The 56,091-nt window shown below is 66.2% G+C and carries 61 protein-coding genes (2 of these 61 running past the window's edge); 24 read left to right on the forward strand and 37 right to left on the reverse strand.

The features are described from left to right. Positions 1–364, reverse strand: partial view of an iron export ABC transporter permease subunit FetB gene (gene fetB, locus A5756_RS17790; RefSeq protein WP_066955144.1) — the 5' end (the start) only. Its footprint begins 434 nt before the window's first position; only the first 364 of its 798 coding nucleotides appear in the window; it begins with the start codon at positions 362–364; its stop codon lies beyond the left edge, outside the window. After that, positions 361–1,041: a phosphate ABC transporter ATP-binding protein gene (locus tag A5756_RS17795; RefSeq protein WP_197505795.1), complete on the reverse strand. Its 681-nt coding sequence runs from the start codon at positions 1,039–1,041 to the stop codon at positions 361–363. Before A5756_RS17795 ends, fetB begins: the two co-directional genes overlap by 4 nt. A 16-nt stretch (positions 1,042–1,057) precedes the next feature. Between A5756_RS17795 and A5756_RS25975 the strand changes: the two genes are divergently transcribed. The 3 genes from A5756_RS25975 (at position 1,058) to A5756_RS17805 (ending at position 3,367) form a co-directional block, all read left to right on the forward strand. After that, positions 1,058–1,222 carry a hypothetical protein gene (locus A5756_RS25975; protein ID WP_156659617.1) on the forward strand — a complete coding sequence of 55 codons (165 nt, stop codon included), beginning with the start codon at positions 1,058–1,060 and terminating at the stop codon, positions 1,220–1,222. Beyond that, on the forward strand, positions 1,223–2,704 hold the full coding sequence (locus tag A5756_RS17800) for a trehalose-6-phosphate synthase (RefSeq protein WP_066955146.1): 1,482 nt from the start codon (positions 1,223–1,225) through the stop codon (positions 2,702–2,704). It begins immediately after the preceding gene. A gap of 84 nt (positions 2,705–2,788) precedes the next feature. Beyond that, entirely contained in the window at positions 2,789–3,367 is a 579-nt protein-coding gene (locus A5756_RS17805; RefSeq protein WP_066955149.1) for a hypothetical protein, read from the forward strand. A gap of 9 nt (positions 3,368–3,376) precedes the next feature. Here A5756_RS17805 and A5756_RS17810 read toward each other — a convergent pair whose 3' ends face one another. The 12 genes from A5756_RS17810 to A5756_RS17865 form a co-directional block, all read right to left on the reverse strand. After that, a complete protein-coding gene (locus A5756_RS17810; RefSeq protein ID WP_066955154.1) occupies positions 3,377–3,868 on the reverse strand; it encodes a mammalian cell entry protein in 492 nt (163 codons plus the stop codon). Further along, on the reverse strand, positions 3,868–4,557 hold the full coding sequence (locus A5756_RS17815) for a mammalian cell entry protein (RefSeq protein ID WP_066955157.1): 690 nt from the start codon (positions 4,555–4,557) through the stop codon (positions 3,868–3,870). The genes A5756_RS17810 and A5756_RS17815 overlap by 1 nt, the downstream gene beginning before the upstream one ends. Continuing rightward, the gene (locus A5756_RS17820; protein WP_066955160.1) at positions 4,557–6,281 is read right to left on the reverse strand and encodes a virulence factor Mce family protein; all 1,725 of its coding nucleotides are present in this window, start codon (positions 6,279–6,281) and stop codon (positions 4,557–4,559) included. Before A5756_RS17820 ends, A5756_RS17815 begins: the two co-directional genes overlap by 1 nt. Positions 6,282–6,294: 13 nt before the next feature. Continuing rightward, complete coding sequence (locus A5756_RS17825; protein ID WP_066955163.1) at positions 6,295–7,449, reverse strand: MCE family protein; 1,155 nt, start codon at positions 7,447–7,449, stop codon at positions 6,295–6,297. Continuing rightward, a complete protein-coding gene (locus A5756_RS17830; RefSeq protein WP_066955166.1) occupies positions 7,450–8,889 on the reverse strand; it encodes a virulence factor Mce family protein in 1,440 nt (479 codons plus the stop codon). After that, positions 8,886–9,950 carry a virulence factor Mce family protein gene (locus A5756_RS17835; protein WP_066955170.1) on the reverse strand — a complete coding sequence of 355 codons (1,065 nt, stop codon included), beginning with the start codon at positions 9,948–9,950 and terminating at the stop codon, positions 8,886–8,888. Before A5756_RS17835 ends, A5756_RS17830 begins: the two co-directional genes overlap by 4 nt. Next, positions 9,940–10,992 (reverse strand): virulence factor Mce family protein, encoded by a 1,053-nt coding sequence (locus A5756_RS17840; RefSeq protein ID WP_066955174.1) that lies wholly within the window; start codon positions 10,990–10,992, stop codon positions 9,940–9,942. The genes A5756_RS17835 and A5756_RS17840 overlap by 11 nt, the downstream gene beginning before the upstream one ends. Further along, on the reverse strand, positions 10,992–12,194 hold the full coding sequence (locus A5756_RS17845; RefSeq protein WP_066955177.1) for a virulence factor Mce family protein: 1,203 nt from the start codon (positions 12,192–12,194) through the stop codon (positions 10,992–10,994). The genes A5756_RS17840 and A5756_RS17845 overlap by 1 nt, the downstream gene beginning before the upstream one ends. 19 nt (positions 12,195–12,213) lie before the next feature. Beyond that, the gene (locus A5756_RS17850; protein WP_066955180.1) at positions 12,214–13,056 is read right to left on the reverse strand and encodes an ABC transporter permease; all 843 of its coding nucleotides are present in this window, start codon (positions 13,054–13,056) and stop codon (positions 12,214–12,216) included. Positions 13,057–13,063: 7 nt separating this feature from the next. Continuing rightward, positions 13,064–13,828, reverse strand: coding sequence for an ABC transporter permease (locus tag A5756_RS17855; RefSeq protein ID WP_066955184.1), 765 nt, complete (start codon positions 13,826–13,828; stop codon positions 13,064–13,066). Positions 13,829–14,064: 236 nt separating this feature from the next. Next, a complete protein-coding gene (locus A5756_RS17860; RefSeq protein ID WP_066955187.1) occupies positions 14,065–14,979 on the reverse strand; it encodes a 3-oxoacyl-ACP reductase in 915 nt (304 codons plus the stop codon). A 33-nt stretch (positions 14,980–15,012) separates the two neighbouring features. Then, complete coding sequence (locus A5756_RS17865; RefSeq protein ID WP_066955960.1) at positions 15,013–15,204, reverse strand: ferredoxin; 192 nt, start codon at positions 15,202–15,204, stop codon at positions 15,013–15,015. Between the two features lie 201 nt (positions 15,205–15,405). Between A5756_RS17865 and A5756_RS17870 the strand changes: the two genes are divergently transcribed. The 5 genes from A5756_RS17870 to A5756_RS17885 all read left to right on the forward strand — a co-directional run bounded on the left by A5756_RS17870 (position 15,406) and on the right by A5756_RS17885 (position 20,283). Then, positions 15,406–16,584, forward strand: coding sequence for an acyl-CoA dehydrogenase (locus A5756_RS17870; protein ID WP_066955190.1), 1,179 nt, complete (start codon positions 15,406–15,408; stop codon positions 16,582–16,584). Between the two features lie 27 nt (positions 16,585–16,611). Next, entirely contained in the window at positions 16,612–17,709 is a 1,098-nt protein-coding gene (locus tag A5756_RS17875; protein WP_066955193.1) for an acyl-CoA dehydrogenase family protein, read from the forward strand. A gap of 4 nt (positions 17,710–17,713) precedes the next feature. Beyond that, positions 17,714–19,261: a long-chain-fatty-acid--CoA ligase FadD17 gene (gene fadD17, locus A5756_RS17880; RefSeq protein ID WP_066955196.1), complete on the forward strand. Its 1,548-nt coding sequence runs from the start codon at positions 17,714–17,716 to the stop codon at positions 19,259–19,261. Beyond that, a complete protein-coding gene (locus A5756_RS25530; RefSeq protein WP_082960050.1) occupies positions 19,248–19,472 on the forward strand; it encodes a hypothetical protein in 225 nt (74 codons plus the stop codon). Before fadD17 ends, A5756_RS25530 begins: the two co-directional genes overlap by 14 nt. Positions 19,473–19,560: 88 nt before the next feature. Continuing rightward, complete coding sequence (locus A5756_RS17885; RefSeq protein WP_066955199.1) at positions 19,561–20,283, forward strand: serine hydrolase; 723 nt, start codon at positions 19,561–19,563, stop codon at positions 20,281–20,283. Here the strand turns inward: A5756_RS17885 and A5756_RS17890 are convergent. From A5756_RS17890 to A5756_RS17905, 4 genes are read right to left on the reverse strand one after another with little or no spacing between them, the layout of a single operon-like run. Next, positions 20,269–21,819 carry an acetolactate synthase large subunit gene (locus A5756_RS17890; protein ID WP_066955202.1) on the reverse strand — a complete coding sequence of 517 codons (1,551 nt, stop codon included), beginning with the start codon at positions 21,817–21,819 and terminating at the stop codon, positions 20,269–20,271. The genes A5756_RS17885 and A5756_RS17890 overlap by 15 nt on opposite strands. Next, positions 21,816–22,640: an amidohydrolase family protein gene (locus A5756_RS17895; RefSeq protein ID WP_066955963.1), complete on the reverse strand. Its 825-nt coding sequence runs from the start codon at positions 22,638–22,640 to the stop codon at positions 21,816–21,818. The genes A5756_RS17890 and A5756_RS17895 overlap by 4 nt, the downstream gene beginning before the upstream one ends. Positions 22,641–22,663: 23 nt before the next feature. Further along, the gene (locus A5756_RS17900; protein ID WP_066955205.1) at positions 22,664–23,431 is read right to left on the reverse strand and encodes a fructosamine kinase family protein; all 768 of its coding nucleotides are present in this window, start codon (positions 23,429–23,431) and stop codon (positions 22,664–22,666) included. Continuing rightward, positions 23,428–25,062: an acyl-CoA synthetase gene (locus A5756_RS17905; protein ID WP_066955208.1), complete on the reverse strand. Its 1,635-nt coding sequence runs from the start codon at positions 25,060–25,062 to the stop codon at positions 23,428–23,430. Before A5756_RS17905 ends, A5756_RS17900 begins: the two co-directional genes overlap by 4 nt. 39 nt (positions 25,063–25,101) lie before the next feature. Here A5756_RS17905 and A5756_RS17910 point away from each other — a divergent pair, with 39 nt between their 5' ends. Together A5756_RS17910 and A5756_RS17915 are read left to right on the forward strand one after the other, a co-directional pair. Further along, on the forward strand, positions 25,102–25,944 hold the full coding sequence (locus tag A5756_RS17910; protein ID WP_156659620.1) for a crotonase/enoyl-CoA hydratase family protein: 843 nt from the start codon (positions 25,102–25,104) through the stop codon (positions 25,942–25,944). A 112-nt stretch (positions 25,945–26,056) separates the two neighbouring features. Continuing rightward, on the forward strand, positions 26,057–26,896 hold the full coding sequence (locus tag A5756_RS17915; RefSeq protein WP_066955212.1) for a hypothetical protein: 840 nt from the start codon (positions 26,057–26,059) through the stop codon (positions 26,894–26,896). A gap of 66 nt (positions 26,897–26,962) precedes the next feature. On the opposite strand, the gene A5756_RS17920 is transcribed toward A5756_RS17915, so the two are convergent. Genes A5756_RS17920 through A5756_RS17930 form a run of 3 tightly spaced genes read right to left on the reverse strand, consistent with a single transcriptional unit; the run spans position 26,963 to position 29,956 of the window. Beyond that, entirely contained in the window at positions 26,963–28,168 is a 1,206-nt protein-coding gene (locus A5756_RS17920; protein WP_066955216.1) for a cytochrome P450, read from the reverse strand. Beyond that, positions 28,165–28,881 (reverse strand): acetoacetate decarboxylase family protein, encoded by a 717-nt coding sequence (locus A5756_RS17925; protein ID WP_066955219.1) that lies wholly within the window; start codon positions 28,879–28,881, stop codon positions 28,165–28,167. Before A5756_RS17925 ends, A5756_RS17920 begins: the two co-directional genes overlap by 4 nt. A 43-nt stretch (positions 28,882–28,924) precedes the next feature. Next, positions 28,925–29,956, reverse strand: a complete 1,032-nt coding sequence (locus A5756_RS17930) for an LLM class F420-dependent oxidoreductase (protein ID WP_066955967.1) — start codon at positions 29,954–29,956, stop codon at positions 28,925–28,927. Positions 29,957–30,020: 64 nt separating this feature from the next. Here A5756_RS17930 and A5756_RS17935 point away from each other — a divergent pair, with 64 nt between their 5' ends. From A5756_RS17935 to A5756_RS17955, 5 genes are all read left to right on the forward strand, one after another. Then, positions 30,021–31,016: a Zn-ribbon domain-containing OB-fold protein gene (locus A5756_RS17935; RefSeq protein WP_066955968.1), complete on the forward strand. Its 996-nt coding sequence runs from the start codon at positions 30,021–30,023 to the stop codon at positions 31,014–31,016. 15 nt (positions 31,017–31,031) lie between these two features. After that, a complete protein-coding gene (locus A5756_RS17940; protein ID WP_066955222.1) occupies positions 31,032–32,096 on the forward strand; it encodes a thiolase domain-containing protein in 1,065 nt (354 codons plus the stop codon). Continuing rightward, positions 32,096–33,295: a thiolase domain-containing protein gene (locus A5756_RS17945; RefSeq protein WP_066955225.1), complete on the forward strand. Its 1,200-nt coding sequence runs from the start codon at positions 32,096–32,098 to the stop codon at positions 33,293–33,295. Before A5756_RS17940 ends, A5756_RS17945 begins: the two co-directional genes overlap by 1 nt. Then, entirely contained in the window at positions 33,292–33,705 is a 414-nt protein-coding gene (locus A5756_RS17950) for a nuclear transport factor 2 family protein (RefSeq protein ID WP_066955228.1), read from the forward strand. The genes A5756_RS17945 and A5756_RS17950 overlap by 4 nt, the downstream gene beginning before the upstream one ends. Before the next feature lie 87 nt (positions 33,706–33,792). Beyond that, entirely contained in the window at positions 33,793–34,575 is a 783-nt protein-coding gene (locus tag A5756_RS17955; RefSeq protein WP_066955230.1) for an alpha/beta hydrolase, read from the forward strand. Between the two features lie 30 nt (positions 34,576–34,605). Here the strand turns inward: A5756_RS17955 and A5756_RS17960 are convergent, their stop codons facing one another. After that, positions 34,606–35,130: a gamma carbonic anhydrase family protein gene (locus A5756_RS17960; protein WP_066955234.1), complete on the reverse strand. Its 525-nt coding sequence runs from the start codon at positions 35,128–35,130 to the stop codon at positions 34,606–34,608. A 126-nt stretch (positions 35,131–35,256) separates the two neighbouring features. Between A5756_RS17960 and A5756_RS17965 the strand changes: the two genes are divergently transcribed. Together A5756_RS17965 and A5756_RS17970 are read left to right on the forward strand one after the other, a co-directional pair. Then, positions 35,257–36,414, forward strand: a complete 1,158-nt coding sequence (locus A5756_RS17965; RefSeq protein ID WP_066955237.1) for a Rieske 2Fe-2S domain-containing protein — start codon at positions 35,257–35,259, stop codon at positions 36,412–36,414. Between the two features lie 5 nt (positions 36,415–36,419). Continuing rightward, a complete protein-coding gene (locus A5756_RS17970) occupies positions 36,420–36,872 on the forward strand; it encodes a hypothetical protein (protein WP_066955240.1) in 453 nt (150 codons plus the stop codon). A gap of 1 nt (position 36,873) precedes the next feature. On the opposite strand, the gene A5756_RS17975 is transcribed toward A5756_RS17970, so the two are convergent. Then, a complete protein-coding gene (locus A5756_RS17975; protein WP_066955243.1) occupies positions 36,874–37,446 on the reverse strand; it encodes a TetR/AcrR family transcriptional regulator in 573 nt (190 codons plus the stop codon). A 106-nt stretch (positions 37,447–37,552) separates the two neighbouring features. Between A5756_RS17975 and A5756_RS17980 the strand changes: the two genes are divergently transcribed. After that, positions 37,553–37,843: a hypothetical protein gene (locus tag A5756_RS17980; protein ID WP_231989240.1), complete on the forward strand. Its 291-nt coding sequence runs from the start codon at positions 37,553–37,555 to the stop codon at positions 37,841–37,843. A gap of 1 nt (position 37,844) precedes the next feature. Here A5756_RS17980 and A5756_RS17985 read toward each other — a convergent pair whose 3' ends face one another. From A5756_RS17985 to A5756_RS18015, 7 genes are all read right to left on the reverse strand, one after another. After that, positions 37,845–38,990 (reverse strand): sulfotransferase, encoded by a 1,146-nt coding sequence (locus A5756_RS17985; RefSeq protein ID WP_066955246.1) that lies wholly within the window; start codon positions 38,988–38,990, stop codon positions 37,845–37,847. Next, positions 38,990–39,772: an SDR family oxidoreductase gene (locus A5756_RS17990; protein WP_066955249.1), complete on the reverse strand. Its 783-nt coding sequence runs from the start codon at positions 39,770–39,772 to the stop codon at positions 38,990–38,992. Before A5756_RS17990 ends, A5756_RS17985 begins: the two co-directional genes overlap by 1 nt. A 2-nt stretch (positions 39,773–39,774) precedes the next feature. Further along, positions 39,775–40,914, reverse strand: a complete 1,140-nt coding sequence (locus A5756_RS17995) for a hypothetical protein (RefSeq protein WP_066955253.1) — start codon at positions 40,912–40,914, stop codon at positions 39,775–39,777. An 87-nt stretch (positions 40,915–41,001) separates the two neighbouring features. Then, positions 41,002–41,313 carry a hypothetical protein gene (locus tag A5756_RS18000; protein ID WP_066955255.1) on the reverse strand — a complete coding sequence of 104 codons (312 nt, stop codon included), beginning with the start codon at positions 41,311–41,313 and terminating at the stop codon, positions 41,002–41,004. Positions 41,314–41,378: 65 nt separating this feature from the next. Continuing rightward, complete coding sequence (gene dmpG / locus A5756_RS18005; protein ID WP_066955259.1) at positions 41,379–42,437, reverse strand: 4-hydroxy-2-oxovalerate aldolase; 1,059 nt, start codon at positions 42,435–42,437, stop codon at positions 41,379–41,381. Then, positions 42,434–43,366: an acetaldehyde dehydrogenase (acetylating) gene (locus tag A5756_RS18010; RefSeq protein ID WP_066955262.1), complete on the reverse strand. Its 933-nt coding sequence runs from the start codon at positions 43,364–43,366 to the stop codon at positions 42,434–42,436. Before A5756_RS18010 ends, dmpG begins: the two co-directional genes overlap by 4 nt. A 52-nt stretch (positions 43,367–43,418) precedes the next feature. Further along, positions 43,419–44,204, reverse strand: coding sequence for a 2-keto-4-pentenoate hydratase (locus A5756_RS18015; RefSeq protein ID WP_066955265.1), 786 nt, complete (start codon positions 44,202–44,204; stop codon positions 43,419–43,421). A gap of 72 nt (positions 44,205–44,276) precedes the next feature. Between A5756_RS18015 and kstD the strand changes: the two genes are divergently transcribed. Together kstD and A5756_RS18025 are read left to right on the forward strand one after the other, a co-directional pair. Next, complete coding sequence (gene kstD, locus A5756_RS18020) at positions 44,277–45,959, forward strand: 3-oxosteroid 1-dehydrogenase (protein ID WP_066955970.1); 1,683 nt, start codon at positions 44,277–44,279, stop codon at positions 45,957–45,959. Position 45,960: 1 nt separating this feature from the next. Further along, positions 45,961–46,821: a MaoC/PaaZ C-terminal domain-containing protein gene (locus tag A5756_RS18025; protein ID WP_066955268.1), complete on the forward strand. Its 861-nt coding sequence runs from the start codon at positions 45,961–45,963 to the stop codon at positions 46,819–46,821. 60 nt (positions 46,822–46,881) lie between these two features. Here the strand turns inward: A5756_RS18025 and A5756_RS18030 are convergent, their stop codons facing one another. From A5756_RS18030 to A5756_RS18060, 7 genes are all read right to left on the reverse strand, one after another. After that, positions 46,882–47,721, reverse strand: a complete 840-nt coding sequence (locus A5756_RS18030) for a DUF559 domain-containing protein (RefSeq protein WP_066955271.1) — start codon at positions 47,719–47,721, stop codon at positions 46,882–46,884. Positions 47,722–47,847: 126 nt separating this feature from the next. Further along, positions 47,848–49,017 carry a lipid-transfer protein gene (locus A5756_RS18035; RefSeq protein ID WP_066955274.1) on the reverse strand — a complete coding sequence of 390 codons (1,170 nt, stop codon included), beginning with the start codon at positions 49,015–49,017 and terminating at the stop codon, positions 47,848–47,850. Beyond that, on the reverse strand, positions 49,017–49,418 hold the full coding sequence (locus A5756_RS18040) for a MaoC family dehydratase (RefSeq protein WP_066955276.1): 402 nt from the start codon (positions 49,416–49,418) through the stop codon (positions 49,017–49,019). Before A5756_RS18040 ends, A5756_RS18035 begins: the two co-directional genes overlap by 1 nt. After that, the gene (locus tag A5756_RS18045; protein WP_066955279.1) at positions 49,415–50,368 is read right to left on the reverse strand and encodes a bifunctional MaoC family dehydratase N-terminal/OB-fold nucleic acid binding domain-containing protein; all 954 of its coding nucleotides are present in this window, start codon (positions 50,366–50,368) and stop codon (positions 49,415–49,417) included. Before A5756_RS18045 ends, A5756_RS18040 begins: the two co-directional genes overlap by 4 nt. Next, positions 50,365–51,528, reverse strand: coding sequence for an acyl-CoA dehydrogenase FadE29 (gene fadE29 / locus A5756_RS18050; protein ID WP_066955282.1), 1,164 nt, complete (start codon positions 51,526–51,528; stop codon positions 50,365–50,367). The genes A5756_RS18045 and fadE29 overlap by 4 nt, the downstream gene beginning before the upstream one ends. Continuing rightward, entirely contained in the window at positions 51,519–52,532 is a 1,014-nt protein-coding gene (locus A5756_RS18055; RefSeq protein ID WP_066955285.1) for an acyl-CoA dehydrogenase family protein, read from the reverse strand. The genes fadE29 and A5756_RS18055 overlap by 10 nt, the downstream gene beginning before the upstream one ends. Before the next feature lie 7 nt (positions 52,533–52,539). Beyond that, entirely contained in the window at positions 52,540–53,781 is a 1,242-nt protein-coding gene (locus A5756_RS18060; RefSeq protein ID WP_066955288.1) for a cytochrome P450, read from the reverse strand. Between the two features lie 122 nt (positions 53,782–53,903). On the opposite strand from A5756_RS18060, the gene A5756_RS18065 reads away from it, so the two are divergent. The 4 genes from A5756_RS18065 to A5756_RS18080 form a co-directional block, all read left to right on the forward strand. After that, entirely contained in the window at positions 53,904–55,067 is a 1,164-nt protein-coding gene (locus tag A5756_RS18065) for a steroid 3-ketoacyl-CoA thiolase (RefSeq protein ID WP_066955291.1), read from the forward strand. Positions 55,068–55,073: 6 nt separating this feature from the next. Further along, on the forward strand, positions 55,074–55,460 hold the full coding sequence (locus A5756_RS18070; RefSeq protein ID WP_066955294.1) for a hypothetical protein: 387 nt from the start codon (positions 55,074–55,076) through the stop codon (positions 55,458–55,460). A gap of 7 nt (positions 55,461–55,467) precedes the next feature. Beyond that, positions 55,468–55,920: a nitroreductase family deazaflavin-dependent oxidoreductase gene (locus tag A5756_RS18075; RefSeq protein WP_066955296.1), complete on the forward strand. Its 453-nt coding sequence runs from the start codon at positions 55,468–55,470 to the stop codon at positions 55,918–55,920. 114 nt (positions 55,921–56,034) lie between these two features. Further along, a protein-coding gene (locus A5756_RS18080) for a cytochrome P450 (protein WP_066955299.1) crosses the window boundary here: on the forward strand, positions 56,035–56,091 show its beginning. Its footprint extends 1,134 nt past the window's final position; 57 of the gene's 1,191 nt are visible here — the first part of the coding sequence; its start codon is at positions 56,035–56,037; its stop codon lies off the right edge, out of view.

The raw sequence follows: 56,091 nt of genomic DNA on the forward strand, positions 1-56,091 counted from the left end.
TCCGCGCCTGTAGGGGGAACACCCGCAGCCCGAAGATCACCCCGAGGGTGATGACGGCCGCGGCGGCGAACGCCGCGATCGTCAGCGGCGCGAGTCGCGGCACCTCAGGCGCCCTACGCCGGGCGAGATCCCCGGCGTAGGCCACCATGCCAGCCACCCACGCCCATGACCACCACAGCGAACGGCCGGGCTCGAACAGCAACGTCAGCGCGCCGCCGACGAGCAGCAACTGCGCCAACGCGCGGGCCGCCGCCCATGCAAGCTGCCCCTGCAGCCCCAACCGCTGCCAGAGCGAAATCGCCGCCGCGAACGCCACCAGAATGAGCGACGCGGCCAGGCCCATCCAGCCAACCTGGCCGTTCATCCCGCCACCGACCCGACCGGGCCGAGCCCCAGGCTTCGGCCCCGCTCGATGTGCAGGACCCGGTCCGCGGCGCGTTCCACCTGCGCCGGATCGTGGGTGACCCACAGCGCGGGAATCCCGTCGACCGCCAGGTCACGCACGGCACGCTCGATCACCCTGGCGGCCTCGGCGTCGACCGCGGAGGTGGGCTCGTCGAGGAGCAACACCTGCGGTTGGGCCATCAGGGTGCGGGCCAGGCACATCCGCTGCGCCTCCCCGCCGGACAAGGCCGTGGCGTCGCGGTCCAGCCACGATCCGGTCAGAGCGACCCGGGACAGGGTGTCCCGCATCCGTTCGTCGGAGGCGTCTGGGTTGGCCGCCCGCAGGTTGTCGGCGACCGTCCCCGGAAACGGCGACGGACGCTGGAAACACATGCCCACCCGGCGCCGCAACCACAGGGGATCGATGCCGGCGACGTCGTCCCCGCAGAACGACACCGTGCCGCTCGTTGGGACCTCGAGCCGGTTGCACAGCCGAAGCAGGGTGGTTTTGCCCGAGCCCGACGGTCCGAACACCGCGGTCACGCCCCGACCCGGGATGGCCGCCGTCAGGCCGTCCAGCCCCCGGACGCCTCGCTGCTCAACGACCACGTCGAGGAACTCGAACATCAAGTCCTCACCCACCTGCTCATCCTGCATCACCTACAGTTATGTCATGGCTACGAAATCTGACCCTGGCGAGATCGACGACGTCGAACCCGTTGCCGACAGCACCGCGAGCCAGGCCAGGCGAGTCGTCGCGGCCTATGCGAACGACGCCGACGAGTGCCGCGTCTTCCTGTCCATGCTCGGTATTGGGCCCGCAAAACAAGACGCGTAAATGGCACCCGGGGACGGGCACGACTCGACGACACCGACCTTCGGGAATTCCGACTTTGTGGTGGTCGCCAACCGGCTGCCGGTAGACCAGGAACGGCTTCCCGACGGCACCACGGCGTGGAAGCGCAGCCCCGGCGGCCTCGTGACGGCCCTGGAGCCGCTGCTGCGCCGCCAGCGGGGCGCGTGGGTCGGCTGGGCGGGCGTCGCCGAGGAAGAGACCGATTTCGACGACGAGCCCATTGTCCAGGAGGACTTGGAGCTGCGCCCGGTGCGACTGAGCGCCGACGACATCGCCGAGTACTACGAGGGATTCTCGAACGCCACGCTGTGGCCGCTGTACCACGACGTCATCGTCAAACCGATCTACCACCGCCAATGGTGGGACCGCTACGTCGAGGTCAACCGGCGCTTCGCCGCGGCCACCTCCCGCGCCGCCGCCCAGGGCGCGACCGTGTGGGTGCAGGACTACCAGCTGCAACTGGTGCCGGCGATGCTGCGAGAACTGCGGCCCGACCTGACCATCGGCTTTTTCCTGCACATCCCCTTCCCGCCGGTGGAATTGTTCATGCAGCTGCCGTGGCGCACCGAGATCATCGAGGGCCTGCTCGGCGCCGACCTGGTGGGCTTCCACCTGACCGGAGGCGCCCAGAACTTCCTGTTCCTGTCCCGGCGATTGATCGGCGTCAACACGTCCCGCGGGTCGGTCGGGGTGCGGACGCGGTACGGCGAGGTCGATCTCGGGTCGCGCGTCGTCCGGGTCGGCGCCTTCCCCATCTCCATCGATTCGGGCTCGCTCGACCAGGCCGCCCGCGACCGCGACGTCAGGCGCCGCGCCCGGGAGATCCGGGCCGAGCTGGGCAACCCTCGCAAGGTGCTGCTCGGCGTCGACCGGCTGGACTACACCAAGGGCATCGATGTGCGGCTGAAGGCCTTCTCGGAGTTGCTCGCGGAGGGACGGGCCAAACGCGACGACACCGTTTTGGTGCAGCTCGCGACGCCGAGCCGCGAACGCGTGGAGAGCTACCAGATTCTGCGCAACGACATCGAGCGCGAGGTGGGCCACATCAACGGCGAATACGCCGAGGTCGGTCATCCGGTGGTGCACTACTTGCACCGTCCGGTCCCCCGCACCGAATTGATCGCGTTCTTCGTGGCCGCCGACGTCATGCTGGTCACCCCGCTGCGCGACGGCATGAACCTGGTCGCCAAGGAGTACGTCGCCTGTCGCAGCGACCTCGGCGGTGCGCTGGTCCTGTCCGAATTCACCGGCGCTGCCGCCGAACTCCGGCAGGCCTATCTGGTCAACCCGCACGACCTCGAGGGCGTCAAGGACGCGATCGAAGCGGCGCTGAACCAGCCCGTCGAAGAGGGTCGGCGCCGGATGCGGTCGATGCGGCGTCAGGTCCTCGCCCACGACGTCGACCGCTGGGCGCGGTCATTCCTGGACGCGTTAGCGGAGCCGCAGGCGCAGGACGCCAAGTAGGCCGCCCGAACCCATGGTGTTGCCGCGCAAACGCTGTGATACTCGGTGGATCGGTGCAGGGGAAGGACCGGAAGGGAGGGCACTGTGAAGCTCCGTCGCGCGTTGGCCGCTGGCGCAGGCATCTTCTCGGCTGTCGCCATCGGAATCGCACTGGACTCCGGTGACCCCGCGCACGCGATCGGACCGCCCCCGGATGGCAACTACAACTTCAACGAGGCGGGGGTCTCCGGGGTGACCTGGACGATCTCGGCGTTGTGCGACCAGCCGTCCGGAACCCGAAACATGAATGACTATTCCGACCCGATCGTCTTCGCGATGAACTGCGCCCTGAACATCGTGAGTTCGACGGCCGAACGGATCACCGCCGCGGACAAATTACAGAACTTCAGCGGCAGGGCCCGAATGTCCAGCATGCTGTGGACGTTCAAAGTCGAGAAACCGGACGGCGTCTCGTGTCCGGGCGGCGGCACCGCACCGTCCACCGAAACCTACGCGTTCAGCGACGAGAACATGAGCGGCACCCACACCAGCCTGCACGGCGCCGTCTGCGGGATGCAGCCGGAGATGAAGAAGCAACCGTTCTCGCTGCAGATGACCGGCCCCCCGCCCAGCCCGGTCGAACGTTATCCGTTGTACTGCAACGGCATTGCGATGTGTTATTAAGATGTGCGCCTAGATCGGCGTGATGTAGGCGATCAGCCATTGCTTGCCGATCTTTTTGAAGTCGACCCGCAACCTGCTGCCGTCGTAGAGCGGCTGGCGTGTTTTGTCGGTCACGGTGCGGTTCATATAGACCATCAGCGATGCCGAATCACGCTTGGCGGACATCACTCCCACGCCCACGACGCTGGCCTGGACGACCACCTCGCGCTTTTTGGCCTCCGGAATGATCTGCGTGTTGGCGCTTTTCCGGAATTCCTGGCGGTAGTCGGGGGTCAACAGCGGGTACGCGTCGCTGAGGCTGCGTTCCACCGTCTGATAGTCATAGGCGAAGACCTGGGGAATCTCCTTGGTAGCCAACGCAGGTAGCACCGCCCGCGCGGCTTCCTCGCCGCGCGTCTGCACCCGCTGCCAGTAGAACCAGCCGGCCGCCGCGGACAACCCGACGAACACCAGAATCAGGAGATAGCCCGCGACGACGAGCAGCCGGCGCCGCCACCGCATCAATTACCCCCGTTGGGATACTTCAGGTCGTAGCCCGTCATCCGCCCCTGCTCGTCCTCGTGCACGATCACTCGCAGGCGATAGGGCATGGAGGGTTTGTTCACGCCGTCGATGTCGGCGACCGTGACCCGCACCGAAACAAGCACGGACGCATTGTCGGTGACCGTGTCGATGCCCTCGAGCGCGGCGCCGTTTATGACCGCTTCGGACGTGGCGTTGGTGGACCGGAAGATGCCCTTGAGGTTCTCGATGTTGTTGTTGGCCCCGAGCATGCCGCGCAGCGGTCCGCTGGTGCCGTTGAAGAAGCGGTTCACGCTCTCGTCGATGTTGTCCTGCTTGTAGCTGAACATGTTGACCACCGTCTGCGTGGCTGTGTCGACGAAACGCTGGTCGCGTGATTGCTGGGCGTTGGCGTGCCGCTGCTGGACGACGAGCACGGCCAGGCAACCGGCCAGCGCGCCGATGGCCAACACCGCGGCCGCGAACGAAATCCATGCCACCAGGGCACGGTGCGGTCGGCGCCGCGGTGGCGGCTTGAGCGACTTGAGCGCCTTGACGGGCTTGGCCGGCCGCGTCGGCGCGGCTTCGACCTGCACGGTGGCGGCTTCGTTCACTTCGCCGTTCGCGGGGCCGGCCGCGCGGGAGGCCCGACGACGGACGCGCTGATTGGTCGTTGGCTCCTCTGCCACTACATCGGCCTCGGATCAAGCATCAGGTCCACCCAATTCTCGGCGCTGGACACGCCGCTAGCACCGGCCGCGAAAATACCAGTGCCACCGGCCGGGTCCTTAAATGCGCCGGTCTTCTCGTCGTAGGTGGCGTACGCAGGCCCGCTGGCCTGCGGTTGGCCGCCGGGCGGCGGACCCCACGGCTTCTCCGGTCCCGGGCCCGCCGGCGGGGGATTGATCCCTTCCGGCGGCGCCGGCGGCGGCAGCCACTTGGGATACGGCAGCTGCGGCGGCACGGGCGGAACCCCGGGCGGCTGCCACGACGTGAACGGCGGTGGCGGCCCGTTGTCGTTGGGCGGTGGCGGGTCGTATGCCGGCTGTTTGTTCGGCAGCGGGCCGGGCCCCGACACCACCCCGGGCGGGGGTGGCCCGACGATCGGGGTGCCCGGATCGGGTTCCGCACCCGGCGGGATGTAGGGGAACTTGTTGGGCGGCAACACGTTCAGCCCGTTGGTCACCGGGGTGTCGTACGGCACGGGCGGACCGCGCCACGGGTTGCGACCAATGGGGACGTAGCCCTTCGGGTCGCGGCAGAGCTGAACGGTCGGCGCCCGCTTGCCTGGGAATTCCTGGCACGGATAGTTGCGCGCGCCCCGCACGGTGCTCGGATCGTTCTGGGCCACCTTGCAGTACATGTCCCTCGGCAGCTCGCGCACCGTCTCGTCGGCCGGCGTGCGCATCAACGGCGGGGGCAGGAAGCCGACGGCGCACGGCGGCGGGTCGTTCAGGTCCAGCTTGAAGTCCAGCTTGGCGCCTTCGTCCTGCGGCGCACCGCCCGCCGCCGTGGTGATCGCGGCGAACAGCGCCGGCAGCACGACCAGCAGCTGCTCTATCGACTTGTGGTAGATCACCCCCACCCGACCCAGGTTGGCCAGGCTGGCGGCCAACGTCGGGAAGGACGGGCGGATGCCGGAGAACGCGGTGCTGGCCTCGTCGGTCGCGCCCGGGGCGGTGGCCAGCGTGGAGCGCAGCTGCGGGTCGGCCTGGCGCACCTCGGAGGTGAACCGCGCTAGCCCGTCGGACAGCGACTTGATGTCGGCGCCGGCGCGAATCTGCGACTGCAGGAACGGGCCGGCCTGGTCGATCAATTGGGAGACTTCCGGATAGTTGGCGTTGGCCTCGTCCACCAGCAGACGGGCGGACTCGAACAGCCGGGCCAGCTCGGGTCCCGACCCGTTGGCCGCGATGAACGTCTCATGCAACACCTCGCGCAACCGGGTGTCGCCCAGGCTGTTGGTCAGCGCCTCCGCGCGCTTCAACAGGTCGGCGACGTCCTGACCGATCCGGGTGTTCTGCCGATCGATCCGAAACCCGTTGCGCAGCTTGGTCCCCGCCGGTGCGCTCGGTGGCACCAGGTCGATGTATTGCTCACCGACGGCCGATACGCTCTTGACGGTGGCGGTGACGTTTGACGGGATGGCGGTTCCGCTGTTCAACCGCATCCCGGCGGTGACGCCATTGGGATTGAGCCCCACCGATTCCACCCGGCCGACGGCGACGCCACGGTAGGTGACGTTGGCGTTCTTGTACAAGCCACCGCCGGCTACGAAATCGGCCGTCCCGGCGTAGGTTCCGAGGCCGAACGTCGAGGGCAGCCGGAGGTAGAAGATCGCCATCACGGTCAATGTGATGGCGGTGATCACCGCGAATATCCACAGCTGGATTTTGGTCAGTCTGTCGTGCATCTGCGCCCGCCCCCTACTGTCCCGAAGCCGTGCCGGGCGGAATCTTGAACGGATCGGCCGCCTGTCCGGACAGGTTGGCCATTTCGCCGACCAAAAAGTCGGGCGGATTGAGGATCTCGTTCATGTGGGCCATGTTCGGGTCGAAATACGCCGTGGTGAAGAAGGTTTCACCGAGCCGGCGCAGCGTTAGATCGAACGTGGTGAACACGTTGAGATAGTCACCGCGCACCGCGTTCTTGATGCCGAAGTTGGGGAAGGGGAACGTCAGCAAGAGCTGCAGCGACGTGACGAAGTTCTTCCGGTTGTCGGCGAGCGCCTTGGAGGCGGCGTACAGGTCCTTGAGGTCGGCGGCGAAATCCACCTTCGTTTTTGCCAGCACGTGCGAGGTCACCGTCGCCAGCTTCTTGAGCGCGGCGAACGCCTCGACGATATGGTCGCGGTTCTTGTTGAGCACCCGAATCGCGTCGGGCAGCGTGTCCAGTGCCCGGCCCAGGTTGTCCTTGTCGCGGGCCAGGCTCGCCGAAAATCGGTTCAACCCGTCGACCGCATCGATGATGTCGTTGACCTGCCGGTTGAGTCCGGCGGTCAGTTCCGCCAGCCGGGGGACCAGGTCGACGAATTGGTCTTGCCGACCAGCAACGGCCTGATAGGTCTCGTCGGTGATCTCTTCGAGGGCACCGACATTGCCCTTGTTCACCACGACGCCGAGGGCCGACAGCACCTCCTCGGTGGTGGGATAGCGGCCGGTGTTGGCCTCGGAGATCTTGGACCCATCGGAAAGTTTGCCGACGGCCGGCTTGCCCTTGGGGCGGGCCAGGTCGATGTGCATCGAACCCAGCAGCGATGTCTGGGCGACGGTCGCTGTCGCGTTGGCGGGCAGCGCGACATGGTTGTCCAACGACAATTTCACTGCCGCGTAGAACGATCCATCGGACCGCTGCACGGCCTGGATACCGGAGACACTGCCGACCGTGACGTCGTCAACCATGACCGGAGAGTTTTGCGGCAGGGTCGCCACGTCGGGCAGATCGACAGTGATCGAGTAGGCGCCGCCGCCATGGCCCGCCGTCCCAGGCATCGACAGCGAGTTCAGGCCGTTGAATTGGCAGCCCGCCAGCAGCGCGCTCCCCGCCGCTAAAGCGCTACCGCGCAACCACATCCGGTTCACTTAGCCGCCCCCCTGGTCGGCCGGCGGCGTCGGCGCCTGGCCCGGCGCGGGGCCTGGTAGGGGCCCGAACGCGCTCCCTGGTCCGGGGCCGGGGGCCGGGGGGGCATTACCCAAGGCCGGCGCCTGGCCGGGGGCCGGGGCGGTCTGCGGGGCCGGCGGGACCAACAATGCCTGCAGGTCCGCCGGGTTCTGGGCGGCGGGGGGCGTCTTGGCACCATTGGCCGGGATCCAGGTGAGATCGGGAACCGGTGTGGCCGACTTGGCCTGAGTTTCCGGGGTGTCGTAGATGATCTGACCCTTGTAGGCCGTGATCGTGTTGAGCGGGTGGAACATGATCGGCGGGTAGTTCACCGTGAGCCGGCGCAGCACCGGTCCCAGCCGCTCGCGGCACAGCTCGGCGCGCCGGAAGTAGTCGGGCGCGCGTGGCCCGGCCGCGGTTTCGAAGGACCCACCGCAGATGAACTGCACGGGGTTGGCGAATTCCGGAATCGACAACAGGCCGTTGAGCGTGCCCTGCGCCGGGTCGTAAATGTTGTAGAAGTTTGCGATGCCGGGGCCCGCCACGTGCAAAACCTGCTCGATATTCTCGCTCTGGTCGCTCAGCGTCTTCGCGAAGTCGTTGAGGTTGTTGACCGTATCGATGATGGTCGAGTTGTTCTCGTGCAGGAATCCCCGGATGTCGGAGAGCGCCTTGTTGAGCGTGCCCAGGGTGTTGTCGAGGTGACGCGAGCTGTCGGCGAGCACCTGGGAGACCGAGGCGACGTTCCCGGCGAACTGCACGATCTGTTCGTTGCTGGCCGACAGCGCGTTGACCAGAACCTGAAGATTCTTGACCGTGCCGAAGATGTCACTGCGTGAATCGCCCAGCCGCCCAGCGGCTTGGGAGAGTTCGCGCAACGCGTTGTGGAACGACTCGCCGTTGCCGTTGAACGTGTCCGCGGCCTGATTGATCGCCCGCCCCAACGGCCCCTGCATCGACCCCGTGGTGGGACCGAGCTGCACGGCCAGCTGCGTCAGCGACTCTTTGACCTCGTCCCACTCCACCGGAACCCCGGTACGTTCCAGGGCGATGCTCCCGCCGTCGGGCAGCACCGCGCCACCGGTGTACGCCGGCGTCAGCTGAATGAACCGCGCCGCCACCAGGTTCGGCGACATGATGATGGCCTTGGCGTCTTTCGGGATCTTCACGTCCTTGGACACCGACATGGTGATCTTGACGTCGGAGGGCCGCGGCTCGATGGTGTCGATCTGACCCACCGGAACGCCGACGACCCGGACCTGGTCGCCGGGGTAGAGCCCGACCGCGGACGTGAAGTAACCGACGATGCTGCGCGTATTGCCGGTCGACGACAGCACATATACGCCACCCACCAACACCGCGATGAGCGCGATGGCGGTGGTGTAGCGCAGCCCCCGGCTGCCGGCGATTCGCCGCATCATGGCGACTTCGGCCTAATGATCCAGCGCTCCTGGATCAGCCCGCGCAGGTAGTCGGCCAAGCTGGCCGGCATCTTGCCGGGCTGGTAGAAGAAGTCGAACATCGTCGCGAGCAGCGGCGCGGGGATCACCCCGTAGACGTTGACGTTGAATCCCGGCCCGGACCCCACGACCTCGCCCAGCTCGGTCGCGTAGGTCGGCAGCCGCTTGAGGGCCTCGGTGATGTAGTCGCGGCGCTCGTTGAGGTTGCTCAGCACGTCGTTGAGCTTGCTCAGCGCCGGCCCGAACTCCTTACGGTTGTCGGCGACGAAGCCGGAGATCTGCGCCGAGAGGCCCTGGATCCCCGAGATCAACCGCCCCAGGGCGGCTCGCCGCTCGTCGAGCGCAGCGAACAACTCGTTACCGTCGTCGACCAGTTTGTTGACCTGGCCGGCGCGCTGGGACAGCACGCCCGTAACCGACTTCGCATGCGCCAGAAGGCTTTGCAGCGCCTCGTCGCGCCGGTTCAGGGTTCGCGACAGCGTCGTCACACCGTCGAGCGCGCCGCGCAGCTCGGGGGTGGCGTCGTGCAGCGTGTCGGTCAATACGTTCAAGGCCTGCTCGAACTGAGGCTTGTTCAGGTTGTTGGCGTTTTGACCCAGGTCCTCCAGCGCGCCGGCGAGGGTGTACGGCGTGGTCGTGCGGCTGAGCGGGATCGTTGTCGACCTGCCACTGCCGGCCGGGCTTACCGCGATGGACCGCTCACCGAGAATGGTGTCGGTGCGGATCGCGGCGAGTGACTGATCCCCAACGGCGACATGGCGATCCACGCTGAAGCTGATCTTGGCGCTGTCTCCGGCGAGGCCGACCGACGTCACCTTGCCGACCTTGAAGCCCGAGACGTACACCGCGTTACCGGGATTGATGCCGCCTGCGTCGGAGAAATAGGCGTCGTAGATCTTTCCCTGCGGCCAGAACGGTAATCCCGCGTAGCCGAATGCGATGAGCACAACGCACACCACCAGCACCACCCCGAAGATGCCGGTGCGCAGCGGATCGCGCTCACGCTTTGCGTTACTTGGCAAAAGCGCACCTCCCCTTGCTGGGATCCACCTGGCCGCCGAGGGGCAGCAGGATGTCGCTGCCCGCCGGGCCATTGATCTTGATCGTCACCGAGCAGAAGTAGATGTTGAAGAACGAGCCGTAGGCGCCCAACGCGGCCAGCCGCAGATAATCCTCGCCAAGCTGCTCGACATCGTTGTTGACCTCGGCCTTGCGGTCGTCCAGTTCGGTCGCCAGCGGCCGGGTGTTCTCCAGAATGCCCTGCAGCGGCCGGCGCGAATTCTGCAGCAGCTCGGTCAGATCCGTCGTGGTCGAGGCCAGCGGCGGGATGGCGCCCGCGATGTCGTCCTTGTTCTTGGCGAGCCCGCTGATCAATTGCTGCAACTGGTCCACGCTGGTCGAGAACTGGGCGCTGCGCTCATCGACGGTCTTGAGCACGGTGTTGAGGTTGTTGATCACGTCACCGATGAGCTGGTCCCGCTGGCCCAACGCCGACGAGAACGCACTGGTGTCGGCCAGCACGTTGGACAACGCGCCGCCCTGGCCCTGCAGCAACTCGATGACGGCGCTGCTGATCGTGTTGACCTTGTCCGCGTCCAGCCCCTTGAGCACCGGCCGAAGCCCGCCCAGCAGCGCATCGAGATCCAGTGCGGGCTGGGTGTGTTGGGCGTTGATCGTCCCGCCCGGCGGCAGCTTCCGCAGCTCCCCGGGTCCCGAGGTGATCTCCAAATACCGGTCACCGACCAGGTTTTCGTAGCGGATCACCGCGCGCGTGGAGGAATAGAGCGTGTAGCGCTTGTCGAGTCCGAACGACACGTCGATGGTGTTGTCCTGGTTGAGCTTCACGCCGGACACCGCACCGACCGGCACGCCGGCGATACGCACCTTCTGGCCCGCCTTCAACCGCGACACGTTGGTAAACGTTGCGTGGTAAGTGCTTTCGGGACCGAATCGGAAGTCGCCGAAGACCACCACAAGTCCCGCGGATACCAGCAGCATGGCCACCGTGAAGATGCTGACCTTGATCATCATCGAGCGGTGTGTCGGCATCTCCCCCGCGGCCATCAGAAGTCGTCCCGTTCCGCGAAGGCGCCGTGGAACAAGAACTGCAGCGTCGAGGGCGCGTCGAACTGCAGTTCGGTGAACGGCTCGTACGGAATGTTCGCGTTGTCGGTGACCAGGAACGGCGACCGGAAGAACGACCCGCCGGTCTGTTTCGTCGGAATGTCCGGCAACCCGCGGCAATTCGGTCCACCGGAGGCGTTGACGATCGGCAGGGACTCGGGGAAGGTGTACGCCGGCGCACCGAGCACGAAGCTCGAGGACGTGAACAGTCCCGCCTTGCGGACACCGAGCAGCGGGGCGAATTCCTTGATACCGCGCTCGATTCCCGCGAACAGGCAGCCGAATTCGGGCGAATAGTCCGCGGCCACCTTCAGCGGGGCCCGCAGCCGGTTGATGGCGTCGATGAAGTTCTGCTCGGCCGGCGCCAACGTCTCATAGGCGTTGTTGGCCAGGCCGATGGTGGCCAGCAAGGTGTCGTTGAGGTTGTTCTGCTGGTCGACAACGGTCTTGTTGATCGTCGGTAGGTTGTCGAAGATGGTGTTCAGGTCCGGAGCGGCGTCGGCATAGATGTTGGTGACGACAGCGGCCTTACGGAAATCCTCCTGCAGCGCAGGCAGCTTCGGGTTTGCCTGGCGCGTCAATGTGTTCAGGCCCGACAAGATGCCGCCGAAGTCGTCGCCGTGCCCACGCAGACCTTCGGACAAAGCGCTCAGCGTCCCGTTGAGCTCGACGGGGTCGATCTTGTGCAGCAGGTCCATCAGCGACTGGAACAGGGTGTTGACTTCCAGCTGCACCGCGGAGGCCGCAACGTGCGCGTTGGGACGTAGCGAGGTCGGAGAAGGGTTCTGCGGCGGAAGGAATTCGACCGACTTGGCGCCGAATATGGTGTTACCCGCGATATGCACCGGCGAATTGGAGGGAATGAAGCGCATGTCGTCGCTGTTGATGCCCAGCGTCAGACGCGCCTGGTCATCGGAGTAGTCGATGGCCTCGACCTTGCCGATCTGGATGCCCCGGTATTTGACCTTGGCGCCCTTCTCCATCACCAGCCCGGCCCGGGGAGCCGAGACCGTGACCTTGTCGATCGAGGCGAAAGCCGCTGTGTAGGAAAGGTAAGTCACGAGGGCGAACGCCAGTATCAGGCTGGCCAGCACCGCTGCTGCCACCCGGACGGAGCTACGTCGCATTCCTGTGTTTGCCATGTTCCTTTAAGCGGTCCTCTTACCCGGAGAGGTTGAAGTTACCGGACGCGCCGTAGACAGCGAGTGAGATGAACAGTGTGATGACGACGACGACGATCAGCGAGGTGCGCACGGCCTGGCCGACCGCGATGCCGACGCCGACCGGGCCGCCGCTGGCGTTATAGCCGTAATAGGTATGGACGAGCATCACCGCGATGGACATCACGATCGCCTGGAGGAACGACCACAGCAGGTCCGACGGGATGAGGAACGTATTGAAGTAGTGGTCGTAGAGACCCTTGGACTGGCCGTTGATGTACACCGTGGTGAAGCGGGCGGCGAAGAACGCCGCCAGTACCGACAGTGAATACAGCGGGATGATCGCGATCAGTCCGGCGATCAGCCGGGTGGACACCAAGTAGGACACCGAGTGCACCGCCATGCATTCGACCGCGTCAATTTCCTCGGATACCCGCATGGCGCCCAATTGCGCGGTGGCACCGGCGCCGATGGTGGCCGCCAGCGCGATGCCGGCGATCACCGGCGCGACGACGCGAACGTTGAGAAAAGCCGACAGGAAGCCTGTCAGCGCCTCGATGCCGATGTTGCCCAACGACGAATACCCCTGCACGGCGATGACCCCGCCGGAGGCCAGGGTCAGGAAGGCCGCGACGCCCACTGTGCCGCCGATCATGACGAGCGCCCCGGCGCCCATTGTCATCTCGGCGATCAGCCGGACCGTCTCTTTGCGGTAGCGGGTGAGGGCATTCGGGACGTATCGGACAGTTTGGCCGTAGAACAACGCCTGCTCACCGAAGTCGTCGATCGGCTCCTGCAGCCGGAAGGCGAGGTTGCGCAACCGGTAGGTGACGTCGTAGCTCATCGAGTGCTCACTTCGCCGAGATTCGCACGCCGATGGCGGTCATCACCACGTTGATGACGAACAGACAGATGAACGCGTAGACCACGGTTTCGTTGACCGCGTTGCCGACGCCCTTGGGGCCGCCCTTGACGGTCAGGCCGCGATAGCAGCCGACCAGGCCGGCCATCACACCGAACAGCAGCGCCTTGACCTCGGCGAGCACCAGCTCACGCAGGCCGGTCAGCACCGTCAGCCCGTTGATGAAGGCGCCGGGGTTGACGCCCTGCAGGAAGACCGAGAACACGTAACCGCCGGACAAGCCGATGGCGCACACCAAGCCGTTGAGCAGGAGCGCAACGACAGTGGAGGCCAGCACGCGGGGTACCACGAGCCGCTGGATCGGGTCGATGCCCAGAACCCGCATCGCGTCGATCTCCTCGCGGATGGTGCGCGCACCGAGGTCGGCGCAGATCGCGGTGGCACCGGCACCCGCGACGACGAGCACGGTCACCACCGGACCCAGCTGGGTGATGGTGCCGAAGGCCGTTCCGGCGCCGGACAAGTCGGCGGCGCCGATTTCACGCAGCAGGATATTGAGCGTGAACGCCACCAGCACAGTGAATGGGATCGATACCAGCAGCGTGGGGACTAGCGAGACGCGCGCGATCATCCACGTCTGTTCCAGGAACTCGCCCAATTGGAACGGCCGGCGGAAAGACTGCCGGCCGGTGTCGATCATCATTTCGAAGAACCCGCCGACTGCGCGGGCGGGAACGGCAAGCTGCTGCATCAACTTGGCTACCCCCCTCAGCTGCTCGCGGCGAAGTCTATGCGTCGCCTTAGCGGTGTCGTTCGTCGCATGCGGCTCGGTGTGAGCCGGATCATATTAACCCAGAACAAGTTAATGCTGTCAATGAACAGCATTTCCTTGTCTGAAACGTTAACTTGCCAGGTCAGATGCGCTTACGCCATTCCAAACTGACACACGTTCTTACTGCTGATTCCCCCCCACGAAGTAACCTCACACAGCTATTGCTCCATCAGCCCGACCGCGGAAAAGTTCCGCTCCGGATCCCGCCCAGCAAAGTACTCTTGCAGCGTCGCGCTCAGTTGCGCAGGCTCCCACGCCTCACCCGCGGCGCTGAATTGATGTTCAGCGGTCGGGGCCGCAACCAGTGTCACCCGGGGCCCGTAGACAATGAACACCTGACCGTTGACTTCCGCGGCCGCCGGCGATGACAAGAATTTGACCAGGCTGACCACATGCTCAGGTGACAGGGGGTCGATGCCGCCCGCCTCGACCTCGGGTGCGGCACCGAAGACGTCGGCCGTCATGGCGGTGCGGGCGCGCGGGCAAATCGCGTTGGCGCACACTCCGTAGCGACCCAGCGCCCGCGCGGCCGTCAGGGTGAGCGAGATGATGCCGGCCTTGGCGGCGCCGTAGTTGGCCTGACCCACCGGGCCGACCAGGCCCGCCTCCGACGCAGTGTTGACCAGCCGGCCGAAGACGGTTCCCCCGGCATCCTTTGCCTTGGAGCGCCAGTAGGTGGCCGCGTTGCGGGTCAGCAGGAAGTGGCCGCGCAGGTGCACGGCGATCACCAGGTCCCATTCCTCGTCGGACATGTTGAACAGCATCCGGTCGCGGGTGATCCCCGCGTTGTTGACCACAATGTCGAGTCCACCGAGACCATCGGCCTGGGCGACCAGCTCGTCGGCGGTTGCCCGCTCGCTGATATCGCCGGCCACCGCGACCGCCTTGGAGCCGGCGGCATTGATCTCGTCGATGACGTCGGAGGCATCGAGGGCGGCGGCGATGTCGTTGACGACGACGGTGGCGCCCGCCCGAGCCAGGCCGAGGGCCTCGGCCCGGCCCAGTCCCGCGGCCGCACCGGTCACCACCGCAACCTTTCCGGAGAGATCGGTCGCGTTCGTGCTGCTAGTCAATTTATGAATACCTCTAGTTTCTGGTGGCGCACTTCAGTCTTCGCGCAACAGCGCGGCTCGCGGACACTCGGCGATCGCCTGCTCGGCCAACTGCTCCTGGTCCGCGGGAATCGGGTCGAGCTTCACGACGGCGTAATCGTCGTCGTCCAGGTCGAAGATATCCGGCGCAATTCCCATGCACACAGCGTTACCTTCACACCGGTCACGGTCGACGATCACCCGCACAGCACCCTCCTTGCACCTGGCCTTCACCTGAGGACGTGCCCCATCAGTATGTAGGACCACCATAGGGCCCCGATACCGCCGGGGAAACGGCCGCTGGAATCTCAGACTAGAACGTGTTACAACCGGGAAGACGAACGGGTAGTCGTCGGCCGAGTAACGTCGGCTAGTCGAGGCGTGTCACGTTAACAAAGGACGGCTGGAATGCGCATCAGTTACACCCCTGAACAGGAGGAGCTGCGTCGCGAGCTGCGGTCGTACTTCACCACGCTTATGACCCCCGAGCGTCGGGAGGCGCTGCACTCGACGCAGGGCGAGGTGGGAACCGGCACCGCCTATCGCGACACCGTCGCGCAGATGGGCAAGGACGGGTGGCTGACCCTGAACTGGCCCAAGGAATACGGCGGCCAGGACCGCTCCCCGATGGACTCGCTGATCTTCACCGACGAGGCCGCGATCGCCGGCGTGCCGGTGCCGTTCCTGACGATCAACAGTGTGGCGCCGACCATCATGGCGTTCGGCACCGAGGAACAGAAGAAATTCTTCCTGCCCAAGATCGCGGCCGGGGAGTTGCACTTCTCCATCGGCTACTCCGAGCCGGGCGCCGGCACCGACCTGGCGAACCTGCGTACCACCGCAGTCCGCGACGGCGATGACTACGTCATCAACGGCCAGAAGATGTGGACCAGCCTGATCGCCTACGCCGACTGGGTCTGGCTGGCCGTCCGCACCAACCCGGAAGCCAAGAAGCACCGCGGCATTTCGATGCTGGTCGTGCCGACGACCGCGGAGGGGTTCTCCTGGACGCCCGTGCACACCATGGCCGGTGTGGACACCAGCGCCACCTATTACTCCGACGTGCGAGTCCCGGTGACCAACCTGGTCGGCGAGGAGAACGGCGGCTGGAAGCTGGTGACCAATCAGCTCAACCACGAACGCGTCGCTCTCGTGTCGCCGCAACCGATCTTTTTGGCCCTCCGCGAGGTTCGCGAGTGGGCGCAGAACACCAAGGACGCCGGCGGGGCCCGGCTGATCGACTCGGAATGGGTGCAGATCAACCTGGCCCGGGTGCACGCCAAGGCCGAGGTGCTCAAGCTGATCAACTGGGAACTGGCCTCGTCGAACAGCGAGTCCTTGTCGCCGGCCGACGCGTCAGCGGCCAAGGTGTACGGCACCGAACTGGCCACCGAGGCGTACCGGCTGCTTATGGAGGTACTGGGGACCGCGGCGACGGTGCGCCAGGATTCGCCGGGCGCGCTGCTGCGTGGCCGGGTCGAGCGGATGCACCGCGCGTGCCTGATCCTGACCTTCGGCGGCGGCACCAACGAGGTGCAGCGCGACATCATCGGCATGGTCGCGCTGGGCCTGCCCCGAAACCGCTGAGCCCCCTCTTCCTAAGGACGAACATCGATGGACTTTTCGACAACCGAAGCGGCGAACGATCTCGGCGGCCTGGTCGACACGATCGTGAACTCGGTATGCACACCGGAGCGCCAGCGTGAGCTCGACAAGCTGGACCAACGGTTCGACCGTGAGCTGTGGGGCAAGCTCGTCGACGCCGGCATCCTCACCAGCGCTTCGGCCACCTCGGTGGGCGGCGATGGATTCGGGGTGCTCGAGCAGGTCGCCATTCTGGTGGCGTTGGGTCACCAGTTGGCGGCCGTGCCTTACTTGGAGTCGGTGATGCTGGGCGCCGGCGCATTGGCCCGCTTCGGAACCGAGGAGCTGCAACAGGATTGGGGCGCCCCGGCGGTCAGTGGCGAGAAGATCCTCGCCGTTGCGCTGCTGGGCGAGATGGGTGAGGGTCCGGTGCAGGCCACCCGCGCCGGCGACGGCTATCGCCTCACAGGTACCCGCACCCAGGTCGGCTTCGGGCCGGCAGCCGACGCCTTCCTCGTTCCCGCCGAGACCGATTCAGGCACGGCCGTTTTCGTGGTTGCCGCCGGAGATCCCGGCGTTTCGGTGACCCCATTGCAGACCACCGGCCTGGGCAGCGTCGGGCACCTGGCGCTGGACGGGACCGAGGTGGACGGTACCCGGATGGTCGGCGGCGCCGAGGTCGTCGTCTGGCTCGACATACTTGCGGCCCTGGGCCGCAGCGCCTTCCAACTCGGAGTGCTGGAACGTGGACTGCAGCTCACCGCCGAATACGCCCGTGAGCGGGAGCAATTCGATCGTCCGATCGGTAGCTTCCAGGCGGTGTCACAACGGCTGGCCGACGGCTACATCGACGTCAAAGGCTTGCGGCTCACGCTGACTCAGGCGGCGTGGAAGGTCTCCGAGGACGTTCCCGCCGACATCGACGTGGCAAGCGCCGCGTTCTGGGCCGCCGACGCCGGGCACCGCGTGGCGCACACCATCGTGCACGTGCACGGCGGCGTCGGCGTCGATACCGACCACCCGGTTCACCGCTATTTCTTGGCCGCCAAGGAGGCCGAGTTCGCGTTGGGCGGGGCCACCGGCCAGCTGCGCCGGATCGGCCGCGAGCTGGCGGAAACCCCTGCCTAGTTTCGTGCTTCCTCCCGACCCCACGGTCACCAGGCTGCTGGTACCGCTGGCCGAGATCGAGGACCGCGGCGTCTATTTCGAAGACTCGTACGTCAGCTGGCGCGATCACCTGCGCCACGGCGCCGCGATCGCGGCGGCCCTGCGTGACCGCCTCGACCCGTCGAGGCCACCGCACGTCGGCGTGCTGCTGGAGAACACCCCGTTCTTCTCGGCGATGCTGACGGCGGCCGGCATGTCAGGGATCGTGCCGGTGGGCCTCAACCCGGTGCGCCGCGGTGACGCGCTGGCGCGTGACATCGCCCATGCCGACTGCCAGGTGGTGCTGGCCGACTCGAATTCGGCCGAGTCGCTTGGCGGCATCGACTACGTCAACGTCGACTCCACCGAGTGGGCCGACGAAGTTTCCGCACATCGCGATGTCGAGCCGCACTTCCAATCGGCAACGGCCGCAGACCTTTTCATGCTGATCTTCACCTCGGGTACCAGTGGCGAGCCGAAGGCGGTCAAGTGCAGCCACGGCAAGGTCGCGATCGCGGGGGTGACGATGACGCAGCGATTCGACCTCGGCCACGACGACGTCTGTTACGTGTCGATGCCGCTGTTTCATTCCAACGCGGTGCTGGTCGGCTGGGCGGTGGCGGTGGCCTGCCAGGGCTCGCTGGCGTTGCGGCGCAAGTTCTCCGCGTCCAACTTCCTGGTCGATGTCCGCCGCTTCGGCGCCACCTACGCCAACTACGTCGGCAAGCCCCTGTCGTACGTGCTGGCCACGCCGGAGCAGCCCGACGACGCGGACAATCCGCTGCGGGCGGTCTACGGCAACGAGGGCGTGCCCCGCGATGTCGAACGCTTCGCGCGCCGATTCGGCTGTGTGGTCCAGGACGGGTTCGGTTCCACCGAAGGCGGGGTGGCGATCGCGCGCACCCCGGACACCCCGGACGGTGCGTTGGGCCCGCTGCCCGAGGGCGTCGAGATCGTCGACCCCGACACCGGTGCACCCTGTCCGGCGGGCGTGGTCGGCGAGCTGGTGAACACCGCCGGGCCGGGGCGGTTCGAGGGCTACTACAACGACGAGGCCGCCGAGGCCGAGCGGATGTCCGGCGGGGTCTATCACACCGGCGACCTCGCCTACCGCGACGCCGCCGGCTACGCGTACTTCGCGGGACGGCTGGGCGATTGGATGCGCGTCGACGGTGAAAACCTCGGCGCCGCGCCGATCGAACGGGTGCTGTTACGCCACCCGGACGTGACCGAGGTGGCCGTCTACGCGGTGCCGGATCCGGTGGTCGGTGACCAGGTGATGGCCGCTTTGGTGCTGGCTGCCGGGGCCGAGTTCGATGCCGAGAAGTTTCGCGCCTTCCTGGCCGAGCAGCCCGACCTGGGGCCCAAGCAGTGGCCGTCCTACGTCCGGGTCAGCGCCGAACTTCCGCGCACAGTGACCTTCAAGGTGCTCAAGCGCCAGTTGGCGGCGCAGGGTGTCGACTGCGACGATCCGGTGGTGCGAATACAGCCGCAACGGGAGAGAGGAACGTCCGCGGGTGATGAAACTTCGTAAGGTGATCGCCGGGTCGGCTCTTCTCGCGTGCCTCGGCCCGGCCGCGCTCGGGTTGGGCGCCGGTTTCGCCGTGGCGGAGCCAGTGCCACCGCCACCTCCGCTGCCTCCCCCGCCGCCACTGGTGTGGGCGCCGCAGACACCGGAGCCCGACCCATGGCAGCCTCCGCCGCAGGAGGAGTCACCGCCGCTGCCGCCGCTGCCGCCGAGCTAGCGACGCGCCGTCACCGTTGTCGCGCTGGGCGTCAAGACGGGTCGACGATAATGCGACACTGCACAGACATGTCGTCGAAGGAGACGCGATGGTTGGTCCGATCAGCCGGCCTCTGGAGACAGCGCTCGAAGCGAGCTTTGATCAGCTTTCCGCCACGGTACCGGCGGACGTCGGCATTGCGATCGCCCGACCGGATCGCACCTACTCGTTGGGCCGGTGGTGGTCCGGTGTCGCATGGTCGACCATCAAGGTGCCGTTGGCGATCGCCGCGCTGCGTTGCGATTGGTTGCACGCCAAGGACCTGGCCGTCAAGGCGATCACGGAATCCGACAATCGCGCATCGGAGCAATTGTGGTCCCGTTTGGGCGATCCGGGGGAAGCGGCACGGCGGGTGCAGGCGGTGATCGCCGAGGGCGGTGACACGGCCACCGTGGTCGAATCTCGCCGGCTTCGGCGTGGGTATACGGCGTTCGGCCAGACGCAGTGGACCCTGCAGCGGCAGGCGCGGTTCGCCGCCGAGCTGCCGTCGATCCCCGATTCGGCCGACGTCATCGACCTGATGCAGCGCCTCACCAGCGGCCATCGCTGGGGGCTGGCCGCCAAAGGCCTTGCGGCCAAGGGCGGTTGGGGGCCCGGCATGCACGGCGACTACCTGGTGCGGCAGTTCGGCATCGTACCCACGCCATCGGGGCAGTGGGGCGTGGCGCTGGCGGCCACGGTTCACGACGGGGTGTTGGAAACAGGCGTCGAGGTCCTGAACACAATGGCCGAGTGGGTCCTCAGCCGGCTTCCCGGGTTAGCCCGTTATTGACGGCACCACGGCGTCGATCAGGTGCGGCCCGGGTTCGCTCAAGGCTTGACGCAGCGCGTCGGCGAGTTCCTCCGCGGTGGCGACGCGGCGGGCGGGCACTCCCATCCCCTCGCTGATCTTGACGAAATCCATTGTGGGGCGCGACAAGTCCAGCAGGTCCAGCGCCTTGGGCCCGGGAGCCGATCCGGCGCCCACCCGAGCCAACTCGATCCGCAGGATGTCGTAGGCGCTGTTGTCGTAGATCACGGTGGTCACGTTCAGGTTTTCCCGCGCCTGAGTCCACAATCCGGAGATCGTGTACATCGCCGACCCGTCCGATTCCAGGCAGAGCACCGGACAATCGGGTGCGGCGACCGCGGCACCCACGGCGGCCGGGATGCCGTATCCGATCGCCCCGCCGGTCAGCGTCAGCCAGTCATGGGCCGGCGCCCCCGCCGTGGCCTGGGCGAGCAGCACACCCGAGGTGTTCGACTCGTCGACGACGATCGCCCGTTCCGGCAGTAGCGCGCCGATCACGTCGGCCGCTGACGCGGACGTGAGGACACCCGTGGGCAGCTGCGGCCGCGCCGCGGCCGCCACCGGGGCAGACGTTCCGGGCGCGACCTCGTCGGCCACCGCGGCGAGCGCCTCGGCGGCACCGCTGTGCCCGGCAAGCAGATGCACCTCGCAGCCGGCCGGGACCAGGTCGCTGGGCATGTTCGGGTAGGCGAAGAACGACACCGGCGACTTGGCCCCGGCCAGCACCAGATGCTTGGCACCGTCGAGTTGGGCGGTAGCAGCCTCGGCGAAATAGGCCAGCCGCTCGACGGCGGGAACGCCCGCGCCGCGCTCCAGCCGGGTCGGGAACGTCTCGCACAGCACGCGGGCGCCGGTCGCCTGCGCGATCCGAACGGCGGCGGCAAGACCCGGGCCGCGAGTGGCGTCACCGCCGATCATGAGCACCGTGGGTTCGCCGGAGCGCAGCACCTCGATCACTTCGAACGCCAACCGCGGCTCGGCCCCCGCGGGTTCCGCGGGCACGGTGCCGCCGGGTTGCGCCCCGTCCGACCAGGACACATCGGCGGGCAGGATCAGCGTCGAAATCTGCGAGCCCGCGCGGCTGGCGGCGATCGCCTCGGCGGCGTCGGACGCGACGTCCGCGGTGTGTTCGGTGCGACGCACCCACCCCGAGACCGTGCCCGCGAGCGCGTCGATATCGGATTCCAGTGGGGCGTCGTACTTTTTGTGGTACGTGGCGTGGTCGCCGACGACCACCACCATCGGCACCTGAGCGCGCCGGGCGTTGTGCAGGTTCGCCAGGCCGTTGCCCAGGCCGGGACCCAGGTGAAGCAGCACTGCGGCCGGCCGGCCGGCGATACGGGCGTAGCCGTCGGCCGCGCCGGTCGCGACTCCCTCGAACAGGGCCAGCACACCGCGCATGCGCGGGACGGTGTCCAGCGCGGCCACGAAGTGCATCTCCGAGGTGCCCGGGTTGGCGAAGCACACGTCGACGCCACCGTCGACCAGGGTGTTGATCAGGGCCTGGGCACCGTTCACGTAATTGCCTCCAGTTTGAAAACGCGCCCGGCGTTGCCGTGCAAGAAGTCCCGGCGGCCCTCGTCGGCCAGACCGAGGTCCGCCAATCCCGCCAAGGCGTGCGCGTGAGTCATCATCGGATAGTTGGTGCCGAACAAGACCTTGCGTTGTCCGGTAGCGGTTTTCATGAACCGGACGAGCTCATCCGGAAGTCGCTTGATCGTGTAGGCCGACGTGTCGATGTAGACGTTTGGATGCTTGCGGGCGACGGCAACCATCTCCTCGGTCCACGGATACCCGACGTGGCCACACACGATCACCAGCTCGGGAAAGTCGAGCGCGATCTGGTCGATGTAGGGGATCGGACGGCCGGTCTCCGATGGTCGCAGCGGACCGGTATGGCCCACCTGGGTGCAGAACGGCACCCCCAGCTCCACGCATTCGGCGAACAGCGGATAGTAGCGGCGGTCGGTGGGTGGCGCGTTCCACAGCCACGGCACCACCCGTAGGCCCAGGAATCCCTCTCGAACGCGGCGCCTCAGTTCACGAACCGCTTCCATCGGGCGATCGAGGTCGACGGTGGCCAGCCCGCCAAACCGGTTCGGATGCAGGCGAATCCACTCGGCGACCTCGTCGTTGGAGATCAAATCCTGGCCGCCGGGCCCGCGCCACGCGCTGAGCAGGCCGAACCGGACGTCGGCCGCGTCCATGGTCGCGATGCTCGCCTCGATCGGGACGTCGGCGTCCGGTATGGAGTCACCGGTCCAACGCCGCAGCGATGCCAGCATGTCGCTGCGCAGGAACCGCGCAGTGGGATGCTGCATCCACACATCGACCGTCATCGCGATCAAGAGTAGACGCGGTGTCAGAGGGCCAGCGCGGCGCGGGCGCAGGCGTGCGTCCGCTGGGCGTACCCGCCGCCGAACAGCACGACGTGCGCCAGCAGGGGGAAGAGCTGGTGCAGCCCGGTGCGGTTGCGCCATCCGGCGCGCAGCGGCCGCACCCGTTCGTAGCCCGCGACGATGGCGTCGTAGTGCGGGCAGCCGAACAGCGCGAGCATCGCGAGGTCGCTTTCGCGGTGACCGGCGTGCGCGGCCGGGTCGATCAGCACCACCCCGTCGGGCGTCCACATCACGTTGCCGCCCCACAGGTCGCCGTGCAGCCGGGCGGGCCGGTCGTCGTCGTCGAAATCGCCCGAGCGGCAACGCGCTACGACGGAATCGATGGCGCTTCGGGTGGAAGCATCGAGCCGCGGCGCGGCCAGCTCCGCCATCGGGATCAGCCGCTCCTCCGCGTAGAAGTCGCCCCAGCGGCGGTGCCGCCGCAGCGACATCGGCAGCGGCTGGGACAGCGGCCCGAAGAACCCGGGTCCGTCCCAGCCGTCGGGCCCGGCACCGAAGTCGGGGGCGCCGGCGTCGTGCGTCACGGCGAGGTGGCCGCCGAACGCGAGCGCCGCCTCCGGGGTCGGGAGCGCCGAATCAAGCCGCCGCAGGGTCAGGCTCGTCGCGTCGACGGAGACAACGTCCGCGCAGGGCACACCCCCGTCGACGCCGGCCAGCCACCGCAATCCGGCGGCCTCCCACGCGAAGTAATTGCTGGGCGCGGCCGGGTGCTGCTTGACGAAGTCGCTCAAGCGGTCGCGTGGGCGGCGTGCACGTCGTCGGCCGGACGTGCCTCCGTCTGCTCCTTGGCCCAGCGGTAGTCGGGCTTACCGGCCGGTGACCGCTTCACCTCGTCGACCAGCCAAAGGCTGCGGGGCACTTTGTATCCGGCGATCTCGGAGCGCACGAAGCGGTCCAGCTCCGCCAGCGACGGCCGGGCACCCGGGCGGGGCTGCACGACGGCGGCCACGTGTTGGCCGTAGCGGGGATCGGGAACACCGACCACCAGCGCGTCGAATACGTCGGGGTGGCCCTTGAGCGCCGCCTCGACCTCCTCGGGGTAGATCTTCTCGCCGCCGCTGTTGATCGACACCGAGCCGCGGCCCAGCATCGTCACGGTGCCGTCCTCCTCGACCAGGGCCCAGTCCCCGGGGATCGCGTAGCGGACCCCGTTGATGGTCTTGAACGTTTCGGCGGTCTTCTTCTCGTCCTTGTAGTAGCCGACCGGGATGTTGCCCTTCTTGGCGATGAACCCGCGCACACCCGAGCCGGGCTTCACCTCATTGCCCTCCTCGTCGAGGACGACGGTGCGGTGGTCGATCGTCACGCGCGGGCCGCCGGCGTGCGGCGCGTCCTTCGCGACGATGCTGGTGCCGCCGAATCCGGTCTCCGAGGAGCCGATCGAGTCGGTGATGACCCGGTTGGGCAGCAGCTCGAGCAGCCTCTCCTTGATGCTCGGCGAGAACAGCGCCGCGGTGCTGGCGAGCAGGAACAGCGACGACAGGTCATAGTCGTGGTCGGTGTCGAGCGCGTCGAGCAGCGGGCGTGCCATCGCGTCGCCGGTGAAGAACAGCAGGTTCACCTTGTGCTCGTGGATCGTGCGCCACACCTCTTCGGCGTTGAATTCCGGTGCGAGCACGGTGGTTTGGCCCGAGAAGATCGACATCCAGGTGGCCGACTGGGTGGCGCCGTGGATCATCGGCGGAATCGGGTAGCGCACCATCGGCGGATTGGCGGCCGCGGCCTTGGCCAGGTCGTGCTCGTCCTCGACGAATTGACCTGTCGCGAAATCGGTTCCGCCGAACAGCACCCGGTAGATGTCCTCGTGGCGCCACATCACGCCCTTCGGGAAGCCGGTGGTGCCGCCGGTGTAGAGCAGGTAGATGTCGTCGGCGCTGCGCTCGCCGAAGTCGCGCTCGGGGGAGCCCTGGGCGATCGCCGAGTAGAACTCGACGCCGCCGTAGCGCTGGTAGTCGTTGTCGGAGCCGTCCTCGATGACGAGGATCGTCTTGACGTTCGGGGTGTCCGGCAGCACGTTGGCCACCCGGTCGGAGTACTGGCGCTCGTGGACCAGGGCGACCATGTCGGAGTTGTCGAACAGGTAGCGAAGCTCGCCCTCGACGTAGCGGTAGTTGACGTTCACCAGGATGGCGCCCGCCTTCACGATGCCGAGCATCGCGATGACGATCTCGATGCGGTTACGGCAGTACAGCCCGACCTTGTCGTCCTTTTTCACCCCCTGGTCGATCAGGTAGTGGGCCAGGCGGTTGGCCTTCTCCTCCAACTGGGCGTAGGTCAGCTTCTCGTCGCCGCAGATCAGGGCGACACGGTCCGGCACAGCGTCGATGGCGTGCTCTGCGAGATCGGCAATATTCAGGGCCACGGCACCAAATTAGAACGTGTTACATTTCTTGACAAGCTCATGCCCCTCGTCGACGGAAAGGCAGTAGCCGTGGCTCAGGCTCCAGCAAACGAACAAACGGGACAGGACGCCCTCGTCGAACAGCGCGGCCACACCCTGATCGTCACGTTGAACCGGCCGCACGCCCGCAACGCCCTGAGCACCGAAATGATGGAAATCATGGTGCAGGCCTGGGACCGCGTCGACAACGATCCGGACATCCGCTGCTGCATCCTGACTGGGGCCGGTGGCTACTTCTGCGCCGGCATGGACCTCAAGGCGGCAACCAAGAAGCCGCCGGGTGAGTCGTTCAAGGACGGCAGCTACGACCCGTCGCGAATCGACGCTCTGCTGAAGGGCCGCCGGCTGACCAAGCCGCTGATCGCGGCCGTCGAAGGACCCGCGATCGCCGGGGGCACCGAGATCCTGCAGGGCACCGACATCCGCATCGCGGGCGAGAGCGCCAAATTCGGCATCTCGGAGGCCAAGTGGAGCCTCTACCCGATGGGCGGGTCGGCCGTGCGGCTGGTGCGGCAGATCCCCTACACGGTCGCGTGCGACCTGCTGCTGACCGGTCGGCACATCAACGCCGTTGAAGCCAAGGAGATGGGCCTGATCGGGCATGTGGTGCCGGACGGCCAGGCGTTGACCAAGGCGCTCGAGCTCGCGGAGATCATCGAGAACAACGGCCCGCTGGCCGTGCAGGCGATCCTGCGGGCGATCCGCGAGACCGAGGGCATGCACGAGAACGAGGCCTTCAAGATCGACACTCAGATCGGCATCAAGGTGTTCCTGTCCGACGATGCCAAGGAAGGCCCCCGGGCGTTCGCCGAGAAGCGCAAGCCCAACTTCCAGAACAAGTAACCCTCCGCTGGCGCCTTCGCGCCGAACGTGAACAGAGGGCCACATTTCGGCCGGTTTTTCGCCCTGACGTCACGTTCGGCATTCTGTCAGTCCCCCGCGCCACACTGCCGGCATGCGGGAACCATTCATCGGCAGCGAGGCGCTGGCATCGGGCGCACTGACGCGGTACCGGTTGCGCAGCAGATTCGTAGCGCTGCACCCGGACGTCTATGTCGAACGCGACACGGATCTCACCGCCGTCACGCGCGCCCACGCCGCATGGTTGTGGTCACGGCGGCGCGGCGTGGTCGCGGGACAGTCCGCTGCGGCATTGCACGACGCCAAATGGGTCGACCACCGCGGCCCGGCTCAGTTGGTGTACGAACACCGTCGTCCACCGGCGGGAATCCGCACCTGGTCGGAGAGCGTCGCTCCCGGCGAAATCCAGTTGATCGGCGGAATACCGGCTACCACCTCGACGCGCACCGCTTTCGACCTTGCCTGCCGGAATCCCACCGGAAGGGCTGTCGCGGCCATCGATGCGCTGGCCCGGGCAACCAGGCTGAATGTCGATCAGGTCCAACGACTCGCCGAACGCTACAAAGGTCATCGCAACATCCGCCGGGCGCGGCGCGCGCTGACACTCGTCGACGCGGGCGCGGAATCGCCGCGCGAGACGTGGCTGCGGCTGCTGCTCATCGAGGCCGGCTATCCGCGGCCGCGCACCCAGATTCCGGTTTACGGCGAATACGGCGAGCTCGTCGCGGTCTTCGACATGGGTTGGGAGGACGTCAAACTGGCCGTCGAATACGAAGGTGATCACCATCGCACCGATCGCAGGCAATTCAGCCGGGATATCGCCCGCTACGAAGCGCTGGCCGACCTCGGATGGATGGCCATCCGGGTCACGGCCGACGACACGCGGGGCGGCATCCTCGCACGCGTGGCCGCCGCCTGGACCCGCCGAACGTGAACACATGGTTGGTTTCGGCCGATTTTCTCGCCCTCAGATCACGCTCGGCGAAGAGCGGTAGGGCGCCTACCCCAGCGGCGCGCTCGGTGTGAACGCCACCGGCATTTTCTCCAGGCCGGACACGAAGTTGGCGGGACGCAACGGCAGGTCGGCGTCCGAAGCCAACCGCATGTCCGGCAGGCGCTGCAGCAGCCGGGTCTGCATGATCGACAGCTCCAGCCGGGCGAGCTGGTTGCCGAGGCAAAAATGCGTCCCGAAGCCGAAGGCGAGGTGGTTGTTCGGGTAGCGCTCGATGTTGAAGGTCTCCGGCTCGTCGAAAACCTTCTCGTCGAAGTTCGCCGACTCGAACAGCAGGATCATCTTCTCGCCCTGGTGCAGTTGGGTGCCGTGGAATTCGGTGTCGGCGGTGATCGTGCGTGCCATGTTCTTCACCGGCGCGGTCCAGCGGAGCATCTCTTCGATCGCGTTGGGCAGCAAGCTCAGATCGGCCGCCAGGCGCCGGTGCTGATCGGGATGCAACAGCAACTGCCTCGTCCCGCCGGAGAGCGTGTGCCGCGTGGTCTCGTCGCCGCCGATCAACAGCAGCAAAACCTCGGTGACAATCTGGTGGTCCTCGAGCCGTGAGCCCTCGACCTCTGCGTGCACCAGCACGCTGACCAGGTCGTCGGTCGGCTGCTTCTTGCGGGCCTCGATCATCCCCATCATGTACTGGCTGTAGGCCGCGAAAGCGTCCATGGTGACCTGGACGTCCGCTTCGGCCGCGGTGCTGCTCAACGCGCCGACCAGGTCGTCGGACCACTTGAGGAACATCGTGCGCTCTTCCGGCCGCACGCCGAGCATGTCGCCGATGACGGCCATCGGCAGCGGCGCGGCCAGGTCCCAGACGAAGTCACACTCGCCGCGTTCGCACACCGCGTCGATCAGCGTGTCGCACAGCGAAACAATCTTGGATTCCAGGTCTTTGACGCGCTTGCGAGTGAAGCCGGAGTTGACGAGCTTGCGGCGCAACAGATGTTGCGGATCGTCCATCTCGATCATCATCTCGACGCCCGGTTGGTCCGGGCGGATGCCGCCGGCGTTGGAGAACAACTCCGGGTTGCGCTCGGCCTCGATCACCGCCTGATAGGTCGAGGCGGCGGCTAATCCGTTGCGGTCCCGAAAGACTGGCTCGTTCTCGCGCATCCACTTGTAGACGGGCCGAGAGTCGCCGGCGTAGAAAGTCCCGTCGGTGAGGTCAATATCGGGTTTGGTCTTCAACTCGCTGGCGGTCATGAGATCTCCTGGGCATCACCGAAGGACATTTGTACGCGGTCAACAGAGCTAGACACCATGGCACGCTTCGGGAGACCAAGCGAAGCAAGCTCTTTAGAGTACGGATGCTCGCCGAGCCGGATGCTCACCCCGCCGAATCGCGTGCGCACGCCGTCCAGGGTGTGCTCGAAGGCGGTCTCGCGGGTGACTCCGTCGCGGTGCGAGTAGGTGCGTTGCGCTTGCTGGCGCGGGGTCAGCCGGAACGGCAGGCCGCGGCGGAATTCCATGCCGATCACCGGCTGGCCGTCGATGCTGAGGTCAAAACCGAACCGTCGGCCTTCCCGAACGGTGAAGTCGCCCATCACCTTCGGGTAGCCCCAGATCTTGGTTCCCGCTTCCAGGGTGAACGCCTGGTCGACGGGAAGGTGGTGGATGAAGGCGCCGGCCGACTGCAGGGCACGCGGCCCGCTTGCCTTCGAGCCGGGCGGGTTCACCATCACGCTGGTGCCGAACTCGTGGTACCGGCCCAGGTCGCCGTCGATGTAGTGCATCAACATCAGCACCACAATCGCGCGGCCGGGAAGGTAGCGGCAGACCTGCAGGCCGCTGTAGTCGATCATCTGCTGCGCGGCGTCGGCGTCGACGGAGAACATCGCCATATGTTGATTTGCCTGGCGGATTCGTACCGGCATCGTGAGTACCGTGCCCGCGATGGTGTGCTGCGAGGCTGTCATCGGGCCAATCTAGAACGTGTTCTATTCGTTCGGCAATAGCGGGTCAGGTCAGCGTGGCGAGCTCCCTGATCTGCGCCTCGTTGCGTCCGTTGACCACCATCATGGTGACGCCGGCGGCTTCCCAGACCTTGACCTGCTCACGGACGTAGTTGATATCGCCGACGATCGCGGCGTCGTCGACGACCTCGTCCGGGATGATCGCCGCAGCCTTATCCTTCTGGTTGCTGCGGAAGAGCTTGGTCACCTCGTCGACCACCTCGGCGTAGCCCATCCGGCGGTACACGTCGGCGTGAAAGTTGGTGTCCTCGGCGCCCATGCCGCCCATGTAGAGGGCCAGATAGGGCTTCATGGCCGCGAAGGCGGCAGCACGGTCGTCGGTGATGACGATGTTCGCGGTCGCGCAGATCTCGAAGTCCTCACGGCTGCGCCGCGCCCCGGGCCGCGCGAAGCCCTCGTCGAGCCACTCGTTGTAGGTATCCGCCATCCGCGGCGTGTAGAAGATCGGCAGCCAGCCGTCGCAGATCTCGGCGGCCAGCGCGACGTTCTTCGGCCCCTCGGCCCCCAGCATGATCGGGATGTCGGGGCGTAATGGGTGGGTGATGGGCTTGAGCGCCTTGCCCAGACCGGTCGTCCCCTCCCCCGTCAGCGGCAACGGATAATGCGGTCCGTCGCTGGTCACAGCCTTCTCTCGCGCCCACACCTGTCTCATGATGTCGACGTACTCGCGGGTGCGGGCCAGTGGCTTGGGGAAGGGCCGGCCGTACCAGCCCTCGACCACCTGCGGGCCGGAGACACCGAGGCCCAGGATGTGCCGGCCGCCGGACAGGTGGTCGAGCGTCAGCGCGGCCATCGCGGTTGCCGTCGGGGTGCGCGCGGACAGCTGGATCACCGAGGTGCCCAGCCGGAGCCGGTGGGTCGACGATCCCAACCAGGCCAGCGGCGTGTAGGCGTCGGACCCCCACGCCTCGGCGGTGAACACGGCGTCGAAACCGGTTTCCTCCGCCGCGGCTACGAGCTCCGCGTGATTCTCCGGCGGCTGAGCGCCCCAATACCCGAGCTGCAACCCCAGCTTCATCGTCATTGACCCTTCCGGCGACCCGATGTTGAAACCGTTCTTAGAACCTGTTCTACTCGATGGCGTGACAGCCAGCTCGAGCAGCCCGACCTTGACGGATCACCCTGAGCCGCCGCTCTCCGCGCCACTGACGTTGTCGTTCGACTACACCCGTTCGGTCGGCCCCACGCTAAGCAAGTTCTTCACCGCACTGCGTGAGCGCCATGTCTTGGGGGTGCGCGGATGCGATGGCCGGGTGCACGTTCCACCGGCGGAATATGACCCGGTTACCTACGAGCCGCTGGGCGAGATGGTACCGGTCTCCAGCGTCGGGACCGTCGTGTCCTGGACGTGGCAACCCGAGCCGATCGAGGGCCAGCCGCTGGACCGTCCGTTCGCCTGGGCGCTGATCAAGCTCGACGGCGCGGACACCCCGCTGATGCATGCCGTGGACGCGGGCAGTCCTTCCGCCATCAAGAGCGGCTCCCGGGTGCACGTGCACTGGGCCGACGAGCCGGTGGGCGCCATCACCGACATCGCCTACTTCGCACTCGGCGAGGAAGCCGAACCCGCGTCCGAACACGCGGGGGGCGAACAGGATCCGGTGACCATGATCGTCACACCGATCTCGCTGACGATTCAGCACACCGCCTCCCACGAGGAGAGCGCCTACTTGCGCGCCATCGCCCAGGGCAAGCTGCTGGGCGCGCGGACCGGCAAGAACGGCAAAGTTTACTTCCCGCCGCACGGCGCGGACCCGGCCACCGGACAGCCCACCACCGAGTTCGTCGAGCTGCCGGACAAGGGCACGGTCACGACGTTCGCAATCATCAACATCCCGTTCCAGGGGCAGCGCATCAAACCGCCGTACGTGGCGGCCTATGTCTTGCTCGACGGGGCCGACATCCCTTTCCTGCACCTGGTCGCCGACATCGACGCCCACGAGGTGCGGATGGGGATGCGCGTGGAAGCGGTGTGGAAACCCCGCGAGGAGTGGGGCTTTGGCATCGACAACATCGAGTACTTCCGGCCGACAGGGGAACCCGACGCCGAGTACGACACCTACAAGCACCACCTGTAAAGGGCCTACCTGTAAATGAGCGCTCGCAACGTTGCGGTGGTCGGCTTTGCCCACGCGCCGCATGTCCGCCGCACCGACGGCACCACCAATGGCGTCGAGATGTTGATGCCGTGCTTCGCCCAGCTTTACGAGGACCTCGGAATCACCCAGGCCGACATCGGCTTCTGGTGCTCGGGTTCGTCCGATTACCTTGCGGGACGGGCGTTCTCGTTCATCTCGGCAATTGACTCGATCGGCGCCGTCCCGCCGATCAACGAGTCGCATGTCGAGATGGACGCGGCCTGGGCGCTCTACGAGGCGTACATCAAGCTGCTGACCGGGGAGGTGGACACCGCGCTGGTGTACGGATTCGGCAAGTCCTCGGCCGGGATTCTGCGGCAGATCCTGTCGCGGCAGACCGACCCCTACACCGTCGCGCCGCTGTGGCCCGACTCCGTGTCGATGGCGGGGCTCCAGGCCCGCATCGGGCTCGAGAACGGCAAGTGGAGCGAAGAGCAGATGGCGCGCGTAGCATTCGACTCCTTCGAGAATGCCCGGCGGGTGGACTCTGTGGAGCCGGCGATCAGCGTGGCCGAACTGCTCGAGCGGCCGTTCTTCGCCGAGCCCCTGCGGCGCCACGACATCGCGCCGATCACTGACGGCGCCGCCGCCATCGTGCTCGCGGCGGGTGATCGTGCGCGCGAACTACGCGAAAACCCGGCCTGGATAACCGGAATCGAGCACCGCATCGAGACGCCCTCGCTGGGTGCGCGCGACCTCACCGAATCCGTGTCCACCAAGGTGGCGGCCCAAGTGGCCACCGGCGGCAGGACCGACAACCTCGACGTTGCGGAGATCTGCGCTCCCTTCACCCACCAGCACCTGATCATCGCGGATGCCATCCGGATACCGGGGCCGACGAAAGTCAATCCGTCGGGCGGCGCGCTGGCCGCCAACCCCATGTTCGTCGCGGGCCTCGAGCGCGTCGGCTTTGCGGCGCAACACATCTGGAATGGGTCGGCCGAGCGGGTGCTCGCGCACGCCACCAGCGGGCCGGCGTTGCAACAGAACCTGGTCGCGGTCATGGAAGGAATGAACTGATGGCCGGTGCAGGGCCGAACCTCGCCGCGGTACTCGGTACCGGACAAACGAAGTACGTCGCGAAGCGACAAGATGTCTCGATGAACGGGCTGGTGCGCGAAGCGATCGACCGCGCGCTGGCCGACTCCGGCTCCACCTTCGACGACATCGACGCCGTGGTCGTCGGCAAGGCTCCCGACTTCTTCGAAGGCGTCATGATGCCCGAGCTGTTCATGGCCGACGCCATGGGAGCCACCGGCAAGCCGCTGATCCGGGTGCACACCGCAGGTTCGGTCGGCGGGTCCACCGGGGTGGTGGCCGCCAGCCTCGTCCAATCGGGCAAGTACCGGCGTGTGCTGGCGATGGCCTGGGAAAAGCAGTCCGAGTCAAACGCGATGTGGGCGTTGTCGATTCCGATCCCCTTCATCAAGCCGGTCGGCGCCGGGGCGGGCGGTTATTTCGCCCCACACGTGCGGTCGTACATCCGCCGATCGGGCGCACCGCTCAACATCGGCGCCATGGTCGCGGTCAAGGACCGGCTCAACGGGGCCCGCAACCCGCTGGCCCACCTGCACCAGCCCGACATCACCCTGGAGAAGGTGATGCAGTCGCCGATGCTGTGGGATCCCATCCGTTACGACGAGACCTGTCCGTCGTCGGACGGCGCCGCCGCGGTCGTGATCGGCAATGAGGAGGCCGCCGAAGCCCGTCTGGCGCAAGGACAACCGGTGGCATGGATCCATGCCACCGCGCTGCGCACCGAACCGCTGCAGTTCTCGGGCCGCGACCAGGTCAGCCCGCAGGCCGGGCGTGACGCGGCCGCCGCGCTGTGGAAGGCGGCGGGCATTACCAGCCCGATCGACGAGATCGATGCCGCGGAAATCTACGTGCCGTTCTCGTGGTTCGAGCCGATGTGGTTGGAAAACCTCGGGTTTGCGCCCGAGGGCGAGGGCTGGAAACTCACTGAAGCCGGCGAGACGGCGATCGGCGGACGGCTGCCGGTCAACCCGTCCGGCGGTGTGCTGTCTTCGAACCCGATCGGCGCCTCCGGCCTGATTCGGTTCGCCGAGGCAGCGATTCAGGTGATGGGCAAAGGTGGGGATCACCAGGTTCAGGGCGCGCGCAAGGCCTTGGGGCACGCCTATGGCGGCGGCTCGCAGTACTACTCCATGTGGGTGGTCGGTGCGGACAAGCCGACGCCTGAGAAAGTCGGCTCGTGAGCGAACACCCGGCGCACGAGGCCGGTCGGCGCTCGCGCGAGGCGGTCATAGCCAGGGACAAAGAGGCATGGCTGGCGGTGTTCGCCGACGACGCCATTGTGGAGGACCCGATCGGACCGTCGGCCTTCGACCCGGAGGGCAAGGGCCACCGGGGCCGCGACGCGATCTCGGCTTTCTGGGACAAGGCCATCGCCCCCACCACCAAAATCGAGTTCGTCTTCCGCGACACCTACCAATGCGGCAACGAGGAAGCCAACATCGGGCACATCCTCATCACCCATGGTGACTACCAGGTGACCGCCGAAGGCGTGTTCACGTACAAGGCCGACGACGAGGGCAAGATGACCGCCCTGCGTGCGTACTGGGAGATGGACCGGGCGACAGCCACGTTGAAGAAGGTAACCAGCTAGGTCGGGGGGCGAGCATCGCACGTTAGTGCTTCCCTCGCTGCTCCGATTCTGCCGATCGTCGGCCCCATCTGCTGGCAGGCTATCTTCATGCCCGACAAGCACGCCGTTCTCGTGCATGGCTCATGGAGCCGCGGGGAGCAGTGGGCACCCGCCCGGGCGGCTTTTGCGGAACGTGGCTTCACGGTGCACACGCCGACATTGCGTCATCATGAATTGCCCCTGCACGACGGTGCGGCCAGGATCGCGTCGTTGAGCATCCGCGACTACACAGACGATCTCGTCGCGCTGGTCGCATCGTTGGATTCCCCGCCGCTGCTGGTCGGGCACTCGTTGGGGGGCCTGTTGGTTCAGCTGGTCGCGGCACGGACGGCACATGCCGGCGTCGTCGCCGCCTGCCCGTCGTCAGTGGGGCCCTCGGGTCTGAACGCAACGACGATCGGCATCGCGCTGCCGCACGCCCGTAAGCCACGGCCATGGGCCAGGGCCGTCTATCCCCCGGCGTGGCAACGGTTTCGGCGAGGGATCGCGAGCGCACAGACCGACGAAGCGGCTCGCGAGGTGTTCGACGACCTGGTCTGCGAATCCGGGCGGGTGCTGTTTTTCGAACTGGCGATGCCGTGGCTGGACCGGAATAAGGCCGCAAGAGTGGATTTCGGCACCGTCACGGGACCCGTGCTCGTCATCAGTGGCGCCCGCGACCGCATCATGCCGCCGCGCCTGGCGCGCCGGGCGGCGGACCGGTTTGCCAACGCGAGTTACGTGCAGATTCCGGGGTCTGACCACATGGTGTTTTCCGGAGCGGCGCTACCCGCCACCATGGGCCTCATCGACGATTGGATCGCGACGCATCGCCTTTTCGCCGGTGTCTGACGCGTTGGCGGCCGCGTCAGCCGGGAAGGTCTAGAGCGGCTCGAGCCCGGCCAGGTGCCGCTGAGCCAGCTCGCGATAGGCCTGCGGATTCACCTTGACCCACATCTCGGCGCCCGTCCCGGCGACCGGGCCCTTGATCTGCGCCGGTGCACCGACCGCCAGCATGCCGGCCGGAATCTGGGTGCCGGCCGTCACCAGCGAGTGGGCCGCGATCAGGCTGCGTGCGCCGATCACCGCACCGTCGAGAACGGTGGCGTGGTTGGCGATCAAGGCCTCGGATCCGACGTGTACCCCATGAATGCAGCACATGTGCGCCACCGTGGCGCCGGGGCCGATGTCGACCGGGATGCCCGGCGGAGCGTGCAGCACGGACCCGTCCTGCACGTTCGCGCCCTCCCGCACCACGATGGGCCCGTAATCGCCGCGCAGAACGGTGTTGAACCACACCGAGGCGCCGGCCTCGACGACAACGTCGCCGATCAGGGTGGCGGTCGGGGCCACGAACGCGGTGGGATCCACCCGCGGCGCCCGCCCCTCGAAAGCAAACAGCGGCATCGTCTAGATATACCCCGAGCGCGCACACGCCGCGGGAAAGCTCAGCCAGATTCGCCATCGTTGCGCGCCACCGCCGCAAAACTGTAACGTGTTCTAGTTAGAGGGGTCGTGAGTTGGAGGTGACTGGTGAGTACCGACACCAAAGCGGTCGGCATCCGGGAAATCGATCCCGGCGCGTTGCCGACGAGGTACGCCCGGGGCTGGCATTGCCTGGGCGTCGCGAAGGATTTCCAGGACGGTAAGCCGCACTCCGTCGAGGCGTTCGGTACCAAGCTCGTGGTGTTCGCCGACTCAAGTGGGGACCTGAAGGTGCTGGACGGTTACTGCCGGCACATGGGTGGCGACCTCTCGGAGGGCACCATCAAGGGCGACGAGGTGGCCTGCCCGTTCCACGACTGGCGCTGGGGCGGTGATGGGCGCTGCAAACTGGTGCCGTACGCCAAGCGCACACCCAAGACGGCGCGCACCCGCTCGTGGACGACCGATGTGCGCGGCGGCCTGCTGTTCGTCTGGCACGACCACGAGCAGAACCCGCCGGACCCCGCGGTGCGGATTCCCGACATTCCGGAAGCAGCCAGCGACGAGTGGACCGAATGGCGGTGGAACCGGATCCTTATCGAGGGCTCGAACTGCCGCGACATCATCGACAACGTCACCGACATGGCGCACTTCTTCTACATCCACTTCGGTTTGCCGACGTACTTCAAGAACGTTTTCGAGGGCCATATCGCGTCGCAGTATCTGCACAACGTGGGGCGGCCGGACGTCAACGACCTGGGCACCTCGTACGGTGAGGCGCACCTTGACTCGGAGGCGTCCTATTTCGGGCCGTCCTTCATGATCAACTGGCTGCACAACAGCTACGGCGGATACAAGGCCGAGTCGATCCTGATCAACTGCCACTACCCGGTGACCCAGAACTCGTTCGTGCTGCAGTGGGGCGTCATCGTCGAAAAGCCCAAGGGCATGGACGAAAAGATGACCGAGAAGCTGTCGCGAGTGTTCACCGAAGGCGTCAGCAAGGGCTTCCTTCAGGACGTCGAAATCTGGAAGCACAAGACCCGCATCGACAACCCGCTGCTGGTCGAGGAGGACGGCGCGGTTTATCAGCTGCGTCGCTGGTATCAGCAGTTCTATGTCGACGTTGCCGACATCCAGCCGGAGATGGTGGAACGCTTCGAGATCGAGGTGGACACCACGCGCGCCAACGAGTACTGGAACGCCGAGGTCGAAGAGAACCTGAAGACCAAAGAGACCGAAGACGTTCCTGCGGAGCAACACTGACCGATATGCCCGGTGATCAGGTTCCTGACGTCGATCGGCTCGCTCGGTCGATGTTGTTGCTGCACGGCGATCACCACGATCACGACGAGCGACCGGTCAGTTCCGAAAGCAATGGCGGATCTTGGTCGAAGTCAAGGGATTTCGCCAACGATCCGCAGCGCGCCGCCGCCGTCGCCGAGGCCAGCCGCGCCGACCGAGAACGCTACCTCAGTTCGGGGCTGCTTCCGGTGGACTGCCGGTTCTGTCACGTCACGGTCACCGTCCGAAGGCTGGGCCCGGGCCACACCGCCGTTCAATGGAACACCGAAGCCTGGCAGCGCTGCGCGCACTTCGCCGAGGTGCGTAGTTCCGGTGGCGATACCGCACGCACCCGGTCGTGCCCCAAACTGAGCGACAGCATCGAGCACGCCGTCGCGGAGGGCTATCTAGGCGAGCCGGCCGATCCGGACGCTGACTGAATCACTGCCCTTGGCGCAGTTTGGTGATCGCCTCGAACGCCTCGAGGAATACCGTTGCGATGTCGCCGTCGCGAGCGCTGGCCATCGGGTTCTTCTCCAATAGGACGCGCTGCACGCCAATGCCCAACAGCAGGGCCGTGACCATGTCCGCGCGAATCCGGGGCCGATCCGCGGTTATCCGCTTCGCCAGGTTGCGCGTAAGGCCCTTGTCGAGCTGGGCATTGAGGCGCGCCACCACCGAGGGGTCGCCGCTGGACCGCAAGAGCGCAAACAACGGCGCATCGACGTCGCGGCGGGCGTGCAGGACGCGGGCAATCAACAGCTCCGCCAGCGCCTCGTCGGAGGCGCCCAGGATCTCCTCTACATTCTCCGAAACGTCCGTTGCTTCCGCGAAAAGGCGCTCCTTAGAACCGAAATAGCGGCGAACCAAAGTGACGTCCACACCGGCCTTCGCCGCCACCTCGCGTAGACCGATGGCGCTATATCCCCTGGCCAGAAAGAGCTCGCGAGCGGCTTCGAGCAGGCGGTTGCGGGTAGCGCCCGCGTCGCGGCGCCGGGGCGTCACGGTGTTCATGTCACTCCTTCCCTCGGTCTACAACTGTAGACATAACTGCCGCGGCACCGCTAGGCTGGGCGTTATGTCTACGTGTGTAGACATAACGGAGAGAGCGGAGGCTGCCATGGCCGGAATCATGCTTGTCAAACAGCGAGTCGCCAGCGTCGACCGATGGAACGCTGTGTTTCGCGATCCGAAACTCGACGCAATTCGGCGCCGCCATGGCCTCGTGGTGACGGGAACCTACATCGACGCCGACGACTCCAGCACCGTCATAGTGGTCATGGATATGGACAATGTCGGTGCCGCAAGACAGTTCGCGGCATCGCCGGACCTTGCCTCGGCGCGCGAGCGGGCCGGCGCCATCGGGCCTGCAGACGGTGTGTGGTTAGGGCCGCGCATGATCGGCGACTGATCTACAGCCCGGCGAACCGCTCCTTGACGGTTTCGACGGTCAGCCCGTAATCGGCCAGCGAGTAGCGGTGTTTCGGCGCCCGCTCGCCGGACTGGCTGTCCGCGTGCGCCTTTTCCATCGCCGCCCGCGCCTCCTCGGTCAGCGACAAACCGAAGTGCCGGTAGATGTCGGCCACCGTGCCGATCGGATCGGCGATCAGTTCCTTGTAGTCAACGTCATAGAACTGTGCCGGCGAGTACTTGGCGCGGGCGGTGTTGAAGCGCTCCAGTCCACGCGACCAGGTATCCATTGCGTCAGCCCCGATTTGAGCTCCGTCGAACGATGTCGACCATCCCTCCGCGGTGTGCTGGGCAAGCGAGCACATCGAAGCCATGATCGTCTCGACCGGCCGATGCGTCTGAATCACCAGCGCGTCGGGATAGGTCGCCATCAAGGCGTCCAACGCAAACAGATGGCTGGGATTTTTCAGCACCCAACGCTTTTCGGCGTCGTTCAGTCCGATCAGCTGGAGGTTCTTGCGGTGCCGCTGGTAGGACGGCGTCCAGTCCTGCTCTGACAGCCACTGCGCGTAGGTGGGCACGTGCGCCAACGTCTCGTAGGAAACCGAATGCAGCGATTGCCGAAGCAGCTGCCAGCACTCCTCCAGTTCGTATGCGGCCATGAAATGCAGGCCGGTGTAGCCGGGGTTGTCGCGATGGTGCTGGTTGAATTGCGCGTCGAGTTGGCGGTAAAGCGGGTGCGAATCCCAGGTTTCGCGCGGTGGACGCGGCTGTGGGAATTCGGCCAGCCACATGTGCAGGCCCTGATGAGCGGGGTCGGCGCCGAGCAGGCGGTGCAGCGCGGTGGTGCCGGTGCGCACCAGGCCGGTGACGAAGATCGGGCGTTCGATCACCACGTCGGCGTGCTGCGGATACTGCTTCCACGAAGCCTCGGAAAGCAACCTGGCCACCAGCGCGCCGCGTAAGAAGAACCGATTCATCTTGCTGCCCAACACGGTTAGGCCGGCTTCGCGCCGGTAGGAGTCCAGCAGGACCTCCAGCGCTTCGAGATAGTTGTCGTCGTCGGCGCCGAAGTCGTCGAGGCCGGTCAGCTTGGTGGCCGACGCGTGCAGTTCGTCGACGGTGCCGATATCGGTGCGATCGGTCATCAGTTGTGGTACTCCCCGCAGTTGACGTCCAGGGTCTGCCCGGTGATGCCGCTGGACAGATCGCTGGCCAGGAAAAGGATCGCCGAGGCGACTTCGTCTTCGGTCGGCAGGCGCTTCAGGTCGGAGTTCGCCGCGGTGGCCGCGTAGATCTGGTCCGCCGTGGTGCCGTACTTGCCGGCCTGGTGCTCGAAATAAGCCTGCAATGTTTCACCCCAGATATAGCCGGGGGCAACGGAATTGACGCGGATCCCCTTTTCACCCAGCTCGGTGGCCAGGGATTGCGACATGGACAGCAGCGCCGACTTGGCCATCTTGTAGGCGCCGTATTTGGCTTGGGAGTGCCGTAGCACCATGGAGTTGACGTTGACGATCGATCCGTGTGAGGACTCCAGCGCGGGCGTGAAAGCTTGGATGAGCCGCAACGCGCCGAGCGCGCTGAGCTCGATCGCGTCACGGATGTGCTGAAAGCTGGTGCCGGCCAACGGCTTCATGGACGGCACCCGGAACGCGTTGTTGATCAGCACGTCGACCTTACCGTAGGTCGCCATAGTGGTCTCGACGAGATAGTTGACCTCGTCGTCGTCGGTGATGTCGGCACGCACCGCCAACGCCTTGTTCCCGGTGTCATTGATCTGCTTGGCGACGCTTTCCAGCCGCTCCACGGTCCGCGCCGCCAACACCAGGTCTGCGCCGTCCTGGGAACACCGGTTCGCCAGGGTGGTACCGAGCCCCGGTCCGACGCCACTGATGACGACGACCTTGTCCTTGAGCAATCCTGACATCGTCACCCCAGCATCCTGGCCGCAATTTGTTGTTGACGCAGCGCTATTCGCGCGCGCCATTCGTCGTCGGAGATCTTGTTGTGCTCGAAGTACGGCAACGTGGCCGGTACGGCGTCGAAGTCGACCAATTCCACGGTCGGGCCGTCGGCCTCGGTGAGCTGACGGGACACCCGCTGCCAACGGAACTGCAAAAAGCCCCGCCGATGGTTCAGCGTCTCCACCCAGTTGGTCACGCCCGGGTTCTGGTCGGACACGACGATGCGCACCTTTCCATCCGGATCCGCTTGCGCCTGAGTGTTGTTCAGCGACGTCTGATGGTTGATGTAGTCCAGCGAGATGTACCACAGGCTGCCCAGCTGGAAGCCGAGATAGGGCGCGTCGGAGACCGGGATGGTGATCACCAGGGCCTGATCGGGCCGCAGGTCGTAGTGGCCCACCGACGAATACTGCGTCGCCAAGCCGCCCGGCGTCAGCCGGGGCGCGACCATCGTGTTGACCGGAAGGTCGAGATAAAACCACTGCGGAAATTGCAGCCAGGTCTTCACCCGGTTGACGAGCTGCTTTCCGGCTGTGACATAACGCTTTTCGATGGTTTCGCGGGTCAGCGGCGGCGGGGCGGTGCCCGCGGTGTCCAGCCGGGAAATGGCCAGCGTCCCGCGCTGTGCCGACCAGTCGCCGTAGACCTCGCGGATGACCAGCTGCCCATTGCTGGTGGGCCGCACCCGCCACTCGAAGCTGCCGTCGGCCGCGATCTCGAGCTCGCGGTCGTCGAATGCAGCCTGGCTGGCCGGCACGTTGTCGTCGGTGTATTCACCACCGAGCAGCTGGAAGCTCAGGTCAGTCGTAGTGCCGCGCCGGCCCGTGACGACGTAGTCATGATTGGCGCGCACCCGGGTCCCGAAGTAGAGGGTGTCGGGATTGTCCAGACCCATCTTGGTGAACGGGCCGGTGCCCGACTGCAGGAACGGGTGGTCCCGGTCGTAGTCGAAGGCCAGGTGTACGCAGGCCGAGACGCAGCCCGCCAGGTACTGCAGCCCTTCGAGCAGGTCTGCCTCGGTCTCGATGAAGGGCGCATCGACGACCAGTTTCTCGGCTTCGGCGATCGCGGCGGTGAGCGGGCGTGAAAAAGAATCTTCGGACACGCCTAGACGCTAGAACGTGTTCTACTTTTTCGTCAATGGCGAACGTTCCCGCGCGTCGGCCGCACGTTCAAAGACGAGGCCGACTCGCTAGGGTGCGCACTGCTGCGACAGGTCGATCAGATGCTGCCGCACGTCGGGATGCCGATTCAGGTAGTCCATGACGTTGCCGTTGCCGCCCTCCGCCTCAGACTTGGCCTGCAACTGCTGATGGAGCTGGGGATGCTGCTTCAGGTACGAGTCGATGGAATTACCGACGGTCTGATTGCACTGGGGAGCCGCGTTGACTGTGCCCGCCAGTGGCACGGCGATCACCGCGGCGGCGGTAGCGGTCATCAGCCCCCCGGCGAGCAGGCCGTACAGCCCACGGCGGCGAGCGCCGACTGTGTTGGATGTGCTCATGCGCGCCAGCGTACTCGCGGCAGCTTTGCGTAGCCTGTGCGTTGCCGTCGCTCAGGGAGAAACTGTCAGCGCGAGGTCGCGGCACCGCTCTCTTGTTCGCGCTTGATTTCCAGCGCGATGTCGATGAGTTGGTCTTCCTGGCCGCCAATGAGCTTGCGCTGGCCCGCACGGTGCAGCAGCTGGTGGGCGGGCACGCCATAGCGCTCGGACTGGCGGATGGCGTGCTTGAGGAAGCTCGAGTACACCCCGGAGTAGCCCATGATCAGCGCGTTGCGGTCCAGCAGGCACTCGGCGGGCATGGCCGGGGCGACCACCTCTTCGGCGGCGTCGGCGATGTCGAAGAAGTCGATCCCGGTCTTGACGCCGATCTTGTCGAACACCCCAATGAGCGCCTCGACGGGCGCGTTGCCCGCGCCGGCGCCGAACCGGCGGCACGAGCCGTCGATCTGCTTGGCGCCGGCCCGCACGGCCTCAACCGAGTTCGCCACGCCGAGCCCGAGGTTCTCGTGGCCGTGGAAGCCGACCTGGGCGTCGTCACCGAGTTCGGCGACCAGCGCCGCGACGCGGTCGCGCACCCCCTCGAGAACCAGCGCCCCGGCCGAGTCGACCACGTAGACGCACTGGCAGCCGGCGTCGGCCATGATGCGGGCCTGGGCGGCCAGCTTCTCCGGCGGGATCGTGTGGCTCATCATCAGGAACCCGACGGTTTCCAGCCCCAGCTCGCGGGCCAGGCCGAAGTGCTGAATCGACACGTCGGCCTCGGTGCAGTGGGTGGCGATCCGGCAGATCGAGCCGCCGTTGTTCTGGGCTTCCTTGATGTCCTCCTTCGTGCCCACGCCGGGCAGCATCAAAAAGGCGATCTTGGCTTCCTTGGCCGTCTCGGCAGCCAGCTTGATCAGCTCCTGCTCGGGCGTCTTGGAGAACCCGTAATTGAAGCTCGACCCGCCCAGCCCGTCGCCGTGGGTGACCTCGATGACCGGCACACCCGCGGTGTCCAGGGCCGCCACGATGGCCCCCACCTCTTCTTTGGTGAATTGGTGGCGCTTGTGGTGGGAGCCGTCGCGCAGCGACGTGTCGGTCAACCGCACGTCCCAGATCGGGTTGAAGAAAATGTCGGTACTCATGCCTGCGCTCCCGGCGCCGTTGCGGATAGGGACTCCTTGGCGATCTCCTCGCCGACCTTGGTGGCCGCGGCGGTCATGATGTCCAGGTTGCCCGCATACGGGGGCAGGTAATCGCCGGCGCCCTCGACCTCGACGAACGTCGTGACGACCGCCTGGCCACCGGAGTTCATCGACGGCTCGTCGAACTGCGGCTCGTTGAGCAGCCGATACCCTGGCACGTAGGTCTGCACCTCGGCCACGACATCGTGGATGGATTTGGCGATCGCGTCCCGGTCGGCGCCTTCGGGGATGGCGCAGAAGATGGTGTCGCGCATGATCATCGGCGGGTCGGCGGGATTGAGGATGATGATCGCCTTGCCGCGCTTGGCTCCGCCGATCGTCTCCACACCCTTGCTGGTGGTCTTGGTGAACTCGTCGATGTTGGCCCGGGTGCCCGGCCCCGCGGAGACCGACGCCACCGACGCCACGATCTCGGCGTACGGCACGCCGCCGTGGTCGACCAACGCGCGACTGACCGCGTACACGATCGGAATGGTCGCCTGTCCCCCGCAGGTGATCATGTTGACGTTCGGAGCATCCAGATGTTGGCGGAGGTTGGCCGGCGGGATGACCGCGGGGCCCACCGCGGCCGGCGTCAGGTCGATCGCCCGGATTCCCGCGGCCTCATACTTCGGCGCCGCCTCCCGGTGCACGTAGGCGCTGGTCGCCTCGAACACCAGGTCGGGCTTCTCGGACTGGGCAAGCAGCCAGTCCACCCCTTCGTGCGTGGTCTCCAGGCCCAGCTTGCGGGCCCGCGCCAGGCCTTCGCTTTCCGGGTCGATGCCCACCATCCAGCGCGGCTCCAGCCAGTCCGACCGCAGCAGTTTGTAGAGCAGGTCGGTGCTGATGTTTCCCGACCCGACAATGGCCACATTCGCCTTAGTCGGCATGACGCTCCTTTGCGAAGCTCTCGATATTTAAGTCCGACGATTTAATTCGAGACTATTCGAACGACAACTGAACGGAACCCAGGCCCGTGAAGTCGGCCACAAACTGGTCGCCGGCGTGCGCGTCGATCGCTCGCGTGCACGATCCGGGAAGCACCAGGTCGCCTTTGCGCAGCCGCACGCCGAAGCCCTCCACCTTGCGGGCCAGCCAAGCCACCGCGGTGACCGGGTTGCCCAGCACCGCGTCGGTGCGGCCCTCCGCGACCACCTCGCCGTTGCAGCGCAACACGGCGTCGATGCCCTTCAAGTCGACGTCGCGCGGCGAGACGCGCGCCTTGCCGAGAACGAAGCCCGCGGACGAGGCGTTGTCGGCGATGGTGTCGCACAACTCGATCTTCCAGTCGGTGATCCTGGTATCGATCAACTCGATCGAGGGGACCAGCGCCTCGGTGGCCGCCAGCACGTCATCCTCGGTGCAGCTGGCTCCCGGCAGGTCGGCGTTCAGGATGAAACCGACCTCGACCTCGACCCTCGGCCACAGGTAGCGGTTCGCCTTGACCGGCGTGTCCTCGGACAATTCCATCTCGTCCAGCAAATGCCCGTAGTCCGGCTCGTCGACCCCCATCATCTGCTGGATCGCCTTCGACGACAGGCCCACCTTGTGGCCCAGCACCCGGGCTCCCTCGGCGACCCGCTGACGGATGTTGATCAGCTGGATTTCGTAGGCGTCGACGACGTCGATGTCGGGGTAGGCGGCAGTCAGCGGCGCGATCGGCTCGCGGCTCCGCTCAGCCTGCGCCAAGTCGGCAGCAAGCTCGTCTCGCATCGCAACACTGAGCATCTGCAGAAGTCCCCTCGTCCGTGTGACCGGCCCAGTAGCGCCCGGCCTGGGCAATTCTATAACGTGTTCTACATGACAGCACAGGAGCTCGACGTCGTCGTGGTCGGAAGCGGCGGAGCCGGCATGGTGGCTGCCCTTACCGCCGCTCACCGGGGCCTATCCACAGTAGTCATCGAGAAGGCTGCGCACTTTGGCGGCTCCACCGCCCGCTCTGGTGGTGGCGTGTGGATCCCCAACAACGAGGTGCTCAAGCGCGACGGCGTCCGCGACAATCCCGAGGCGGCCCGGACCTACCTGCACGGGATCGTCGGCAACGTCGTCGAGCCGGAGCGCATCGACACCTACCTCGACCGCGGACCCGAGATGCTGTCGTTCGTGCTGAAGCACACGCCGCTGAAGATGTGCTGGGTTCCGCGCTACTCCGACTATTACCCGGAGGCGCCGGGCGGTCGCGCGGAAGGCCGCTCGATCGAGCCGAAGCCGTTCGACGCCCGCAAGCTCGGACCCGACGAGGCCGGGCTGGAGCCGGCATACGGCAAGGTGCCGCTCAACGTGGTTGTGATGCAACAGGACTACGTGCGGCTGAACCAGCTCAAGCGACACCCCCGGGGCGTGCTGCGCAGCCTGAAGGTCGGCGCCCGCACCATGTGGGCGAAGGCGACCGGTAAGAACCTCGTCGGCATGGGCCGGGCGTTGATCGGCCCGCTGCGGATCGGGCTCCAGCGGGCGGGCGTCCCGGTGTTGCTCAACACCGCGCTGACCGACCTGTACGTCGAGGACGGCGTGGTGCGCGGGGTCTACGTCCGCGATAGTGGCGCATCCGAATCATCGGAGCCGCGCCTCATCCGGGCCCGACGTGCCGTGATCCTCGCCTCCGGCGGCTTCGAGCACAACGAACAGATGCGGGTGAAGTACCAGCGCGCACCGATCACCACGGAGTGGACCGTGGGCGCCAAGGCCAATACCGGCGACGGCATTGTGGCCGCCGAAAAGCTGGGTGCCGCACTGGAACTGATGGAAGACGCCTGGTGGGGCCCGACGGTCCCGCTGGTGGGCGCACCGTGGTTCGCGTTGTCGGAACGCAATTCGCCGGGATCGATCATCGTGAACATGTCGGGCAAGCGGTTCATGAACGAGTCGATGCCCTACGTCGAGGCCTGCCACCACATGTACGGTGGCGAATTCGGCCAGGGGTCGGGGCCGGGCGAGAACATTCCGGCGTGGCTGGTGTTCGACCAGCAATACCGCGACCGCTATATCTTCGCGGGATTGCAGCCGGGACAACGCATTCCCCGCAAGTGGCTAGAGTCCGGGGTCATCATCCAGGCGGACACGCTCGAGGAGCTCGCCCAAAAGGCAGGCCTTCCGGCGGCCGAGTTTCTGGCTACCGTGCAGCGCTTCAACGGCTTCGCCCGGTCTGGTGTCGACGAGGATTACCACCGCGGCGAGAGCGCGTACGACCGCTACTACGGCGACCCGACCAACAAGCCCAACCCCAACCTCGGCGAGCTCACCCACGCGCCGTACTACGCCGCCAAGATGGTGCCAGGAGATCTGGGCACGAAGGGCGGCGTCCGCACCGACGTCCACGGCCGTGCGCTGCGCGACGACGGTTCGATCATCGAAGGCCTGTACGCCGCCGGCAATGTCAGTGCCCCGGTGATGGGTCACACCTACCCGGGTCCGGGCGGCACGATTGGCCCGGCGATGACCTTCGGTTACTTGGCCGCACTGCACATCGCGGGGGAAAACTGATATGCCTATCGATGTAGACGTCGCGCTGGCCGCCGAGCTGGACCCCATCGAATTCGCTTGGACAAGCAGCGATGTGCAGCTCTACCACTTGGCGTTGGGGGCCGGTAAGGATCCGATGGACCCGCGCGAACTGCGCTATCTCGTTGACGACACACCGCAGGTCCTGCCGACGTTCGGCAACGTGGCGGCGTCCTTTCACATGACCAAGCCGCAGACCGTGCAATTCCCCGGCATCGACATCGAGCTGGGCAAGGTGCTGCACGCCAGCGAGCGGGTGGAGGTGCCCGGGCCGCTGCCGCCCTCGGGATCTGCTCGCGCCGTCACCCGGTTCACGGACATCTGGGACAAGGGCAAGGCCGCGGTGATCTGGAGTGAGACGACGGTCAGCGCGCCCGACGGCACGCTGCTGTGGACCCAGCGGCGGTCCATTTTCGCCCGTGGCGAAGGCGGATTCGGCGGCGAGCGCGGGCCGTCCACGTCGGACGCGGCGCCGGACCGGGCGCCCGATGTCGAGGTGGCGGTGCCGATCCTGCCGCAGCAAGCGCTGCTGTACCGGCTCTGCGGGGACCGTAACCCGCTGCACTCCGACCCGGAATTCGCTGCGGCAGCTGGCTTTTCGCAGCCGATCCTGCACGGCCTGTGCACGTACGGCATGACGTGCAAGGCCATCGTCGACACGCTGCTGGACGGCGACGCCGGCGCTGTGGCCGCCTACGGCGCACGCTTCGCCGGTGTGGCGTTCCCCGGCGAGACGCTCAATGTCGGCATCTGGAAGGAGGACGGGCGGCTGCTGGCCAGCGTCGTCGCCCCTGCCCGCGACAACGCCGTGGTTTTGAGCGGCGTAGAGCTGGTGCCGGCGTAAGTTTCTTTTCCACCGAACGTGAAGTTAGTTGCACGTTCGGCTTCGAGCGTGAAACTACGTTCACACTCGACGGGCACGAGCCGCGCGCACTCGGCGGATAATTTCGGCTGGCCGGTCCCCTGCCAGCACCCGGATGACGATCCACCCAAGCCGCTCGAGCGTTTCCAGTCGCCGGACGTCCCAGGTGTATTGCCGACGATCGCTGCGGTGTTGCTCACCGTCATACTCGACCGCAACTTTTATTTCCTCCCAGCCCATGTCGAGATAAGCCACCAGGTCCCCGAAGTCATCTGTGACCGGGATCTGCGTCACAGGTGGCGGTAATCCGGCCTGGACTAGCACAACGCGCAGCCAAGACTCCTTCGGAGACTGCGCCCCACTGTCGAAGAGAGCTATTGCCTCCCTTGCCTGTACGATGCCTCGACGGCCCGAGTACCGGTCCGCGAGCAGCTCGACATCGGCCGTTTTGATTCGCGTTGCGCGAGCCAACGCGTCGATGCCGGCAACCGCCGCCGTGGTCGAATACCAACAACCGAGGTCCAGAGCCGTCCTGGCCGCCGAAGTCACCGCGATCCCCCCTAAGACGACAATTTCGTCTTCGTCGATACGGTCTCCATGAGCTCTGATCCCAGCCTGACGGTGGCGGTTGTCGTGAATGAGATCCACGACCGTCGCCCCATCGACCCATTTGCTCCCGTGCAGTGCCGCCGCGGAGAACCCGGCGACCACGCCCTGTCGCCCAGTCCACAACCATCCGGCCCTCGCGCGTAGCGCGGCGGTAACGTCTGAATCCCGACTGACGTACACATCTCGGAAGAGCCGGGTATAGCCAGTGCTTAGCTGACCTCGGGTCAATGCTCCTCGAGCAACGGCCTCACTGCCAAGGAAAGGCTCACCCACGACGGCAGCGTCGCACGAGTCACGCGGGGCGTCACTTCAGTCGTCGAGCGTGAAGTTAGTTTCACACTCGGCCGCGAGCGTGAAGCCAACTTCACACTCGGCGGGAAGGAAACGAAGGGCGAAGCCCTAGCCCAGGATCAGGCCCGACGTGGGGACGCCGGTTCCCGCGGTGACGAGGACGTGTTCGACGTCGGGTACCGGGTTCACCGAGGTGCCGCGCAATTGCCGCACACCCTCGGCGATACCGTTCATGCCGTGGATGTAGGCCTCACCGAGCTGACCGCCATGCGTGTTGATGGGAAGCCGGCCACCAATTTCAATCGCGCCGTCGGCGATGAAGTCCTTGGCCTCGCCCTTGCCGCAGAATCCCAACTCTTCCAACTGGATCAGCGTGAAGGGCGTGAAGTGGTCGTACAAGATGGCGGTCTGAATGTCGGACGGCTTCAGGCCGGATTGCTGCCAAAGCTGCTGGCCCACCACACCCATCTCGGGTAGGCCCAGTTCCGGTCGGTAGTAGCTGACCATCGTGTACTGGTCCGGACTCGAGCCCTGCGATGCCGCCTCGATGACGGCCGGCCGCTGCTTGAGGTCCCGCGCGCGCTCGGGCGAAGCCACCACGATCGCGACCGCGCCGTCGGTCTCCTGGCAGCAGTCCAGCAGCCGCAGCGGCTCGGCGATCCACCGCGAATTCTGGTGGTCCTCAATGGTGATCGGCTTTTCGTAGAAGTACGCCTTTGGATTCTTGGCGGCGTGCTTACGGTCGGCCACCGAGATGGCGCCGAAGTCGCGGCTGTTCGCGCCGGACAGGTGCATGTAGCGCTGGGCGATCATGGCGACCTGCGCGGCCGGCGTCGAGAGGCCATGCGGGTAGGAGAACGAGTTGTCCGCAGCGGTCGAATCTGCCCGTGCACGGGCATCTCCCACGAGCCGAGTCTGCACCTGGCCGAACCGCATGCCCGAGCGCTCGTTGAACGCCCGATACGCCACCACGACGTCCGCCACTCCGGTGGCGACGGCCATCGCCGCCTGCTGGACGGTCGCGCAGGCGGCGCCGCCGCCATATCCGATCTGCGAGAAGAACTTCAGATCACCGATGCCCACCGCCCGCGCGACCGCAGTCTCGTTGTTGGTGTCCATCGTGAAGGTGGTCAGCCCATCAACATCGGACGGCGAAAGACCCGCGTCGCCTAACGCATCCAGCACCGCCTCGGCCGCCAACCGCAGCTCGCTGCGACCGGAATCCTTCGAGAAGTCGGTGGCGCCGATGCCGACGATCGCGGCTTTGCCCGACAACATCAGGAGTCCCCCATCCGCAGGGTCACGGTCGCGATGACGTGGTCACCAAGGCTGTTGCGCCCGAACACCTTAACCGTGATCAGGCCGTCGTCCACGGCGGTCACCTCACCGGAGAAGGTCACCGTGTCGTAGGCGTACCACGGCACCCCGAGCCGCAGCCCGATGGACTTGATCAGCGCCGACGGACCCGCCCAGTCGGTGACGTAGCGCTGCACCAGCCCGGTGTCGGTCAGGATGTTCACGAAGATGTCCTTCGACCCCTTGGCCTGCGCCAGATCGCGGTCGTGGTGTACGTCCTGAAAGTCCCGCGTGGCCAGGGCCGTCGAGATGATGAACGTGGGATCACCGTGCAGCTTCAGCTCCGGCAGTACGGTGCCCACTGCGATGGCCGGGGCGCTCATGCGTCTGGCTCCCATGCGTACAGGGTCCACTCGGGGCCGGTGTCGCCCGCCGGGAAGTCGATATAGGTTGCGCGCACCGGCATCCCGATCGCCACCGAGCCCGGGTCCGCCCCGCGCAGCTCGCCGAGCATCCGCACGCCCTCCTCGAGTTCGACCAGCGCGATCACGAAAGGCAGCGTGCGCCCGGGCACCTTCGGTGCGTGGTGCACAACGAAACTGAAGACCGTGCCCTTACCGCTGGCCACCACGTAGTCGATCGGGGCGGCCTTGTCCTGCCACACGGCGGGCACCGGCGGATGCTGCAGGCTGCCGTCCGGCCGCCGCTGGATCCGCAGCTCGTGCGCCTTGACGCCCTCCCAGAAGAACACCGTGTCGCGCGACGACGAGGGGCGCATCATGGCATCAGGGTCGAGGTCGTCGGGCACCGACGAAGCCTGCTCAGCGGCCTCGCGCGGCCTGAATTTCAGGATGCGCCAGTTCATCTCGGCGACATCCTCGTCCCCGACCCGCCAGATGATGTGCTGGTTGATGAAATAACCCTCACCCAAACCGGTCTGCTTGGGCCCGACTACGTCGCCCATCTCCGAGGTGATGCTGACGTGCTCGCCGGGTTGCAGGTAACGGTGATAGGTCTGCTCGCAGTTCGTGGCGACGACGCCGATGTAGCCGGCTTCGTCGAACAACTGCATGATGGGGCCCATCGGGTCGTCCTTCGGCCGTTCCCCGCTCAGGCCGAACATGGTCCACACCTGAATCATGGCCGGCGGGGCCACAATTCCCGGGTGTCCGACGGCGCGGGCGGCGGCCTCGTCGACGTAGATCGGGTTGCCGTCCCCGATGGCCTCCACCCAGTTGTTGATCATCGGCTGGTTCACCGGATCGCGGCCGGCGCGCGGCTTCGGGCCCCCGGCCGCCTTGATCTCCGCGATCGCTTCCTGGATGTCGGTCACCTGGGCACCCTCGGCACCTTGAGGCCGGCGGCCGCGATCATTTCCCGCATCACTTCGTTCACGCCTCCACCGAAGGTGATCACCAGGTTCCGCTTGGTCTGCGAGTCCAGCCAGTTGAGCAGCTCGGCGGTCTCCGGCTCGGCCGGGTTGCCGTACTTGCCGACGATCTCCTCGGCGAGCCGACCGATGTATTGAATACGCTCCGTACCAAAGACTTTCGTCGAAGCGGCGTCGGCTACGTTGATGTCCTCGCCCGCGGCGGCCACCTGCCAGTTCAGCAGCTCGTTGATTCGCCACATCGCGTGGATCTCACCGAGCGCCCGCTTGACGTCGGCGTGGTCGATCGGCGTGACCCCGTCAGCGCCGGGCTTGGACGCCCAGGCGTGCACCCGGTCGTAGATGCCGGCCGTACGGCCCGCGGGGCCCAGCATGACCCGTTCGTTGTTGAGCTGGGTGGTGATCAGCCGCCAGCCGCCGTTCTCCTCGCCGACCAGCATGTCCGCTGGCACGCGCACGTCGTTGTAGTACGTGGCGTTGGTGTGGTGGGCGCCGTCGGACAGGATGATCGGCGTCCAGGAATAACCGGGATCCTTGGTGTCCACGATCAGGATCGAAATGCCTTTGTGCTTCACGGCTTCCGGATCTGTGCGGCACGCCAGCCAGATGTAGTCCGCGTCGTGGGCGCCGGTGGTGAAGATCTTCTGCCCGTTGACGATGTACTCGTCACCCTGACGCACGGCGGTGGTCCGCAGGGAGGCCAGGTCGGTTCCCGCCTCGGGCTCGGTGTAGCCGATCGCGAAGTGCACCTCACCGGCCAGGATCGCCGGCAGGAACTTCTTCTTCTGCGCATCGCTACCGAACTGCTGTAGGACGGGACCCACCGTCTGCAACGTCACCGCGGGCAGCGGCACATCGGCTCGGTGCGCCTCGTTGACGAAGATCGACTGTTCGATCGGGCCGAAACCCAAGCCGCCGAACTCCTTTGGCCATCCCACCCCAAGCTTGCCGTCCCGGCCCATCCGCCGGATCACCGCACGATAGGCCTCGTTGTGACGGTCCTGCTCCATCGCCTTCATCTCGTCGGAGGAGATGAGGTTCGAAAAGTATTCCCGTAGTTCCGCTTGCAGCTGACGCTGCTCCGGAGTCAGGTCTATGAACATTGCGCTCCCACCAGGTCGAGACGATGAGAAGGCCCGCCCAGCAGCCGGGTCAGGTCTTTGATTGTGGAGTAGTACCGATGCATCGGATAGGTGATGTCCATTCCCATGCCGCCGTGCAGGTGGTGGCAGAGCTGCATCACCGGGGGCGCCTGCGAGGTGACCCAGTACCCCAGGACATCGAGGTCGTCGTCCGCATCCCGTCCTTCGGAGAGTCGCCACACGACCGACTTCGCCGCTAAATCGATTGTGCGCGAGGCGATGTAGACCTCGGCGAGCTGGGCGGCCACCGTCTGGAACGTCGACAGCGGCTTGCCGAACTGCTTGCGATTGGCGACGTAGTCGGCGGTGAGGCGCAGCGCCCCGGCCACCAATCCGTCGGCGTAGGCGCCGATTGCCGCCAGCGCCAACTGGTTGACCCGGGGCGCCGTCGCGCCCGCCAGCACGTCGGAGTCACCGACCGCGACGTCAGCGAACGTCACCGTGTACTCATCGGCGTCGCTGGATGTCGGGGTCTGGATAAGCTGCACACCGTCGGCCGTCGGCGATACGACGACGACCGCGCTGTCCGCGGTGACGATCATCCAATCCGCTTGTCCGGCATAGCCAACGCCGACCTTGGTGCCCGACAGCCGCCCGTTGGCGAACGTGGTTGACGGCCGGTCGGGCAGCGCGGTGCCCGGCTCGTTGAGCGCGGCCGTCAGAAGGCCGCCCTTCGGGACCCCGGCCAGGAACCGGTCCTGCTGTTCATCGGACGCCAGGTCGAGCAGCGGCACCACGCCGAAACCGAGCGTGACCAGCGCCGGCGTGATAGCGCCGTGGCGACCCACCTCGGTCAGCACCGTGGCGACCTCGGGCAAGCCGACACCGTCGCCGCCCAGACGCTCGGGAACCGGCAGTGCGGGCACACCTCCGCTGACCAGCGCGTCCCAGCTGAGATCCCGGTCCAGAACGGACGTCACCACATCGGCGACGGCCTGTTGCGTCGCAGTGAGATTGAAGTCCATCAGGACGTCACCGTGTGGAGCCGGTGTAGTCGACCTGCCAGTGCTTGATCCCGTTGAGCCAACCCGACCGCAGTCGCTCGGGCTCACCGATCGGCTTGAGGTCCGGCATGTGATCGGCGACCGCGTTGAAGATCAGGTTGATGGTCATACGGGCCAGGTTCGCGCCGATGCAGTAGTGGGCGCCGGTGCCGCCGAAGCCGACATGGGGATTCGGGTCGCGCAGGATGTTGAAGGTGTGCGGGTCGTCAAAGACCTCTTCATCGAAATTGGCCGACCGGTAAGACATCACCACCCGCTGACCCTTCTTGATCTGCACGCCGGCCAACTCGGTGTCCTCGTTGGCGGTGCGCTGGAAGGCCGATACCGGAGTGGCCCACCGGATGATCTCGTCGGCGGTGGTCGATGGGCGCTCCTTCTTGAAGAGCTCCCATTGATCGAGGTTGTTCGCCATGGCGATCATGCCGTGGGTGATCGAGTTCCGGGTGGTCTCGTTGCCCGCCACCGCGAGCATGACCACGAAGAAGCCGAACTCGTCGTCGGAGAGCTTCTCGCCGTCGATGTCGGCCTGGATGAGCGTGGTGACGATGTCGTCGGTGGGGTTCTTGCCCCGCTCCTCGGCCATGGCCATCGCGTACGTGATCAGCTCCATGGACGACTGCGCGGGATCGACGTGGGCGTACTCGGGGTCGGTGCCACCGGTCATCTCGTTGGACCAGCGGAAGAGCTTGTCGCGATCCTCCTGCGGAACGCCGAGTAGGCCCGCGATGGCTTGCAGCGGCAGCTCGCACGAGACCTGCTCGACGAAGTCGCCGCTACCCTCGGTCGCCGCGGTCTTGGCGATGTTCTGGGCGCGCTGGGCCAGCTCGGCTTCCAGCCGTCCGATGGCCCGCGGAGTGAAACCGCGGGAGATGATCTTGCGCAGCCGGGTGTGGTGGGGTGCGTCCATGTTGAGCATGACGCTGCGCTGCAGCTCGACCTGCTCGCGCTTCATCTCCGGCGGCCACGTCGGGATAGCGCCGTTCATCCAGCTCGAGAAGATGTCGCTGCGCTTCGACACCTCCTTGACGTCGGCGTGCTTGGTGACGAGCCAGTATCCGTCGTCCTCGAAGCCACCCGAGCCGCCCGGAATGTCGACCCAGTGGATCGGCTCCGCCTTGCGCAGCCAGGCGAGTTCCTCAACGGGCAACCCTGCGAGGTTGACGTCAGGGTCGAGAAAGTCGAAGTCGGCGGGAATGTTGGGGGGTGCCATGATGTGTGCGCTCCTCAATTGCAACGTGTTCTAGTGCCAGTAAAACACGGCTCCTGCGCAGATAAAAGGCAGGTCACCATCCTCGCTTGTCAGACTAATGAAACGTGTTCTAGCCTGACGGAATGGGTAACCCGGTAATCGTCGAAGCCACCCGCAGCCCCATCGGCAAACGCAACGGATGGCTGTCGGGCCTGCACGCCACCGAGCTGCTTGGTGCGGTGCAGAAGGCACTGGTTGAAAAGGCCGGCATCGACGCCGGCGACGTCGAACAGGTCATCGGCGGCTGCGTGACGCAGTTCGGCGAGCAGTCGAACAACATCAGCCGGGTCAGCTGGCTCGTCGCCGGGCTGCCGGACCACGTTGGCGCCATGACCGTGGACTGCCAGTGCGGCAGCGGGCAGCAGGCCAACGGCCTGGTCGCGGGTCTGATCGCGGCTGGTGCCATCGACATCGGCATCGCCTGCGGCATCGAGGCGATGAGCCGCGTCGGGCTGGGCGCCAACGCCGGTCCCGACCGCAGCATCCTGCGGCCCGCGTCGTGGGACATCGACCTGCCCGACCAGTTCACCGCGGCCGAGCGGATTGCCAAGCGGCGTGGCATCACCCGAGAAGACATCGACAAATTCGGCTACCAGTCGCAGGCCAAGGCCAAGCAGGCGTGGGAGGAGGGCCGCTTCGACCGCGAGATCTCCCCGATCGAGGCGCCGGCGCTCGACGAGAACAAGCAACCGACGTCTGAGCGCGTCACCATCTCCCGCGACCAGGGCCTGCGCGACACCACCCTCTCGGGTCTGAGCTCGCTCAAGCCGGTCATCGAGGGTGGGATCCACACGGCGGGAACCTCGTCGCAGATTTCCGACGGGGCCGCGGCCGTGCTGTGGATGGACGAGGACAAGGCCAAGGCGCTCGGATTGCGGCCGCGGGCCCGCATCATCAGCCAGGCGCTGGTCGGCGCCGAGCCCTACTACCACCTGGACGGCCCGGTGCAGTCGACGGCCAAGGTGCTGGAGAAGGCCGGCATGAAGATGGGCGACATCGACATCACCGAAATCAACGAGGCATTCGCGTCGGTCGTGCTGTCCTGGGCCCGGGTGCACAATCCGGACATGGACAAGGTGAACGTCAACGGCGGTGCCATCGCGCTGGGCCACCCGGTGGGCAGCACCGGCAGCCGGCTGATCACCACCGCGCTGCACGAGCTGGAGCGCACCGACCAGAGCACCGCGCTGATCACCATGTGCGCGGGCGGTGCCCTGTCGACCGGCACCATTATCGAGCGCATCTAGCCCGTCTTGATCGTCTCGGAATCCAGCCGCATCGCCGCGGCGCAGTCCTACATCGACGCGCTCGTCAGCCATAACGGCGACTCCGTTCCGTTCGCCGCCGGCTGCACCCGCATCGAGCAGGGTGTCAAGAACGGATTCTCCGGAAACCACTTGCGCCGCAGCCTCAATCGCGGGGCTCAGTACCGATTGCTCAAGGAAACGACGCCGCCCGAGTACAAGATCGACGGCGACCGGGTGCACGCGGTCTACGCCGTGCTGACCAAGGCGGCGTTCGGCGCTCGGCGGCTGGCCGCACGGGTCGACGAGACGTTCGTGATTCCCGCCGAAACCCCGAGCGGCAGAGCCGAAATCCAGCACATCAGCGTCCGCTTTCATCCGTTCATCCAGCGCTAGGAATGCGATGCCGAAACCGAAACCAAGCTCACTGAATTCGCCTTGGGTTGGCTTGATCATCAAGTACATGGCCAAAGGCAACACGTGGATCTACCGGCGCAGCAACGGAAGATTCGGCGGCACCTTCCAGAACGCTCCAGTCGCACTGCTCACCACGACCGGCCGCAAAACGGGTGAACCCCGGGTGAGCCCGCTGCTCTACCTGCGCGAAGGGAACCGGGTAGTACTCGTCGCGTCAAAGGGCGGCAGCGACAGGCACCCGCTGTGGTACCTCAACCTCAAGGCCAATCCCAAAGTCTCCGTGCAGATCAAGGACGAGGTGCTGCAACTGCAGGCCCGCGATGCCACCGAGGCCGAGCGCGCGGAGTACTGGCCGAAGCTGGACGCCATGTACCCGTCGTTCGACGACTACCGGTCCTGGACGGATCGGGTCATCCCGATCGTCATCTGCGACCCCTAAGGTATTGACGATTTCCTCAGCCAAGACTTGACTGAGGATCTCGCCGTGTGTGACGATTTCGTCAGAAAGTGCCGTTGCCGCACCCCGACGGGCAACGCGCTGTGAGGAGATTCGATGCGTCGCACCCCGGCGGGTGTCCCGGTATACCACCCCGACATCTACTCCACCGAC

This window comes from Mycobacterium sp. 852002-53434_SCH5985345 (genome assembly GCF_001667155.1).
GTDB lineage: Bacteria > Actinomycetota > Actinomycetes > Mycobacteriales > Mycobacteriaceae > Mycobacterium.

Bases quoted from the DNA above. Each gene is read 5' to 3' on its own strand.
- A5756_RS17795 (WP_197505795.1), bottom strand. From the start codon at position 1,041: ATGCAGGATGAGCAGGTGGGTGAGGACTTGATGTTCGAGTTCCTCGAC.
- A5756_RS25975 (WP_156659617.1), top strand. From the start codon at position 1,058: ATGGCTACGAAATCTGACCCTGGCGAGATCGACGACGTCGAACCCGTT.
- A5756_RS17800 (WP_066955146.1), top strand. From the start codon at position 1,223: ATGGCACCCGGGGACGGGCACGACTCGACGACACCGACCTTCGGGAAT.
- A5756_RS17810 (WP_066955154.1), bottom strand. From the start codon at position 3,868: ATGCGGTGGCGGCGCCGGCTGCTCGTCGTCGCGGGCTATCTCCTGATT.
- A5756_RS17820 (WP_066955160.1), bottom strand. From the start codon at position 6,281: ATGCACGACAGACTGACCAAAATCCAGCTGTGGATATTCGCGGTGATC.
- A5756_RS17830 (WP_066955166.1), bottom strand. From the start codon at position 8,889: ATGATGCGGCGAATCGCCGGCAGCCGGGGGCTGCGCTACACCACCGCC.
- A5756_RS17840 (WP_066955174.1), bottom strand. From the start codon at position 10,992: ATGGCCGCGGGGGAGATGCCGACACACCGCTCGATGATGATCAAGGTC.
- A5756_RS17845 (WP_066955177.1), bottom strand. From the start codon at position 12,194: ATGGCAAACACAGGAATGCGACGTAGCTCCGTCCGGGTGGCAGCAGCG.
- A5756_RS17850 (WP_066955180.1), bottom strand. From the start codon at position 13,056: ATGAGCTACGACGTCACCTACCGGTTGCGCAACCTCGCCTTCCGGCTG.
- A5756_RS17870 (WP_066955190.1), top strand. From the start codon at position 15,406: ATGCGCATCAGTTACACCCCTGAACAGGAGGAGCTGCGTCGCGAGCTG.
- A5756_RS17875 (WP_066955193.1), top strand. From the start codon at position 16,612: ATGGACTTTTCGACAACCGAAGCGGCGAACGATCTCGGCGGCCTGGTC.
- A5756_RS25530 (WP_082960050.1), top strand. From the start codon at position 19,248: ATGAAACTTCGTAAGGTGATCGCCGGGTCGGCTCTTCTCGCGTGCCTC.
- A5756_RS17885 (WP_066955199.1), top strand. From the start codon at position 19,561: ATGGTTGGTCCGATCAGCCGGCCTCTGGAGACAGCGCTCGAAGCGAGC.
- A5756_RS17895 (WP_066955963.1), bottom strand. From the start codon at position 22,640: ATGACGGTCGATGTGTGGATGCAGCATCCCACTGCGCGGTTCCTGCGC.
- A5756_RS17910 (WP_156659620.1), top strand. From the start codon at position 25,102: ATGCCCCTCGTCGACGGAAAGGCAGTAGCCGTGGCTCAGGCTCCAGCA.
- A5756_RS17915 (WP_066955212.1), top strand. From the start codon at position 26,057: ATGCGGGAACCATTCATCGGCAGCGAGGCGCTGGCATCGGGCGCACTG.
- A5756_RS17920 (WP_066955216.1), bottom strand. From the start codon at position 28,168: ATGACCGCCAGCGAGTTGAAGACCAAACCCGATATTGACCTCACCGAC.
- A5756_RS17925 (WP_066955219.1), bottom strand. From the start codon at position 28,881: ATGACAGCCTCGCAGCACACCATCGCGGGCACGGTACTCACGATGCCG.
- A5756_RS17930 (WP_066955967.1), bottom strand. From the start codon at position 29,956: ATGAAGCTGGGGTTGCAGCTCGGGTATTGGGGCGCTCAGCCGCCGGAG.
- A5756_RS17940 (WP_066955222.1), top strand. From the start codon at position 31,032: ATGAGCGCTCGCAACGTTGCGGTGGTCGGCTTTGCCCACGCGCCGCAT.
- A5756_RS17945 (WP_066955225.1), top strand. From the start codon at position 32,096: ATGGCCGGTGCAGGGCCGAACCTCGCCGCGGTACTCGGTACCGGACAA.
- A5756_RS17955 (WP_066955230.1), top strand. From the start codon at position 33,793: ATGCCCGACAAGCACGCCGTTCTCGTGCATGGCTCATGGAGCCGCGGG.
- A5756_RS17960 (WP_066955234.1), bottom strand. From the start codon at position 35,130: ATGCCGCTGTTTGCTTTCGAGGGGCGGGCGCCGCGGGTGGATCCCACC.
- A5756_RS17970 (WP_066955240.1), top strand. From the start codon at position 36,420: ATGCCCGGTGATCAGGTTCCTGACGTCGATCGGCTCGCTCGGTCGATG.
- A5756_RS17975 (WP_066955243.1), bottom strand. From the start codon at position 37,446: ATGAACACCGTGACGCCCCGGCGCCGCGACGCGGGCGCTACCCGCAAC.
- A5756_RS17980 (WP_231989240.1), top strand. From the start codon at position 37,553: ATGGCCGGAATCATGCTTGTCAAACAGCGAGTCGCCAGCGTCGACCGA.
- A5756_RS17985 (WP_066955246.1), bottom strand. From the start codon at position 38,990: ATGACCGATCGCACCGATATCGGCACCGTCGACGAACTGCACGCGTCG.
- A5756_RS17990 (WP_066955249.1), bottom strand. From the start codon at position 39,772: ATGTCAGGATTGCTCAAGGACAAGGTCGTCGTCATCAGTGGCGTCGGA.
- A5756_RS18000 (WP_066955255.1), bottom strand. From the start codon at position 41,313: ATGAGCACATCCAACACAGTCGGCGCTCGCCGCCGTGGGCTGTACGGC.
- dmpG (WP_066955259.1), bottom strand. From the start codon at position 42,437: ATGAGTACCGACATTTTCTTCAACCCGATCTGGGACGTGCGGTTGACC.
- A5756_RS18010 (WP_066955262.1), bottom strand. From the start codon at position 43,366: ATGCCGACTAAGGCGAATGTGGCCATTGTCGGGTCGGGAAACATCAGC.
- A5756_RS18015 (WP_066955265.1), bottom strand. From the start codon at position 44,204: ATGCTCAGTGTTGCGATGCGAGACGAGCTTGCTGCCGACTTGGCGCAG.
- kstD (WP_066955970.1), top strand. From the start codon at position 44,277: ATGACAGCACAGGAGCTCGACGTCGTCGTGGTCGGAAGCGGCGGAGCC.
- A5756_RS18025 (WP_066955268.1), top strand. From the start codon at position 45,961: ATGCCTATCGATGTAGACGTCGCGCTGGCCGCCGAGCTGGACCCCATC.
- A5756_RS18035 (WP_066955274.1), bottom strand. From the start codon at position 49,017: ATGTTGTCGGGCAAAGCCGCGATCGTCGGCATCGGCGCCACCGACTTC.
- A5756_RS18040 (WP_066955276.1), bottom strand. From the start codon at position 49,418: ATGAGCGCCCCGGCCATCGCAGTGGGCACCGTACTGCCGGAGCTGAAG.
- fadE29 (WP_066955282.1), bottom strand. From the start codon at position 51,528: ATGTTCATAGACCTGACTCCGGAGCAGCGTCAGCTGCAAGCGGAACTA.
- A5756_RS18055 (WP_066955285.1), bottom strand. From the start codon at position 52,532: ATGGACTTCAATCTCACTGCGACGCAACAGGCCGTCGCCGATGTGGTG.
- A5756_RS18060 (WP_066955288.1), bottom strand. From the start codon at position 53,781: ATGGCACCCCCCAACATTCCCGCCGACTTCGACTTTCTCGACCCTGAC.
- A5756_RS18065 (WP_066955291.1), top strand. From the start codon at position 53,904: ATGGGTAACCCGGTAATCGTCGAAGCCACCCGCAGCCCCATCGGCAAA.
- A5756_RS18075 (WP_066955296.1), top strand. From the start codon at position 55,468: ATGCCGAAACCGAAACCAAGCTCACTGAATTCGCCTTGGGTTGGCTTG.